45 protein-coding genes, 1 tRNA gene and 3 pseudogenes (1 of these 49 running past the window's edge) are annotated in these 57671 nt (G+C 65.1%); 12 read left to right on the top strand and 37 right to left on the bottom strand.

Annotated elements, in window-relative coordinates; all coding sequences use genetic code 11:
* The first annotated feature begins 201 nt into the window (after positions 1-201).
* A complete protein-coding gene (locus V6E02_RS06240) occupies positions 202-480 on the top strand; it encodes a hypothetical protein (protein WP_347307923.1) in 279 nt (92 codons plus the stop codon).
* A 234-nt stretch (positions 481-714) separates the two neighbouring features.
* Here the strand turns inward: V6E02_RS06240 and V6E02_RS06245 are convergent, their stop codons facing one another.
* From V6E02_RS06245 to V6E02_RS06255, 3 genes are all read right to left on the bottom strand, one after another.
* Positions 715-3387, bottom strand: coding sequence for a translocation/assembly module TamB domain-containing protein (locus V6E02_RS06245; RefSeq protein ID WP_347307924.1), 2673 nt, complete (start codon positions 3385-3387; stop codon positions 715-717).
* Between the two features lie 302 nt (positions 3388-3689).
* Positions 3690-4553, bottom strand: coding sequence for a tetratricopeptide repeat protein (locus tag V6E02_RS06250; protein ID WP_347307925.1), 864 nt, complete (start codon positions 4551-4553; stop codon positions 3690-3692).
* 47 nt (positions 4554-4600) lie between these two features.
* Positions 4601-4990, bottom strand: a complete 390-nt coding sequence (locus tag V6E02_RS06255; RefSeq protein ID WP_347307926.1) for a DUF302 domain-containing protein — start codon at positions 4988-4990, stop codon at positions 4601-4603.
* A gap of 385 nt (positions 4991-5375) precedes the next feature.
* Between V6E02_RS06255 and V6E02_RS06260 the strand changes: the two genes are divergently transcribed.
* Positions 5376-6827 (top strand): EAL and HDOD domain-containing protein, encoded by a 1452-nt coding sequence (locus V6E02_RS06260; protein ID WP_347307927.1) that lies wholly within the window; start codon positions 5376-5378, stop codon positions 6825-6827.
* A 64-nt stretch (positions 6828-6891) separates the two neighbouring features.
* On the opposite strand, the gene V6E02_RS06265 is transcribed toward V6E02_RS06260, so the two are convergent.
* Positions 6892-7242 carry a DUF3135 domain-containing protein gene (locus tag V6E02_RS06265; protein WP_347307928.1) on the bottom strand — a complete coding sequence of 117 codons (351 nt, stop codon included), beginning with the start codon at positions 7240-7242 and terminating at the stop codon, positions 6892-6894.
* A gap of 195 nt (positions 7243-7437) precedes the next feature.
* On the bottom strand, positions 7438-8619 hold the full coding sequence (locus V6E02_RS06270) for a GNAT family N-acetyltransferase (protein ID WP_347307929.1): 1182 nt from the start codon (positions 8617-8619) through the stop codon (positions 7438-7440).
* A gap of 54 nt (positions 8620-8673) precedes the next feature.
* Here V6E02_RS06270 and sucC point away from each other — a divergent pair, with 54 nt between their 5' ends.
* Positions 8674-9858, top strand: coding sequence for an ADP-forming succinate--CoA ligase subunit beta (gene sucC / locus V6E02_RS06275; RefSeq protein WP_347307930.1), 1185 nt, complete (start codon positions 8674-8676; stop codon positions 9856-9858).
* A gap of 309 nt (positions 9859-10167) precedes the next feature.
* Here sucC and V6E02_RS06280 read toward each other — a convergent pair.
* The 9 genes and pseudogenes from V6E02_RS06280 to V6E02_RS06320 all read right to left on the bottom strand — a co-directional run.
* A pseudogene (locus V6E02_RS06280) lies at positions 10168-10865 on the bottom strand (IS256 family transposase); the annotation flags it as partial.
* A 125-nt stretch (positions 10866-10990) separates the two neighbouring features.
* The gene (locus V6E02_RS06285; protein WP_347307931.1) at positions 10991-11233 is read right to left on the bottom strand and encodes a transposase; all 243 of its coding nucleotides are present in this window, start codon (positions 11231-11233) and stop codon (positions 10991-10993) included.
* A 154-nt stretch (positions 11234-11387) separates the two neighbouring features.
* Positions 11388-12125, bottom strand: a complete 738-nt coding sequence (locus V6E02_RS06290; RefSeq protein WP_347307932.1) for an HNH endonuclease — start codon at positions 12123-12125, stop codon at positions 11388-11390.
* A gap of 2 nt (positions 12126-12127) precedes the next feature.
* Entirely contained in the window at positions 12128-12826 is a 699-nt protein-coding gene (locus V6E02_RS06295; RefSeq protein ID WP_347307933.1) for an RNA ligase family protein, read from the bottom strand.
* Complete coding sequence (locus tag V6E02_RS06300; RefSeq protein WP_347307934.1) at positions 12826-13353, bottom strand: type II toxin-antitoxin system VapC family toxin; 528 nt, start codon at positions 13351-13353, stop codon at positions 12826-12828. The genes V6E02_RS06295 and V6E02_RS06300 overlap by 1 nt, the downstream gene beginning before the upstream one ends.
* The gene (locus tag V6E02_RS06305; protein WP_347307935.1) at positions 13346-14740 is read right to left on the bottom strand and encodes an AAA family ATPase; all 1395 of its coding nucleotides are present in this window, start codon (positions 14738-14740) and stop codon (positions 13346-13348) included. Before V6E02_RS06305 ends, V6E02_RS06300 begins: the two co-directional genes overlap by 8 nt.
* A gap of 13 nt (positions 14741-14753) precedes the next feature.
* Positions 14754-19109: an Eco57I restriction-modification methylase domain-containing protein gene (locus V6E02_RS06310; RefSeq protein WP_347307936.1), complete on the bottom strand. Its 4356-nt coding sequence runs from the start codon at positions 19107-19109 to the stop codon at positions 14754-14756.
* Complete coding sequence (locus tag V6E02_RS06315; RefSeq protein ID WP_347307937.1) at positions 19106-21901, bottom strand: DUF8741 domain-containing protein; 2796 nt, start codon at positions 21899-21901, stop codon at positions 19106-19108. Before V6E02_RS06315 ends, V6E02_RS06310 begins: the two co-directional genes overlap by 4 nt.
* On the bottom strand, positions 21898-27186 hold the full coding sequence (locus V6E02_RS06320; RefSeq protein WP_347307938.1) for a DEAD/DEAH box helicase: 5289 nt from the start codon (positions 27184-27186) through the stop codon (positions 21898-21900). The genes V6E02_RS06315 and V6E02_RS06320 overlap by 4 nt, the downstream gene beginning before the upstream one ends.
* A gap of 280 nt (positions 27187-27466) precedes the next feature.
* Between V6E02_RS06320 and V6E02_RS06325 the strand changes: the two are divergent.
* A pseudogene (locus tag V6E02_RS06325) lies at positions 27467-27595 on the top strand (IS256 family transposase); the annotation flags it as partial.
* 115 nt (positions 27596-27710) lie between these two features.
* On the opposite strand, the pseudogene V6E02_RS06330 reads toward V6E02_RS06325, so the two are convergent.
* From V6E02_RS06330 to V6E02_RS06350, 5 genes and pseudogenes are all read right to left on the bottom strand, one after another.
* Positions 27711-28672: pseudogene (locus tag V6E02_RS06330) on the bottom strand (IS256 family transposase); the annotation flags it as partial.
* A 125-nt stretch (positions 28673-28797) separates the two neighbouring features.
* Positions 28798-29040 (bottom strand): transposase, encoded by a 243-nt coding sequence (locus tag V6E02_RS06335; protein WP_347307939.1) that lies wholly within the window; start codon positions 29038-29040, stop codon positions 28798-28800.
* A gap of 218 nt (positions 29041-29258) precedes the next feature.
* Positions 29259-31562, bottom strand: coding sequence for a Tex family protein (locus V6E02_RS06340; protein WP_347307940.1), 2304 nt, complete (start codon positions 31560-31562; stop codon positions 29259-29261).
* Positions 31563-31637: 75 nt separating this feature from the next.
* Positions 31638-33290, bottom strand: coding sequence for an ArnT family glycosyltransferase (locus tag V6E02_RS06345; protein WP_347307941.1), 1653 nt, complete (start codon positions 33288-33290; stop codon positions 31638-31640).
* A gap of 59 nt (positions 33291-33349) precedes the next feature.
* Positions 33350-34651, bottom strand: a complete 1302-nt coding sequence (locus V6E02_RS06350) for an MFS transporter (RefSeq protein ID WP_347307942.1) — start codon at positions 34649-34651, stop codon at positions 33350-33352.
* A 321-nt stretch (positions 34652-34972) separates the two neighbouring features.
* Between V6E02_RS06350 and V6E02_RS06355 the strand changes: the two genes are divergently transcribed.
* The 4 genes from V6E02_RS06355 to V6E02_RS06370 all read left to right on the top strand — a co-directional run bounded on the left by V6E02_RS06355 (position 34973) and on the right by V6E02_RS06370 (position 39282).
* Positions 34973-36175 (top strand): efflux RND transporter periplasmic adaptor subunit, encoded by a 1203-nt coding sequence (locus tag V6E02_RS06355; RefSeq protein WP_347307943.1) that lies wholly within the window; start codon positions 34973-34975, stop codon positions 36173-36175.
* A gap of 78 nt (positions 36176-36253) precedes the next feature.
* The gene (locus V6E02_RS06360; protein WP_347307944.1) at positions 36254-36949 is read left to right on the top strand and encodes an ABC transporter ATP-binding protein; all 696 of its coding nucleotides are present in this window, start codon (positions 36254-36256) and stop codon (positions 36947-36949) included.
* 3 nt (positions 36950-36952) lie between these two features.
* Positions 36953-38107 (top strand): ABC transporter permease, encoded by a 1155-nt coding sequence (locus V6E02_RS06365; RefSeq protein WP_347307945.1) that lies wholly within the window; start codon positions 36953-36955, stop codon positions 38105-38107.
* A gap of 8 nt (positions 38108-38115) precedes the next feature.
* A complete protein-coding gene (locus V6E02_RS06370; RefSeq protein ID WP_347308133.1) occupies positions 38116-39282 on the top strand; it encodes an ABC transporter permease in 1167 nt (388 codons plus the stop codon).
* 1 nt (position 39283) lies between these two features.
* Here V6E02_RS06370 and V6E02_RS06375 read toward each other — a convergent pair whose 3' ends face one another.
* Together V6E02_RS06375 and V6E02_RS06380 are read right to left on the bottom strand one after the other, a co-directional pair.
* Entirely contained in the window at positions 39284-39622 is a 339-nt protein-coding gene (locus tag V6E02_RS06375; RefSeq protein ID WP_347307946.1) for a hypothetical protein, read from the bottom strand.
* Positions 39609-39974, bottom strand: a complete 366-nt coding sequence (locus V6E02_RS06380) for a hypothetical protein (RefSeq protein ID WP_347307947.1) — start codon at positions 39972-39974, stop codon at positions 39609-39611. The genes V6E02_RS06375 and V6E02_RS06380 overlap by 14 nt, the downstream gene beginning before the upstream one ends.
* Positions 39975-40306: 332 nt before the next feature.
* Between V6E02_RS06380 and V6E02_RS06385 the strand changes: the two genes are divergently transcribed.
* The gene (locus tag V6E02_RS06385) at positions 40307-40567 is read left to right on the top strand and encodes a hypothetical protein (RefSeq protein WP_347307948.1); all 261 of its coding nucleotides are present in this window, start codon (positions 40307-40309) and stop codon (positions 40565-40567) included.
* 147 nt (positions 40568-40714) lie between these two features.
* Here the strand turns inward: V6E02_RS06385 and mscL are convergent, their stop codons facing one another.
* The 7 genes from mscL to V6E02_RS06420 form a co-directional block, all read right to left on the bottom strand.
* Complete coding sequence (mscL, locus tag V6E02_RS06390) at positions 40715-41128, bottom strand: large conductance mechanosensitive channel protein MscL (RefSeq protein ID WP_347307949.1); 414 nt, start codon at positions 41126-41128, stop codon at positions 40715-40717.
* Between the two features lie 363 nt (positions 41129-41491).
* Positions 41492-42436 carry a PDC sensor domain-containing protein gene (locus tag V6E02_RS06395; RefSeq protein ID WP_347307950.1) on the bottom strand — a complete coding sequence of 315 codons (945 nt, stop codon included), beginning with the start codon at positions 42434-42436 and terminating at the stop codon, positions 41492-41494.
* Between the two features lie 282 nt (positions 42437-42718).
* The gene (locus V6E02_RS06400; protein ID WP_347307951.1) at positions 42719-43129 is read right to left on the bottom strand and encodes a TusE/DsrC/DsvC family sulfur relay protein; all 411 of its coding nucleotides are present in this window, start codon (positions 43127-43129) and stop codon (positions 42719-42721) included.
* Between the two features lie 229 nt (positions 43130-43358).
* Complete coding sequence (locus tag V6E02_RS06405; protein WP_347307952.1) at positions 43359-43916, bottom strand: YecA/YgfB family protein; 558 nt, start codon at positions 43914-43916, stop codon at positions 43359-43361.
* A gap of 184 nt (positions 43917-44100) precedes the next feature.
* Complete coding sequence (locus V6E02_RS06410; RefSeq protein WP_347307953.1) at positions 44101-44565, bottom strand: YbhB/YbcL family Raf kinase inhibitor-like protein; 465 nt, start codon at positions 44563-44565, stop codon at positions 44101-44103.
* Between the two features lie 45 nt (positions 44566-44610).
* Complete coding sequence (locus V6E02_RS06415; RefSeq protein WP_347307954.1) at positions 44611-45090, bottom strand: DUF2934 domain-containing protein; 480 nt, start codon at positions 45088-45090, stop codon at positions 44611-44613.
* Between the two features lie 55 nt (positions 45091-45145).
* Positions 45146-45436: a GIY-YIG nuclease family protein gene (locus tag V6E02_RS06420; protein WP_347307955.1), complete on the bottom strand. Its 291-nt coding sequence runs from the start codon at positions 45434-45436 to the stop codon at positions 45146-45148.
* Positions 45437-45542: 106 nt separating this feature from the next.
* Between V6E02_RS06420 and V6E02_RS06425 the strand changes: the two genes are divergently transcribed.
* From V6E02_RS06425 to V6E02_RS06435, 3 genes are all read left to right on the top strand, one after another.
* Positions 45543-45887, top strand: coding sequence for an OB-fold nucleic acid binding domain-containing protein (locus V6E02_RS06425; protein ID WP_347307956.1), 345 nt, complete (start codon positions 45543-45545; stop codon positions 45885-45887).
* Positions 45888-45922: 35 nt separating this feature from the next.
* The gene (locus V6E02_RS06430) at positions 45923-46726 is read left to right on the top strand and encodes an ABC transporter ATP-binding protein (RefSeq protein WP_347307957.1); all 804 of its coding nucleotides are present in this window, start codon (positions 45923-45925) and stop codon (positions 46724-46726) included.
* Positions 46727-46861: 135 nt separating this feature from the next.
* A complete protein-coding gene (locus tag V6E02_RS06435; protein WP_347307958.1) occupies positions 46862-48487 on the top strand; it encodes a methyl-accepting chemotaxis protein in 1626 nt (541 codons plus the stop codon).
* A gap of 10 nt (positions 48488-48497) precedes the next feature.
* Here V6E02_RS06435 and V6E02_RS06440 read toward each other — a convergent pair whose 3' ends face one another.
* From V6E02_RS06440 to dnaG, 9 genes are all read right to left on the bottom strand, one after another.
* On the bottom strand, positions 48498-50849 hold the full coding sequence (locus V6E02_RS06440; RefSeq protein ID WP_347307959.1) for a plasma-membrane proton-efflux P-type ATPase: 2352 nt from the start codon (positions 50847-50849) through the stop codon (positions 48498-48500).
* A gap of 67 nt (positions 50850-50916) precedes the next feature.
* Positions 50917-51363, bottom strand: a complete 447-nt coding sequence (locus tag V6E02_RS06445; RefSeq protein ID WP_347307960.1) for a universal stress protein — start codon at positions 51361-51363, stop codon at positions 50917-50919.
* Between the two features lie 253 nt (positions 51364-51616).
* Complete coding sequence (locus V6E02_RS06450; protein WP_347307961.1) at positions 51617-52084, bottom strand: outer membrane lipoprotein; 468 nt, start codon at positions 52082-52084, stop codon at positions 51617-51619.
* Between the two features lie 83 nt (positions 52085-52167).
* A complete protein-coding gene (locus V6E02_RS06455) occupies positions 52168-53784 on the bottom strand; it encodes a peptide chain release factor 3 (RefSeq protein WP_347307962.1) in 1617 nt (538 codons plus the stop codon).
* A gap of 64 nt (positions 53785-53848) precedes the next feature.
* Positions 53849-54403 carry an MCP four helix bundle domain-containing protein gene (locus V6E02_RS06460; RefSeq protein ID WP_347307963.1) on the bottom strand — a complete coding sequence of 185 codons (555 nt, stop codon included), beginning with the start codon at positions 54401-54403 and terminating at the stop codon, positions 53849-53851.
* A gap of 346 nt (positions 54404-54749) precedes the next feature.
* Positions 54750-55013 (bottom strand): type II toxin-antitoxin system HicA family toxin, encoded by a 264-nt coding sequence (locus V6E02_RS06465; protein ID WP_347307964.1) that lies wholly within the window; start codon positions 55011-55013, stop codon positions 54750-54752.
* An 86-nt stretch (positions 55014-55099) separates the two neighbouring features.
* A tRNA-Ile gene (locus V6E02_RS06470) sits at positions 55100-55173 on the bottom strand.
* Between the two features lie 349 nt (positions 55174-55522).
* Entirely contained in the window at positions 55523-57403 is a 1881-nt protein-coding gene (gene rpoD, locus V6E02_RS06475) for an RNA polymerase sigma factor RpoD (RefSeq protein ID WP_347307965.1), read from the bottom strand.
* Between the two features lie 84 nt (positions 57404-57487).
* Positions 57488-57671, bottom strand: partial view of a DNA primase gene (dnaG, locus tag V6E02_RS06480; protein ID WP_347307966.1) — the end only. 1565 nt of this gene lie beyond the right edge of the window; the window shows 184 of its 1749 coding nt (coding positions 1566-1749); its start codon lies off the right edge, out of view — the gene reads right to left on this strand; its stop codon occupies positions 57488-57490.

Here is a 57671-nt window from a genome sequence, read left to right on the forward strand (position 1 = left end):
TCGCATCTTCCGTATCTCCTGCAACACTTCCGTCCGTCTCATCAGGCACCTCCTCGGTACCCAATAAAACCGGACAACCATCGTGCTACAAGTCCGGACAGTTTATTTGCTCTCTACACCTGAGATTTCCCGCGCGTTGACAAGGGGCACCGTCATACCGCAACATCCCCAGTCCCCACCGCAGCCTCCCGGGAGAAGGCCATGCCCCACGAGATCATCCAGCTGAAGGACGAAGAAATCACAATGTTGCGCAAGGAGCTGGAGCTCCTCATGGGCGAACGCGAGCTCCTTTTGCGCATCGCCGGTGCGGCCGCCGCCTTCGTAGCGGAACTGGACACTTCGAAACTGCCGCCCGAGACCTACGAGGCAGCGGAGCTCTTGGCCGAATTCCTCAACGAAACCACGGAAGAGACGCTGCGTGAGGCCCTGGAAGCCGTCAAGGCCCACATCGTGGCCGACGGCGAGGAACAGCGCGTTTAACCTAGATCATCCATCAAGACGCGGCATAGGGGTGGTCCCAGGCGCGCCTGGGTTGCGCCACACAGGGGCAGGCCAGGTTGCACACCTGACCGAGAAGTGGAACTTAAGCCGCCTCCTTGGGACCGAACACACCCGCGTGCGCGCGGCTGGCTTCTCAAAAACGGCTGAGGAATGTCATGTGTCGGACAGCCCATTAGGCGCACGCCGGCCTAGTGGGTGAGCTGCGTTCATGCCTCACGGCTGGGCTTGCGCCGCCGGCTCGGCTGGCGCCAGGCCAGCCCGGGAGGCCAGGCCCTTACCACGCAGCGTCGGCGCCTCGAGGCTTCCCTCCACCGTCAGGGGCACGCGCAGGGTGCCGCCGCGGGAGCGCAATTCGGTGAGGATGCTGCCGGAAAGCCCATGATCGGGCTCGATGACGGCATTGCCAGTGGCGTTGAGCATCCCCAAGTGCAGCCGCAACTGCTGGTAGCGGTAGCGGCCATCGGCGAGCTCCAGATAGCCAGAGAAACCGTTGAACTTGGTCTCGCCGCCGCTCACCGCACTCCCCGCGGCGGCATTGATGGCGCGCACCAGATCCACGTTGCCCAGCGCCCCATCCTTGGCCGCGAAGGTGGCGCGCACCATGGGCGCGTCGGTCAGCGCGCCCAGCCGCTCAGCGGTGAGTTGGATACGCGCCTTGGCCGAGAGCGTGCCCTCCGCGCGCAGGGCAGGAGTGAAAACAGGGAGGGCGGCGGCGAGATCGACGTTGCCGATATCCAGGTCGAAGAGCGCCTGCCAGCCGCGCGCCCAGCTCACCCGCCCGCTACCCTCTACCCTGCCTCCGTAGAGGTCCCCGTTAAGGGTCGTGATCTCCAGGGTCTGGCCGCGCGCAAGCCCTTGCAGATCGAGCCGATCAAACATCAAATCGACCCCCAGTGGCGGCGTCCAGCGGGCCGCTGCGAGCCGTACCTGCCAGCCTCCCGTCACGGGTTGCAGAGTCAGGGTGGCCCGCCCATCCAGGGTGGTGAGAACGGCTTCGCGCACATTGCCGCCCTCCGCCACCAGCCGTCCGCCGAAACCCGGCAGCTTAAGACCGGGAACGTGCAGGCGCACCTGCGCCAAGTCCACGCGGCTTGCTAGAAAAGGCGCGGTAGGCTGGCGCGCGGCCCAAACCGCCAGCCGCGGCAGGGCGTCCGCCTCCAGCGTGACGCCATCCAGCATCAGCCGGGCGAGCCGCATGCGCGCCCGGCCCCAGTCCGTCACCTGAGGCGTAAGCTCGGCGCGGGCGATCCGAATGTCCTCAAGCACGCCGATTTGCACCTGCTCCAATTTCCAGTGAGGCGCAGGGAACGCAGAAAAGCGCAGCGCGCCAATCCGCACCGGCTCGCCCAAAGTGCCCGCAAGCCGGGCCGCCAGCCAGGGGGCGTAGAAGTTGAACGAGATTAGATGTGCCAGCACCAGCGCGACCACCAGCGCAATTCCCAGAGCCGCTGCGGCGCGTCTGGCAGCCTTGCGCCAGTCGAAGCGCCAGCGGCGCAGGACGGTTCCCCGCAGCAGGCGCTCGACTGCATCCTGCTGCGCCGCCTTCAGGCGCGCTAGCTCCACCGCGCGCGCCCCGGCCTCGGCCCGTTCGCGCTCTTCCTCTTCCATGAGCCGACGCGCCTGTTCTTCCGCGAAACGGCGCGCTTCCTCGGCGGCCTCGCGCGCCGCCCGTTCCGCTGCGGCTTTGGCCGCCGCGCGTTCCGCTTCCCGAGCGGCTGCCGCGGCCTCTGCCGCGGCCCGTTGCTCGGCCAGCTCCCGGCTGCGGCGCGCCGCCTCCTCCCGCGCCCTGGCTTCCGCTTCCTTACGGCGCCGCGCCTCTTCCTCCAAGCGCGCCTGGGCTTCCGCTTCTGCCCGGGCCCGCGCTTGCGCTTCGGCTCTGGCCTGGGCCTCGGCCTCTTCCCGCGCCCGCCGTTCGGCTGCAAGCCTCGCTTCCAGCTCCGCCCTCGCCCGGGCTTCTTCTTCCCGCGCTCTCGCTTCCGCTTCCTTACGGCGCCGCGCCTCTTCCTCCAAGCGCGCCTGGGCTTCCGCTTCTGCCCGGGCCCGCGCTTGCGCTTCGGCTCTGGCCTGGGCCTCGGCCTCTTCCCGCGCCCGCCGTTCGGCTGCAAGCCTCGCTTCCAGCTCCGCCCTCGCCCGGGCTTCGGCTTCCGCCCGCACGCGCGCTTCTTCCTCGGCCCGGCGGCGGGCCTCTTCCTCTTCCCGCGCGCGCGCCTCGAGGCGGCGCTTCACGCGAGCCTCGAGCTCGGCCGCAAGACGCGCCGCCCGCAGCTGGCGGGCGAGGTCCCGACCTTCGGAATCAGCCTCTAGCTTCCCGGCCTCGGCCTGCCTCAGGCGGGCCTCCCGGGACACCGACCCGCTGTATCGTGTCTGGGGTGGTCCTTGCGTTGGCGGTGGCGCGGGCGCGCCGGCTTGCCCCGCCGATGCTTGAGGCGCCGTCACCTCTGGCTTGGCGAGGGCGGCGTCGGAAGCCGGTGGATTTTGTTCGCCCTTCAATTCATTGAGCAGCGCGGCGCGCTGTCTTTCTGTCTCCGCCTGACTGCGCTGGGCTTGTTGGCGTGCCCGTCGCTCCAGCTCCCGCTGGGCCTCGATGAACGCCTGGGTGTTCGCCTCATCGACGATGATGGTGGAAGAAAAGCCGAGCTCATTGGCAAGCACCGTCTGGGGCCCGCTACGCATGCTGCGCACGAAGCCCTCCGCTTCCAGACTGGACAACACCCGCGCAAGCCGCGCCTGGGACATGCGCTCGGCACGCTCCAGCATCTGCGCCAAGGTGGAACGCCCATCCACCAGGGCCAGCACGCGCGCCTGCTCCCGGTTGAGCAGGCGCGTCTTGCCGGCCGCCTCCAGGGCGCCCTTGGAAGTCTTGGTGAATACGAGGTTCGGATCCATCGCGATCGCATCTTCGCCGTAGCGGCGACAGGTCTGTCATCGTCCCGTGATCGCCAGCCTTTAGGCTTAACGGGCCATTATAGACAGATTCATGCTAATGCGCTGACCCACTTTCGCCTGGAAACTGGCGTCAGTTCAGGGAGTTGGGCGCAACAAGCAATACGCCCGGAAAGTGAATGTTTGGTCACCATGCCTCACCTCAAACCACCTCGGGCCCGTGCTTGCTCGCCCTCTGGAAAGGGACTGAAAGAGCCGATCATGCAAGCCGCTTGATCATCCTAGCCGGCCCATCGCCACGACCGTCAGCGATGGAGCAAGGAAGCCAGACGGCGCCGGCATTCGGCTACCTCCTGCGAAGGAAACGCGGGCAAATCCAGCACGGCAAGCAGCGCCCGGCGGGCCAGACCCTGCTCCCACTGGGGATCGCGAGCGATGAGTTCGAGCAAGTCATCTGCCGCGCCCAGGAAGTCGTCGTCCACCAGCCGGCGCGCGGCGCGGGCGAAGCGGGCCGCCGAATCATCCGGAGCGGCGCCAAGCCGCGCCTCCAGGGCGGCTGGTTCGGAAGCCGCCTCGGCAGCGAGGATCAGGCTCAGATGCAGGAACAGCCGCTCGATCTCGGGGTGGCTAGCGGCTGGCTGCGGCAGGTTGGCCAGCAACGCATGGGCGCGGGCATGCTCGCCGTTTCGTACCATGAGGCGGGCGAGATCCAAGGGCAGCAGGGGATCGTCTGGGTCGTCCAGCGCCGCCTGGGCCAGTTTGGCATAGGCAGCATCCACCTCGCCGCTCTGGAACAGGCGCTGGGCCTCGAGCCGGGCCGGGTTGGCTGCGCGGGGCAGATACCGTTCCAGCGCGGCACGCAGGCTCGCCTCCGATTCCGCGCCGTGAATGGTGTGCACCACCTGCCCGTGACGAAAAAATTTGACCGTGGGCACGCTTGCCACACCCCAGTCGCGGGCCAGGCGCGCCAGCTCGTCCACGTTGAGGCGGACCAAGAGAAAGCGCCCGGCATGACTTTCCGCCAGGCGCGTAAGCCGCGGCATGATCATCATGCAAGGCGCGGCACGGGGGGACCAGAACAAGGCCACCACCAGCCCACGCGCCGAATTTTCCAGCACGAGCGTGGGAAAGGTTTCGGCGCTGGCGTCGAGGACGAAGGGGGAAGCCATGGCCGATGATGACCCGCGGCTTGTTAGCCGGATAGCCGACTCGAAACTCAAGCTTCCAGCGCTGCCTTGACCCGGTCCAGCCGCGCGCGGGCCTCTTTTGCCACTTCGCACACGGCCTTGTTGCTCACCAGCTCCACCATGAGGTTGGGATCCAGCAGCAGGATGCTCACCTTGCCGTCGGGCTCCTGGCGCACCACCACGTTGCATGGCAATAGCAGGCCGATGTCGGGCTCGAGCTCGATGGCCTTGTTGGCCAGCACCGGATTGCACGCGCCCAGGATGCGATAGGGCAGACGCTCCACGTTGAGCTTGGCCTTCAGGGTGGCTTGCACGTCGATGTCGGTGAGCACGCCAAAGCCCTCCTTCTTCAACTCCTCTGTCACGCGCGCGACGGCGGCATCAAAAGGCATGTCCACGGTCACGGTCAATCCGTACATCGCACTCTCCTCGCCAAAAAAAGGCCATTATATGGCGATTGGCGAAAGCAGATGAGCCGCGACGCGTGCACCGTCATTGCGCGGGCAGGAATGTCAGCCGCGCGTCCTTACAGCGGGCGCGGCTTGCTGGATTTCGGATTGCGCTACGCTCGCCCGGAATGACGGCTACGGCGTCAGGATGGCGCAAGCGGGTATCCGGAACACTTCATGGCCATTGCCTCGGCTGCGCGCCCATTCGGGAACGACGGAAATTTCCGCCGCACCGACCTCATCTTCCAGCGTGGCCGCTGCGCATGACTTTAAAGTCACGCGCAAGCCTCAAGAATTCGCAACCACGGTCCGCTATTGCTCCAAGTGGAGCCGTCCTCCCACCCGGCGCAATCCCATGCTAAGCAAATATTTCAAACTATTCGGTGGCACGCAGAAAAAAAACCGCGTGGTGCCCAACGCCTCTGCCCACGCCAGCGAACCCGCGCTCGATGCCATCGTTCCCTTGCTTAACACCCCGCCTAGCGCAGCCGCGTCGGTGGGACGGGTGGTGGATACCACCGCGGCCAACGCCGTGGTGAGCGATGTCCTCCCCATCGATACCCACGGTCGGCGCACCCAAGTCTCCGACCTGCTCAAGCGTTTCCTGGGCCGCCAGCCGGTGCTTGAAGCCGACGGCCGAACCCTGGGTTATGAGCTGCGCCTGAAGAAAAGTCCACCGCCCGGCGCCCCCTCGGGTCCCACCCTGATGCAGATGATGGACGAGATGCTGCTCGCCAGCCTGCTCGACCTCAACATCCACGCTTTGCGTGGTGGGCGTCAAATCTTCCTACCCTTGTCCGTACATACGTTGGATAGTGGCTTTCTTACGCGTCTTGCAGGCGAGGGACTGGTGCTGGCGCTGCGTCCGGAGGGTGACATGGCAGCCCTGGCCACGCGTCTGGCCGAGCTCAAGCGTATGGGCTATGCCATCGCCCTGGACGAACCCACGCTGGATGCGGCCACGCGTCCGCTGCTTAAGCTTGCGGATTTCCTGCGCGTCGATGCCCACGGGCGCGACGCCATTGCGCTAGGGGAGTTCGCCGTGGCGGCCCTCAAGCAAAGCCGTGCGCGACTGGTAGCCACTCACGTGGACGTCGAGGAGCTGTTCGAGGTCTGTCGCAAACTGGGTTTCAAGGCCTTCCAGGGCTATTCCTTCACGCGCCTTGAGTCCACCCAAGGCGCTCGCCTCAACCCTCAGCGTCTGCGCATCATGGAACTCATCAACCTCACCGTGAGCCGCGCCGAGATCGAAGACATCGAGGCGGTATTCAAGCGTGATGCGGCCCTCGCCTACAACTTGCTGCGCTACATCAACTCAGCGGCCAATGGACTTATGCAGCCCGTGCGCTCCATCGGCCACGCGCTGATGGTCCTGGGCTACGATCAACTCTACCGCTGGCTCACCCTCCTGCTGTTCGCCAGCGGCGAGCCCGACTTCCGCAGTCTCGCTCTCATGCGCACGGCGCTGGTGCGCGGGCGCTTCGCCGAGCTTTTGGGGCAGCCACGGCTGGCGCCCGAGGCGCGCGGCGGGCTGTTCATCGTCGGCATGTTCTCCCTGCTGGATGCCTTGCTCAACCTGCCCATGAAGCAAGCGCTAGCGGGGCTGAAGCTGCCGGGCGAGATCGCACAGGCCTTGCTCGAGCGCGAGGGACCCTACGCCCCCTATTTGGAACTGGTGCTCGCCACCGAGGAAGGCGAGGCGCACATCCTGGAAACCTACGCCGCGGTGTGCGGCATCGAGGCGCGCGAACTCAACGAGGCCCACGCCCAGGCCCTGCTCTGGGCCGACCAAGTGGCCCTGGCGTGACAAGGCGAGCGCGGCAACCGGCGGCACGCAGGGACAAGCCTTGCGCCACGCGGGTAAAGTTGGATCAGGTCTCGCGTGGAGGCTTGAGGGACACCACGCTCGCGGCGGTGGCCGCCGGTGCCACAGGATTCGGGTCCGACAATAGACTGAGCGACCAGAGAAAACCCCGGTCGCCATAGACGAGCTGCCACATCATGTTGGAGAGCTTGATGCAGGCCTGCATCGGGTTCTCGCAGCGGACGCGCTCCACGTCGATGCGCCACTGGAAACGCTCGAGGCGCTGGCGGATATGGGGTGGCGCCTCGTTGATGAGTGCCTCGATGGCCTGCTGCCGCCGCGCGTCGAAGGCAGCCGGATCCGTTTTCGCGAGCCGCATCCACTCGTCGAAATCGAAGCGGAAATCGCGCTGACTCATGGCTTGCCTCCGTGAACGCCGCCGACACGACCATCGCCCCCATTATGCAGTAGGACCTGCGCAAAAATCCACGATGGTGGACCTCGGTACGGCATACCTTCCCACCCCACCCCCATTACACCTTGTGCCAGAGCCACGACGCCCTGGCGCGGCGATGGAAACTTACGAAAGTGGCGACAGGCAGCGTGTGGACCGTCATTCTCGCATTTCCCCGTCATTGCCGCGCAAGCGCGACGCCAGGCTGCGCAAGGGCGTGTGCTCGTTGAGCGTTGCCACGTAGTCGGCCAAAACTTCGGTCTCCTGGGCCAGGAAGCGTGCCACCGCCTCGCGCAAGCCCGCATCCGCGATCCAGTGCGCCGACCAGGTGGTGACGGGGACGAGGCCCCGCGCGAGTTTGTGTTCGCCCTGGGCGCCGCCTTCGAAGCGGGACAAGCCACGGGCGATGCAAAATTCGATGCCCTGGTAATAGCAGGTCTCGAAATGCAGACCCGACACGAATCGCAGACTGCCCCAGTAGCGCCCGTAGAGTGCTTGGTCGTCGAACAGGTTGAGGGCACTGGCGATGGGCACGCCATGCTGGTGGGCGATGATCAACAGACAGTGGTCACCCAGACGCCGCCCCAGCTCGAGGAAGAAGTCCAGATTGAGATAGGGCATGGAGCCATGCTCCCGGTAGGTGTTGCGATAGCAGCGCTCGAAAAAGCGCCAGTCCGCCTCGGTGATCTCGGCGCCGCTGCGCCATTGGAAATCCACGCCCGCCTCGCGCACTCGCCGCCGTTCCTGACGGATCTTCTTGCGCGGGTTGCGCGCAAGCTCAGCCAGGAAATCTTCGAAGCTGCCATAGCCCGCGTTGTGCCAGTGAAACTGGACGCCCCGTCGCAACAGCAGACCCGCACGCGCCAGGGCGTGCGCCTCGCCCTCGGTGGGAAACAGGCAGTGCCAGGAAGATACCCCCAGCTCACGAACGAGGTTCAAGGCGGCTTCGATCAGAGCCTGCCTGTCTTCTGGCGCGCCCAATAGCCGCCTGCCCGTCACCGGCGTGAAGGGCACCGCGGTGAGGAGCTTGGGATAGTAACGGCCACCGCGGCGCACGTAGGCCTCGGCCCAGCTGGAGTCGAAGACGAATTCACCCCGGGAATGATGCTTGAGGTAAAGGGGCAACGCGGCGCACCGCTTGTCTGCTTTGCGCAGGATCAGATGCCAGGGTAGCCAGCCGCGCGCCTCGCTCACGCAGCCGGTGGTCTCCAGGGCCTGCAAGAAGGCATGCCGCACAAAGGGCTGACCGCCGGCGAGCTCATCCCATTGCGCCGCCTCCACCTCGGCCAGGGCATGCACCACCTCGAGCCGCGCAGGTGCTAGATCTGCTTCCTTATTCACAGGATTTCCTCCAGAATTTCGCTTCCCTCTGCATTGCCCACTCTGGAAGCGATCATGAATCTGCACGAATACCAGGCCAAGGAACTCTTGCGTGAGTATGCCATCCCCACCCCGCGTGGGGTGGTGATGGAAAACACCCTGCACGCGGAAGTCGCCACCAACGAACTGGGCGGCAGTCGTTGGGTGGTGAAGGCACAGATCCATGCCGGCGGGCGGGGCAAGGCCGGTGGTGTGCGCGTGGTGAACTCGGTGGACGAATTGCGCCAGGTTGCGGACGAATTGCTGGGACGACCGCTGGTGACCTATCAGAACGCGCCCCAGGGCCAGCCGGTCTTGCGCGTCCTTGTGGAGGAGACCCTGGCGGTGGCGCGGGAGCTGTATCTATCGGTGCTCGTGGATCGGGAGAAGGAGCGCATCGCAGTCGTGGCTTCCAGCGCTGGCGGCATGGACATCGAGGACGTGGCACGGAGCACGCCCGAACGCATCCTGCGCGAGCTGTGCGACCCTTTGCTGGGCCTGCAGGAATTCCAGTGCCGCGCGCTCGCCTTCGCCCTGGGGCTGCGCGGGACCCAGGTGAGCGAGTTGACGCGCCTTTTGCGCAATGCCTACCGGCTGTTCGTGAGCAACGATTTGTCGCTGTTGGAGATCAATCCCCTGGTGCTCACGGAAGACGGCAGACTGGTGGCCCTGGATTGCAAGATCAGCGTGGACGACAACGCCCTATGGCGGCGACCGCGCCTGGCCGACCTGCGCGACGCGAGCCAGGACGATCCCAAGGAAGCCGCCGCGCACGCCGTGGGCCTCAACTACATCGCCCTGGACGGCAACATTGGGTGCATGGTCAATGGCGCGGGACTGGCCATGGCCACCATGGACCTCATCAAGCTGCATGGCGGTGCGCCCGCCAACTTCCTGGACGTGGGGGGCGGCGCCACTGCGGAGACCGTGGCCAAGGCCTTCAAGATCATCCTCTCCGATCCCAAGGTGAAGGCCATCCTCGTCAACATCTTCGGCGGCATCATGCGCTGCGACGTGATCGCCGAGGGCATCATCCAGGCGGTGAAGGAGGTGGGTGTAGAAGTGCCGGTGGTGGTGCGACTGGAGGGTACCAACGTCGATCTGGGACGCAACATGCTGGCCCAGTCGGGGCTGAAGATCCTCTCCGCTCCCAGCCTCACCGAAGCCGCGCAGCTGGCGGTGGCGGCCGCCTGCAACGAGCACGGCCGTAGAAAGCCCTGAGGCGACGACACCACGCCCCGCCACCATCCTTGCCCTTCATCCACCGCCAGGGAAAAGCGGACGGCAGAAACACTTCACGTCATTCCCAGCGAGCTTGAAAAAAGCACGTGACGAGCTGCCCGTGGACGTGGTTTGCGGGCACGCGCAAATCCAGCTATCGTGGCCATGGCCGGGGCTGATCGTGGACGCCGGCTAGTTGTGTGTGTCAAGTTGTGCAAATATGCAGATCAGGTAAGTGGTTGATCTCCGTTGCGCTGTCGGTGCCGCGTAGGGCAGAGGCCGAAGCGGTGCCGACAGCGGCTAGCCGCGTCAGGCGGCCAGTCTCAGCGCCTCCTTTTTCTGCTCCGCCAGCAGCGTCATGTTCAGGTAGCGACTGTCCTTTAGCCACGCTTCGTGGGTCTCGACGCACAGCGCCCGGATCAGCCGCAGGCAGGCGTCGTCTGCCTTCTGCGGCAGGTCGTCCAGGGCATTCCTCAAGAAATGCACATAGCAGCGCTGCCAGCCGGCTTCGGTCAGGGCCTCCCGGATGGCCTTCTTGAGGCCGGCATGGTCGTCGGAGACGACGAATTCGACACCGGATAGCCCCCGCTGCTTGAGCCGAATCAGAAAGTCCTTCCAGCTGCTCTGGCTCTCGCGGTTGGCCAGCTCGACCGCCAGCACCTGGCGTTGCCCTTCCCAGTTGATGCCGATGGCGATCCGCACCGCCCGCTGCTGGATCACACCCGCTCGTAGCGGGCGTTGAGGATCAGGTCAGGATGGGGTTCGGTCAGAAGGCGGTTGGCAAAGCGCGCCAAGGCATCATCCAGCCCCTTGTTGATGGCACTGATGGCGCTGGCCGAAAAACTGTGGCCGCAGCGTTCTTCGGTGATGGCCTTGACCTTGCGGGTGGAGACGCCCTGCACATACATCTCGGCCAGCGCCGCCACCAAGGCCTTCTCGCGCCTGGCGTCGCGCTCGAACAAAGCCGTAGAGAATTCGCAGCTTCTGTCCCGCGGCACCCGCAGCTTATTGAGCATCACGTAAGTAGGTCACACCGTTGTGTCGTCCCCGCGAAAGCGGGGACCCAGGAACATGGCGAGAAATACCCTGGATTCCCGCTTTCGCGGGAATGACGTTTGACTTACGCAGCCTGTCAACGACTGACGTTACGCTCAATAAGCGTGCCGATACGGGTGATGAGGCTGCGGCCGTCGTCGCCCGCACGGTCGCCATTCCTGCTCTCGGTCCGCTCGCCCGGCGCCGCCCCCAGAAATTCGGTCATCTCGCCTTCCAGAACCTCTTGCAGGGCTTCCTTCATCAGCGCCTTCATCAGGTCGCGGTCGTTTGCGACCGCTTCCACTGCCAACATCTTCGTCTTATGATTCCTCGTGGTCATGGTTTGCCCTCCTTCAGGGTTCAAGGTCGATCTCAATCATCAACCTCTTACCATGACCACCCGCCCGCTCCCTACTGACTGCAGACGCTTTTGCACATAAGTCAGCACATACCCCGACTGACCTGCTGCTGCATGTAGGGGATGCCACAACTTCTCAGGGCAGGAAGACATGCGCGCGGTGATACCGCAAATACTTGCGGTGTCCGGGCAAGACGAAACGCAGGCGCGGCAGCGCGTCGAGTTTCAGGAATTGCCTCGCTTGCACTGCGAGGCGCGAGGAAATGAGAGTCTGACCTTCGTCGTCGAACGCGATTAGACCTTGGTCGAATAGCGCGTCAAACTGGACTGCCAGCAGCAGGCCGTTGAAGGGGTCCAACCGCTCTTCGTCTGTCGCGCGTGCCCATGGTTTGGCGTGGCTGGCGCGCAGCAGGGCTGGGGGCAGGGCCAGATCGCAGAGCGCGCAGCGCCCCTCCCACAAGTTCATCAAAGCCTCGCGGAAGAGGTCCTGGCCGATGCGCTGGCGTACCTCCCGCGTGCGTTCGGTTTCTGGAATGGCCGCCAGGCGATCCTCCAGCGCGGCCAAAAGCAGCGTCGCCCGATGCGCTTGCAACGCATGCAGCAGCCGCAGCGCCTCGTAAAGCTGGTCGTCTCTCGTGGCCAGGCCGACGTCGCGCATGCCCGGCGGCGTTGCTGTCTGCGCCGCGACGAGTCCAACACGGTGAACCAAGCCGGGCTCCGGCGTGGCGATCAAGGTTTGGCCGCCCTCCGAGCGGATGGCCAACACCGCCTGTGAGCCGCTGACTCGCGCCTGGAACCACCCGGCCGGGGTCGTGGGCTCGACGAGGTCGTAACCGGCGTCATTCAACGCTTTTTCAACCAGGATCGGAAGCATGGCTAGCCTTGCTCCGCACTCGCCTTGAGCCGGTTCCAGCGCAAGGGTTGACGGCGCCAGTGCGTTTCGATGCCCTGAACAAAGTCGGGGCGCACGAGTTTGGCGCGCGCACGCAGCCACGCATCGTCTTCCCGGCGCAGGATGACACCCTCCGGAGGGCCTAGGCGATATCGGCTGGCGCTGCGCATCACGGCATCCTGCAACTGCGGCAATGTGAAGCGGCCCTGATGCAGGCGGGCAATGTGCGGCACGCCAGCCGCATGCGCCCAGGCATTGCGCCGCGTCGTGCTCCAGAAGCGCTGCGCGTTGCGATCCCACACATCAAACACCAGCCACCAGTCCGGGAGCCTGTCGTAATCCAGGGAGTGGCGGGCTGCGCACCACTCTCCAAAAACTATCAGATGTGGCTCGAGCGCATCGAACAGGCGCTCCTGATGCTGAACCAACCACGCTCCCAGCCGGCGGAACTCGCCGGAATAAGGCGGCGACAACCAGCCGCCGCGGTGTTGCACGCGCAAGCTGCCGTCCGGGCTGATCGACAGGCCCAGATTGGCACCATCGAGCTTTTCCTCGACAACGATCTCGCCGCCGAGGAGCTCGTCGGTCTCTGCCGGCGAAAGTACCTTGTCATCACGCGGCTCGCCCTTGCCGAGCCAGACGAGGTGCGGCGTGTGCGGGAAACGGAAGAAGGCTTCGTTCATCAGAGCGGCGGCGGCACTTCGCCCGGAAACTTTTTCTGGAAGAACCTGCGAATATCCTGCGGGCATGGGAACTCGACGCGAATGCCGTGCGCTTGAAGCTGACTTTGCCAGCGCAGCCATTTGCTGTCGGCGGCCTGCAAAACTGGAGGCTTGCTTGGATGCGCATACGCCACCGCGACATATTTGCGGTCTGGCGGATCGAACTGATCGGCCAAAGCGGGATCTGGAAACTCGGCGTAATCGTGGTCTGCATGCTTGGTGAGCGCGACCTGATGCACTTTGTTCGGATTGGCCTTGTTTTGCAAAAGCCATTTGAGAAATGCCTCGCCCGGCCCCTTGCCTGTCCGCGTATCGAGCTTGCGCTGATATTCGCCCAGAATCTCGAACGCCTTGTCGATGACCACGCATTCGTTTTTTTGAATGCGCTCGAGCCGTTCAATGCACGCCAACACGCATTGGGGCGATACGTCGTGATGGCGCTGACTGGCGACCAGCAGCACATTGGTATCGATGACGACCTCAGCCATGTAAAACCCCTCCATCGTTCATCTGACGCTGCATGGCGGCTTTGGTGCGCGCCGCGATCTCGCCCAGATCATCGCCAAAAAAACCTTCGGGCCAGTTTTCGATCTCACCGAAGCGATTGAGCTTGAGTTCTTCGAGCTGCGCGCCTGTGTTGCCATCGCGCACGAAATAGACCGCCACGTCCTCGGGTTCGAGAAGCCGCTCGGCCACGCGCCGCTGCAGGCGCAGCAAAAAGTGCTCGGAGTGACTCTCGATCACGAGCTGTACGTTGCGCGGCCTGCCGTTTTCATAGGCCTGGACCGCGCTGATGAAGGCATCGGCCAGCTCGGCCTGCACCTTCGGGTGGAGGTGAATTTCCGGCTGCTCCATCCACACCGTGCTGTGCGGTGGCGCGTAAAAAGCCTGCACCAGCGCCGGCAGAACTTGCGAGACCCCAAAACCCACGTCGGTAAGTTTGACGTCGGGGCCGTTGGCGCGGGTGCGGACGACCACTTCGTATTCTTTCCGCCCTTTGGCGATCGGCCGCACGTTGAAGCTGTGTATCACACCGAGGTCTTTGAGCCACGCGGCGATGAAGGTATCGAAGCGCTGGCGGCGCTGTTTATAGCAGCGATTGAGTTCTCGGCCGGCGTCGGCGGCGGCCAAGATCGCGGCGATCGCATACTCCCCGCGCGCTCCCACATTCGGCACCGTGTCGCCCGCCCAGTGATAGGTGCGCTGCGGTGGTTCGCGCAGCGGCCCGAGGTACACCAGCCCATCCAGCAGACGCTCGAGCTCCAGCGGCAAGACTGCGAGCGCATCGGCGTTCTGGTAGCGCGCCAGTGTCACGTCCGAGAAACGGTAGAACTTCTCGGGCGGCTCGACATCCCACTTGCGCCCTAGCGCATGTATCAAGCGCATCGGTTTGACATCGAGTTTTGCTTTACCGCGCGCGTCAAGTCCGTGCGTGACGTTCAAGGTCGTTTGATTTTCGTGCAGCAGCGCGTAACTGAACTGTTCGACCATGGGCAAGCCGCGGGCATCGGCCCGCAGGGTGGTAGAAAGCCGCAGGTGATCGGCGGGAAAGGCCGCTTTCTTGTTGAGGGGGTCGGTGATCGTGAGCGGCACCGGCAGTTTCCAGCCCAGCATGAAGCTGAGTTTGGCCTTGAGATTATGCTGATAGAGGCAGTCCTTGAACGTGCCCAGATCGATGTCCGACTGCAGGTCACCCAGATGGAGCGCGCGCTTGCGATCTGCCAGCCGCGCGGTCTGCTTGAGCGCCAGCAGCAGGTGCCCCAAGCTGCTTTTACCGGCGCTGTTGGCGCCGAAGATGATTGTCAGCGGCGCAAGGCGGATCGGGCCCGTGTCGCGCCAGGCTTTGAAGTTCTGAATTTGCAGTTCGGTCAACATCGGATTCTCCGGATCAAGCGTTGGCAAGGCGATCCCACGCCGCGAGCACGAGCCGCTGCGTGCGGTATTCGCCGTAGGTGCGCAGCTCGCCTTCTTTGAGCACGCGGAAGGTTTCAGACGGGTAGTCCGCACCCATGACCTCGGCAGGGTCAAGGATATAACGCAGTTCGTCTCGAGTGAGGCCATATAGGCGCGCGTAGTAGGCGTCGAGCTCGGCGCGCAGCAGCGCGCGGCGCTCGGAGTCCCAAGTGAAGGGGCGGCCGCGCTCGGCAGCGGGGCGCGGGTCGTAGGCGGTGAGGTCCTGGCCCCAAGGCGCGAGGTCGTGCGCGGTGTAGCTGAGCTCGAGCACACGCGGGACGATGTAGGCGAGGTCGGCTTCGGTGTAGCGGTCGGGGGGGAGGATCGGGAGTTGCTTCAAGTAACCGTAAGTCAGGTGCGTGCCTCCGACCTTGGTTCGAGCAACAAAGTCGAAGGTTAGGGTGTTCCAGTTAGCCAGTAATGCCGCATTCAACGCTGCAGGATGCGCTGTTGTAAGTAGCGGCAGCGTGTGCCCCACCCCCGCCCTCGGCACCACCGCCGCAATCACGGTGCGCACGTCGGTTGCGCGGCAGATGTCGCGCCACCCCATGAGCCAGCGCGGGCTGCGTAGGTCCATCCAGGCGTCGAGCAGGTCGCGCAGCGCGTCTGCTGGCGTGCTGGCGTGCAGTGCCGCGGCAAGTGCGGCAAGCTCGGCGTCGCTCAGCCGCGCCCCATCGTTTTGCCGCGCCCATTTGGGGAAGTCGGCCAGCGCCTTGCGGGTGGTGTGGCCGTCGGCGCGCAGTGCCGCGGCAAGCAAAGGAAAGCGCTCGGCAAGCTGCTGTTCGCTGGCGGCAACGGCGCGCTGGAGCGTGGCGGGCGATGCGCCGGCGGGCTGCGCTGCGGCCCCCGCTTCGCGCTGGAACAGCGCACCGGCCACCCATTGCGCAAGCGCCAGATGCAGGTCGGCGAGCGCGTCGTGCTGCCCGGCGGTATCCCGCGCGTCACGGGCGGCGTGCAGGGCGAGCCAGGCGCGCGCCACGCGCGACGGTACGCGGGCGATGCGTGCCAACACCTCGCGCTCATCGACCCAATAGCGCGGGCGGACGGTGAAGGCGGGGTCGGCCTTTTGCGCCGCGCTCACTTCAACGGTCTTGGCGTCGGCCTCTGGCGCATCGCGCCCAGCGCGGCTGTCGCCCCCGTCTGCGCCCGGCAGGAAGCTCGCCCAGCGGTGGTCGAACTGGTGGATCATTTTTGCCTCGTACAGTGGCAGGCGCGGTGTTCCGCCGGGGGCGGCGGGCGTGGGGTGGAACAGGCCGCTGTCGGACGTCATATTGAACAGTCCCTGCGAAAACGAGATGCCCCAAGGGTTGTGCTCCGGCGTGATGACCTCGCCCGCGGCGTTCTTCTCCTCCTCCCGAATCAGCACCGGCGCGGCGCGGTAGAGCTTTTTGGTGAGCTCGGCGTCGCGCTGGCTGCGGAACACCGGGCAGGTGCGGGTGTTGGGGTTGAGGAGGGTGAACTCGTCGGGCGTCAGGGTGAACTGCCGGCGGGGGTCGGCCAGGTGCGCCACGTCGGTAGCGAAGCACACGAAGCGCGCGGCGGCGGCCTCACCGAGGGTGAGCAGGCAGAACTTTTGCAGACTGGTTACCGCGGGGAACACCCCGTCGCGGTTCTGAAAATCCAGCAGGCTGACCAGGCGACCCGACTGGCTGATGGACGCGAAGAACGCCTTGGTGGAGTCGTCGGTGGCAATGCCGGTGGGCACGATCATGCCGGCGCGCCCACCGGGCGCAGTGAGCTGGGCGAAGGTCTCGGCAAACAGCGCATAAGTATTGAGCTTTCCAATTGCTGTCAATGGATATCTACCACCGGCACGGAGGTATAGGTTGGTTGCCTCGCGCATTCGTTTAGCTTCCTTGAACTGAGCCCATAACCACGGGGCATTGAACTCAAGTTCAGCGATGGCTTTTTTGCGTTTGTCTCCCGCGAGCGCAGCAACGGACGGAGCGCGGGAAGCGAAAAACTCTTCCTCGCTGAGCTGCAATTGCTCCCACGGCGGGTTGCCGAGCATGACCGTGAATCCGCCTTGGCTGGCGATGTGCGGGAAGGCCACCCACCAGTGCAGCACGCGCGCCTCGCGGCAGGCGGCGCGGGCGGCGGCTTCTGCGGCGGCCAAAGAGGGTTCCGGCTCGTTGTGCGCCACGGCCCAGAGGTGGCGGGCGCTGGGCAGGTGGTCTTGGTGCTCGGCGGTCTTGGGCAGCAAGAATGCGCCGAGATAGAGATCGGCCAGGCGCGCAAGGCGGCTGGTGGCGGCCCGATCGCGTGCTTCTTGCCAGGCGCGCTGCTTGGCGGCGACTGCGCCGAGATCGTCGTCGGTGAGGTGCTCCACCGCGGCGGTGGACTCGGCCAGATGCTCGGCGCGGAGCAAATCGCCCGTGGAAAGCGCGCGCTGCCAGCTGGCGCATTCCTGCTTGTTGCGCTTCTTGGCGGCGCTGGCGATGGCTTTGTCGTCGCCGGTAAGCGCCGCAAAGGCGTCGTCGGGCAGGCCGTGGTCGAGGATGGCGGGATCGAGCACGCCCAGCAGGGCATCGCCGCATTGCAGGTGGTGGTCGAGGAAGCCGAGCGGCTTGTCCGGGGTCATCGCCTCCAGCCACAGCGACAGGCGCGCCAGTTCGATCGCCATGGGGTTGAGGTCCACGCCGTAGATGCAGTGGGTGATGACATCGCGCAGGGCGTGGCGGTAGTCGTCGCCGCTGGGGGTGCCCTGGGCGCGCAGTTGCGCCAGCCGCGCGGCGAGCCGGCGCGCTGCGGCGAGCAGAAAGTGCCCGCTGCCGCAGGCCGGGTCGCAGACGGTGATGGCGAGCAGCGCGGCCTGCGGATCGGCGCTGCCGGCCAGGCGCTGCTGGATGACGGGTTCGAGCGCGGAATCGAGCAGTTCCTGCACCAGGGGGTCGGGCGTGTAGTAGCTGCCGCTAAGCTTGCGGGCGTTGCCTTTGGCTTGCGCACCTTCGGCAAAGTCGAAGCGGCGCGCGTCGGCGGTGACGATGGGCACCCGTTCGAGCAGGCTCTCATAGATGCCGCCCAGTTCTTCCGGCCCCATGTCGCGCCAGTTGATGCGGGTGAGGCTGCCGTCGCTCACCATCCAGGTGAGCCGGAAGACGGCGGCGAGGAGGTCGCGGTTGGGAAGCCGCGCGGCGTCCAGATCCGGGCATTGACCGGCGGCAAACAGCCCGCCGAGCGCCGGCAGGGCGAGCAGCGGCTGGCCAGCGGCAAGCCCGGCGAAGACGGGTTTCAAGCCCTCCCAGAGATCGGCGTGACGGTCCCAGGCGCGGCGGCGGCGTGCGCGCTCGCGCAAACGCCGCAGGCTGTAGCCTTCCTGATACAGGCGCACGGTCTCTGGGTCGGCACCGGGCGGATGCAGCAGACCGCGTTCCTCGATGGTGAGCAGGAAGATGAAGCGGTATACCAGGCGCAGCAGTTGCTGGTAGTAGCCCTGGGGGGTGAGCGCGCCGCGGGAGAGGCGGTCGCGCAGCGCGGTGTTGGCGGGGTCACTCAGAAAGCCCTGGCCGAGTTCGCGCAAGGCATGCTCTACCCCGCCGCGCAACTGCTCGCGGGCGCGGGTCCCCTGCTCGCGGCTGGCGGCATACCAGACCTCGAGCGGGCAGTTTTGCGGCGGCTGATCGCCGCGGCCAAAGCGGCTGGCATGCGTGAGCAGCCACAGCAGCGAGAAATCGGCAAAGCGCTCTTCGCTGAAGATGCGTTCCAGATCGGCCTCGATCCAGGCCGGGCGCGTGAGGCTGTAGTTGTCGCGTACCAGACGCAGGGTGAGCCCATTGCTGGCGATGCCCCACAGCGCAGTGTCCGCGGCGTTGAGATAGTCTTGCAGCAGGCCAAAGGCGCTGCGGCTGCGGCCGGCGTCGCCGAAGCGGCGATCGCGCTCTTCGAGGCTTTGTGTGCAGGGCGCGATGACCAGCGGCAGGCGGCCCGCGCAGGCGGTGACGGAAAGCGGATAGTGGCGCTCGCCAATGACCTGCGGCGCGGGATCTGCCACCCCATCCGTTGCCCCCAAAACGTCGCGCAGCAGGCTGTGGACAAAGCGGGTTGTCAAGGCGCCCGGGTCGGAGGCCGTGGCGCGGGCGGCGGCAAAGTCTTTCCAGTGCGCCTGCGCAATGCGCCAGTAGCGGCCCAGCTCGTCGCGCAGGTTCAGGCCCTTGGGCACGCCGTAGTCGGCGGCGGACTGATGCGGGGCCTGGCAGGCGGCGACCTTGGCCAGCCATTCGGCAGGGAGCAGTCCGCCTTCGATGGCGATGGCGTCGAATTCGAGCGCAGGATCGGGGCGACGGCGGCTCATGCGCAGGCTCCCGGCAGCAGTACGTAGGCGGCGATCACATCCACGGGCTTGAGCGCTCGCACTTCGTAGCGTCCGCGCGCGTCGGCTGCCTCGCGCACGCGGCGGTGGTCGGCGAGCAGGCGTTCGGCCTGGGCGTCGGCCAGCCGTTCGAGCCAGGGCTGGCGTTCTCGTATCGTGTCCAGAAGGGTTTGCATTTCGCGCTGCCGCACGGCATCGGGCAGGTTGCCCAGAGCCGGGGCCTGCAGCCAGGCCAATACCTCATCGCCCTGCACTTCGACGGGATCGGTACGGCCCTGCCAGGCCACGGGCAAAGCTTCTTCGACTAGCAAGGTGCGGCTGGCGCCAGCACGGGTGGCGATGAGTTGATGGCGCAGGCGCAGCAGCAGAACAGCGGTGATGCGCGTAACCGCCGGGCTGCGCCAGACACCGATGCGTCCGAGCGTGGCGAGCTGTTGGCCATCGTGCGCGTCTCCGCTCAAGGCGCGCTCGAGCAGCTCCTCGGCCAGCGTGGCGATCAGGGGGTGGCTGCGGTGAATGAAACGGGCGCCCGGCGCAGGCGGCTGGGTGAAGTCCACGCGCAGATCGTGCTCGATGCCCACGCTGGCCAGACGCTCGCGCAGGCCAGGCGGCAGACTGCTGACCGGCACGGTGGCGCCGCGCGTGTGGAAGGTGAGCGCCGCGCCGAGTCGGGCCATCGCCTGGGTGACGAAGCGCTTGACGTCGTCGCTCGAGCCGAGCACGGCGCGCATGCGCTCCCACTCCGGCAGCACGTCGGCCGGGCGCAGGCGCCGCTGCGCGAAGACGGTGCGGTTCTTCTTGGCTTTTTCGGCCAGATCGGTCCAGCGCAGATCGAGCGCCCGGCTTTCTGCGTAGTCCTCGAAGTCGAACGCCTGCTGCGGACCGCGATTGCTGCGCAACATGACGGCCTTCATCAGCGCCTGGGTGAGCGTGTGGTCGTCGTCGGGCAGGGGCACGGGAACGCCCAGTTCCTGCCGGATTTTCTCTGCCTTGCGCAGGATGACCTGAAGCACCGCGCCATCCACGGGGTTGTTGGCGCCATAGATCAGCGTGGCGCGGACTGTCGGGCTGGGCTGACCGAAGCGATCGACGCGGCCTTCGCGCTGCTCGTGCCGGGTGGGGTTCCACGACAGGTCGTAGTGGACGATGGCATCGAAAAACTCGTGCAGGTTGATGCCTTCCGACAGGCAGTCGGTGGCGATGAGCAGGCGGCGCTCGGCCTCGCCCAGCGCCTCGACACGGCGCGCGCGCTCCTCGGGCGGGAACTCGCCCGTGACACTGTCTACCGCCACCCCGCGAAACCGGCCGTGCAGGTGCTGGCGCAGGTAGTGCGCGGTGGCGATGTAGCGGCAGAACACCACGGGGTTGAAGCCGTCGTTCAAAAGCTGCTGGAGGTGGTCGGTGAGCAGGCGCAGCTTGGGGTCGCCCGCCTCGCCAGCGAGCGCCTCGGCCTCGCGCAACAGGCCGCGCAGCACGGGGTCGCCGGTGTCGGCGGCGGGCGCCACATCGTCCTCGCTGAGCTGATCCTCCGCGCCGTCGAACAGCGGGCCCACCACATCTTCCGGTGACAGCTCCACCTGCTCGGCGGAGAGCCGGGTGCGAAGCGCCTGCACGGCGGCCGCCGGGCTGCTGGCAACACAACGCATCAGCGCCAGCGTGCCCCAGAAGGAGAGGCGCTGGCGGCGTTCGTCGTCCCCGGCGCGGCTCACCACCTCGCGGCAGTAGTCGAGCACGGCCGCAAAGAAGCGGTCCCACTGTCCGCTTAGCCGGTAGGTAATCTCCGTCGTCTGCCGCTGCGGAAAGATCCCGCCGTCGTGCCATTCGTCGATGTCAGGGCGGCGGCGCTGAACGAAATGCTGGGCGAGCTGCTCGCGCAGCTTCTCTTTGGCCTCGCCGGTGGCCGTGGCCAGCGCAGCGAATTCCGCTTTGAGCAGCGCAAGCAGGTTGAAGAAAGCGTGCTGATCGCCGCTGTGCGGCGTGGCGGTGAGCAGCACGAGATGGCGTGCGGCGTCTTGCGCGAGCTGTCGCAGCAGCTCGTAGCGTTGCTGGCGGTTCTGCCCGCTGCTGACGCAGGTGTGGGCCTCATCGACGATGACGAATTCAGGGCAGGCACGGATGAAGTCGTGACGGTGCCTTTCGGACTTGATGTAGTCGAGGCTGACGACGGTGATCGGATGGACGCGGAACAGCGATTCCCCGACCGGGATGCCGCGCTCGAGCCGTGCCGCACTGCTCGCTGTGACCGCGATCGCATCGAGATGGAAGCGTTCGGCCAGTTCCTGGGCCCACTGCTCGACCAGATGCGGCGGGCAGAGCACGGCCAGGCGCTGGATCTCACCGCGATCGTAGAGCTCGCGCGCGATCAATGCCGCCTCGATGGTCTTGCCGATGCCCACGTCGTCGGCGATCAGCAGGCGCACGGGGTCCAGACGCAACGCCATCAGCAGGGGCACGAGCTGGTAGGTGCGCGGCTCGACCGCAATGTTGCCAAAGGAGCGGAAGGGTCCTGCGCCGCGCTTGAGCGCCAGGCGCAGCGCGTCGGCGAGCAGAACGGCCTCGATCTGGCTGCCCTCTTGCACCGCGTCCGGAGGCGGGAAATAGGCGGATTCGATGCCGGGCTCGAGCGCGGCGTGAATCAGCGCCGTCTCGTCCTCGCCACCCGACAAGGGGCGCAGCCGCAGCAGCGGCGGCCGGCTTCCGGGCTGGACGATCCATTCGCGTCCCCGCACGCGAACCAGCGCGCCAGGGGCATAGTGCGGTGCAGCCGTGCTCATCGGGATGCCCCGTCAGACAGGCCGAGAAGCCGGGCCAGGCGCTGGAACATCGGCGTCCAGGCATTGGGATCGGCCGAAAAGCGCACGAAGGTGTAGCCCCGCTCCTCCCATTCCGCCTGCAGGTCGCGGCTAGTATCGGGCAGCGCCACCGCCACGTAATGATCGGGCCAGTGCAGCAATTCGGTGCCGTCGATGCGCACCTTGGCCGGTGCCGGGGCTTTGGGCAAGTGTCGCGCGGCGGCCTGCTGCCATTGGCCCCCCCAGCCGGGTGCTGGCGCTGGTTCTGGCGGTAGTTCAGCCATGGTGGGGTCGGAGGCAAGCTCGGTTTCGATTTGCGCAAGCCGCCAGAGGATGCGCCGGGCGTGTTCGTCGCGCCGGTCGATGAGCTCGTGGTCGGGTTGGTTGTAATACGACAGCAGGCATCGATAGCAGCCCGCCACACAGCGGGTGTCGGGTTGGTCGTCGATCATTGCGAAATCGGGCCATGGCGCTGCCGGATCGGTTGGTACGTCGTAATGCATGACGTGCAGTGCCTGGCGTGCGACCTGAGCCAAGGCACGGGGATCATTGACGAGCCGGGTGAGCACACCCGCGCCACCCTCGGCGGCTTCGTAAAAGAGCACACCCGTGCGGTTCTTGGCATCTGGCAGAGCCTCTGCAAGGAGTTCGGCTTCTTCTAACTGGTAGGTCGCCTCGATGCCGCGCTTGAGCGCGTGCTGCACCGTCGCCAGGGTGGTCGCCGACCAGGCTCCATGCGGCTGCAGGAGCAGCGCGTTCTTGTGGTCCTGCACGTAGGGGACGACACGCTGCGGTGGCAGTCGATCGGCCTCGCCGCTGGCATCGTTGCCCTCGTCGTCGTCTGCCTCCTCCTTCACCCACCAGCCCGTGCGTGGATTGATGAGAAAGCCGAATTGGTTGGGATTGCGGCGGCGGCGCAAGCCCTTGTTGATCCGCGTGATGGTCGCGCCAGCACCATAGCGCAGGGTGAGGATATCGCCTTCGCTGTCACGCGCCCGCACGCTGCGCGCGTCCACGCGGCGATTGCGGATGGCCCACTCGAAGACGGTTTGCAACTCGAATGCCTGCCGCTGGCGCTCTTCGTCGTTGGCGGTGATGCGTTCCGTGGGTTCTGTGTCCACGTTGTCGATGCGGTAGAGACCATTGATCACGGTCGCGTCGGCGAGAGACTGCCCGCAGGCGTGGCAGTCGTTCCAGTGGGCTTCGAAGTGAGCGGCCCCGCAGTGCCGGCAAATGCGTACGGCACGGGTGCTGAGGTTGCCGTCGGCGGTGGCCTGTTCGGCTGTGGAGAGCGCGATGCGTGCGCGCACGACGCGATAGGCTCGTCCTTCGTGGTAGACGAGGCTGCGCGGGCCGAACTCGGACAAGGCCAGAAAGCGAGGCCGTTGCAGGAAGGTGTTGCCCCTGCGCACGTCCAGACGACCTGGGATGTAGGCCATCAGCGGCAGACGGGGAAAGTTGTATCCGGGCAGGAACCCTTCTGTGGCCAGATAGCGGTAGGTGTAGAAGTCGCTGGAGAACGACTCGTGTCCGTGCAGCAGCAAGTCGATCTGATCGAGCGCCTGTCGGAGCCGGCGCTTGGCATCTTCGCGCTCACGCCTGTCGGTGATGGTGTAGTTGTCTAAGGTGGCCTGCGCCAATTGCTTTTGTCGCTCAGCCGATGTGAACAGGGCTCGCCAGCGGTTGAACGCCCGGTCGAAGGCATCGAGTGCATTGGCGATCACGGCTTGCGCATAAGACTGCGCGTCGGTAAACCAAGGGGCCCTTTGCGGTGAAAGATGCGCTTGGACTTGGCGCAGCACGGCGACGGCGCGACGGTTGGCCTCCTCGGCGACGACGGGCCGAGCGAGCGCAGCAAGGATGGCTTCGGACACCGGCTGTCGCGGCAGGCTTGGGTCAACGATGTTCGAGATGGAGCCGTCCAGCTCATGACGGCTCGCGGCCAGCCAGATGGCTTGCAGGTGACTTTGGATGAGGTCTTGATTGGCCAGATCGATCAGCGGCGGCTTGACGACGCCGTGAACCATGCCCGCGGCATCGCGGAAGAAATACTGGTCGTGGGGACTGCGCGCCGCGCAGTACGTCACGATCAGCGCCGCCTGACCGCTGCGCCCAGCGCGCCCAGCGCGCTGCACGTAGTTGGCTGGCGTGGGCGGCACGTTGCGCAGATACACGGCGTTGAGCGCGGAGATATCAACGCCGAGCTCCATCGTCGGCGAACAGAACATCACGGGCAGAAAGCGATTGGGCTCGCCCAACTGTCGGGCCTTGTCAAGCAATTCCCCGCTCTTGAGGCTATCAGACTCGGGCTTGCCGAAGCGGAAGCGGGCCTCGCGTAGCGCGCGCAAATCGCCATCGACCTGGGCGGTATGCTCGCGGGCTTCCAAGCCGAACAGGAAGCAGCCGTCATGTTCGAGCAAGTCGGCGACGGCGGTATATAGGTTCCGAAAGAACGCGTTGGGACGAGTGCCCGCGTCCGCCGCTGCACGGAATCGAATGCGCCCGGCGTTGAGCCGGAATCCGGGGATATTGAACGGGGTGTTATCGTCACGGCGGATGAATCCGCCGCTCTGCGCGGCACGAATCAGAGCCACCAGCAAATCCTCATAGTCATTGCGGCTCAGTGAAGCCGCTTCAGGTCGGCCCCCCCACAAGCGGGAATTTCGCAAGGCCTTGCCGAGGACGGTCTGCAAGCCGCCGCGAAGCACTAGTTCTTCGTCTGACCCACGCAAGGCATTGCGCGGCGGTGGCACCACAAACAGCCAGCGCCATCCCAAGAGGCGCTCTTCCCGGCCAATGCTCCAAGGATCGCGCAGCAGGCGCAGCGCGTCGTCCTTGCATTGGTTGAGACGCTGCGGATCGAGGGCGGCGGCGTCAACCGCAAGCCCCTTGCGCATGTGGTCGAACAGACAGCGGTAAACGGCCTTACGCACCTCGGGCGCGGCGTCGCGAAGCAGCGCTGGTGTGTTGCTGAAAAGCGCGTCGTTGGCGCAGAAGCCGTCGAGGTCGACGTACTCGGTTTGAAGCAGGCCAAGCTCTTCGAGATTGGGGTTGGTGTAGCGCCAACCCCGCCGCTGGTCGTACCAGGCGCGATAGGCCAGCACAAAGCGCAGTGTCTCTTCTGCATCCGCGAGATCGCGCGCAGTGGCTTGCGGATCCTGCATCCATTCGCGCCGGTGACTGTCGGCCGGATCGCCCTGCGGCGGCTTGTCAAAGCCCAGCGCGGTGCGTACGGCCGCGCCGAGGCTGCTGTCGTTCAGGCCGGCAGGGCCTGCGTTTCGCAAGGCGCGGTAGATCGCGCCGCGCAGCAGGCTCACAAACGCAAAGTCATTGAAATGACCCGACTGCAAAGCGGCATCCTGCCTGTTGTCGGTGAAGCCCAGCAGCTTGCGCTTGTCTTCCGGAACTCTGCTTTCCGCGCCATGCATCCAGCGCAGTGCGCTCATGGTCAGGATGGTCGAGGCGGAGCTGCGGCCTTCGGCCGAAAGCGATGCCAGGCGGTTGCTATCCTTGCCCTGCGCCCCATGAACAGCGCGACAGCGCAGGCAATATCGGAACTTGCCCGGCATGAACCAGACAGGGTTTCCTGTTCCGACCCGGCCACCAGGGTCAACTGAAAGTCGTTCTGCTGCCAGATGCCGGTAATCGCGTTTGAGGCGCGCTTCTCCAGCGCGTGTCGTTTCGATCCATGTTTCCGGGTAGTCCTCTGGAAGACCCTGGAACTCCAGTGGATCGGTCGGACTCAGCGGCAGGACAAAACCCAACCGTTCTGCCTGCTGATCATCGTCGCTGGAATCCTGGCCGTCTCCCGCGGCGGTCTTTGGCATGTCATCGATGTCGCGGGGCAAAAGCTTCTGGCCACCATCCTCGCGGATCAGTCGAACAGGGTGATACTCCTGTCCGCAGTCGCGACAGAAATACGTGGCAAAGAGTCGCTTGGTCGGATCGGAAGGCAGAAACTGCTGGCCTTCGAGCTCGACCGGGCGACTGCCCGGCACATCCAGCGTGGTGAACACCAAGCCTGCGCCGCTGATGAACTGATGCAGGCGAAACGCGAAGAATGCCCGGTCAGATCCACCGGGACGACGGTTGCGCTCTGGCGATGCAGCCAGCAACAACAGAGTGCGAAGAGCCTCGCCGCATGCGCGTTCGTCGCGCCCGGCCTCGCTAGCGAGCAGACGGGCAGCTTCCGCCATGGGGCGCGGATGCGCACGCGTCCATTTGCTGCCGGTTTCTCGAGTGATTCCAAGACGCGTCTCGACCCAGATGGCAAGCGGATGGGTTCGGAGTTCTTCGTTCGAGATCGACCGACTGATGCCGGCGTCTATCGCTGCGCCAAGCAGTGGGCGAACCGAATCGGCTGTCTGCGCTGGATCTGTGGCGCGGTCGAGATCCTCCGTGATCACATTGAATGGCGAAATTGGCGTCGCGAACAGTATGGAAGCCACCTCAGCCACTTTCTGGTTCCGATCGTCCTGGCTCCCACCCGATGACATCGTCGCCGAAGTTCCGATGCACAAAAGCCTGTCAGGAGCCAGGCGTTCCCGTACGCGGCGCACCAGCATGGCCACATCCGCACCCTGCCTTCCGCGATAGGTATGCAATTCGTCCAGCACGAGAAACTGCAGACCAGCGCAGTTTTCGATCACCTTCCTGTCGGTTTCGTTCTGCCGGGTCATGAGCATTTCCAGCATCATGAAGTTGGTCAGCAGAATGTCGGGCGGATTGTCCTTGATCCGGTCGCGCTCCTCAGAGGTCTCCTGGCCGGTATAGCGCGCAAATGAAACGGGGCTGTTGTCTCCGATGAACTTGATCAGCTCTTCGCGCTGGCTGTTGGCCAGCGCGTTCATCGGATAAATCACAATCGCGCGCGTGCGTGGGGTGCTGTCATGCCTTTTCGCGCGCAGAACTGCATCTACGATGGGGATGAAGAAGCACAGCGACTTTCCGGACCCGGTTCCCGTGGTCACCACGAAACTCTCGCCCTTTGCGGCGAAGGCGATCGCCTGTTCCTGATGCGTGTAAAGCTCGATCGGAAAACACTCCGCGGTTTCAGGCAGGATTTCCCTGCGGGCCGCGAGCTGCGATGTGTGGTCGCCAGGTTTGTAGCGCGGATTGATCTGTATCAGCGGTTCAGGCCAAAAGTGATTGCTGTTGTAAGCGGCCTCCACTCCTGCGCGGATATCGTCAGCACGGATGGAGGTGAACGAACGAGCGAAGCTGCTGTAGTCAGAGACCAAGCTCTCCCGTAGTTTGAATACATCCATTGTTCTCCCTCCCTTGAACCCCAAGCGAGCCGCCGTAGTGGCGAGCCTGCCAATTGCTTAGAGATTTACTTTGTCCTCTTGTCCGGGGCCGATCCGGGCCGCTGCTTGGCCATATATTCTTCGATTGCCTGTCGAACGACCCATGCCAACGACACCTTCATGCTCGCGGCGAGCCGCTGCAGTTGTGTATCTTTCTTTCTGTAAATTCCGTTCCGCTGCCACCGCAGGGCGGTAGGCGGTGAGTCTGTCGCCATGACATCGAGAAAGGAGCATATTCACCCTGGCGATGCGACTCGAAGCAAACCCCTTGCAGGCGGCGTATGCCGCCCTGCTTGAGAATGGTCTCGATGGGGCGGCGAAGGGCAGCGTTCTGGTCAACGAAGCTGCCAAAATCGAACGAAGCGAGTTTAGTTGTGTGTGTCAAGTTGTGCAAATATGCAGATCAGGTAATTGGTTGATCTCCGTTGCGCTGTCGGTGCCGCGTAGGGGGGAGCCCCAAGCGGTGCCGACAGCGGCTAGCCGCGTCAGGCGGCCAGTCTCAGCGCCTCCTTTTTCTGCTCCGCCAGCAGCGTCATGTTCAGGTAGCGACTGTCCTTTAGCCACGCTTCGTGGGTCTCGACGCACAGCGCCCGGATCAGCCGCAGGCAGGCGTCCGCGTTTGGGAAGATGCGGACAACACGGGTGCGGCGCTTGATCGCCTCGTTGAGCCGCGCCAGCATGTTTGTGCGCTTCATGTGCTTGTGATGGGCGCGCGGCAATCGGTAGAAGGTCAGTGTCTCGGCGATGTTCGCTTCCACCCAGTGGACCAGCTTCGGATACTTGCTTTGCCATTTGCCGATCCAGGCCGAGAGGTCACGATGGGCCTCCTGGATGTCGCGCCGGTCGTCGGTCCAGCGCAGCGCCTGCAGGCAATCGTCGTCTGCCTTCCGCGGCAGGTCGTCCAGGGCATTCCTCAAGAAATGCACATAGCAGCGCTGCCAGCCGGCTTCGGTCAGGACCTCCCGGATGGCCTTCTTGAGGCCGGCATGGTCGTCGGAGACGACGAATTGGACACCGGATAGCCCCCGCTGCTTGAGCCGAATCAGAAAGTCCTTCCAGCTGCTCTGGCTCTCGCGGTTGGCCAGCTCGACCGCCAACACCTGGCGTTGCCCTTCCCAGTTGATGCCGATGGCGATCAGCACCGCCCGCTGCTGGATCACACCCGCTCGTAGCGGGCGTTGAGGATCAGGTCAGGATGGGGTTCGGTCAGAAGGCGGTTGGCAAAGCGCGCCAAGGCATCATCCAGCCCCTTGTTGATGGCACTGATGGCGCTGGCCGAAAAACTGTGGCCGCAGCGTTCTTCGGTGATGGCCTTGACCTTGCGGGTGGAGACGCCCTGCACATACCTCTCGGCCAGCGCCGCCACCAAGGCCTTCTCGCGCCTGGCGTCGCGCTCGAACAAAGCCGTAGAGAATTCGCCGCTTCTGTCCCGCGGCACCCGCAGCTTATTGAGCATTACGTAGGTAGGTCACACCGTTGTGTCGTCCCCGCGAAAGCGGGGACCCAGGAACATGGCGAGAAATACCCTGGATTCCCGCTTTCGCGGGAATGACGTTTGACTTACGCAGCCTGTCAACGACTTACGTTACGCTCAATAAGCGTGCCGATGCGGGTGATGAGGCTGCGGCCGTCGTCGCCCGCACGGTCGCCATTCCTGCTCTCGGTCCGCTCGCCTGGCGCCGCCCCCAGAAATTCGGTCATCTCGCCTTCCAGAACCTCTTGCAGGGCTTCCTTCATCAGCGCCTTCATCAGGTCGCGGTCGCTTGCGACCGCTTCCACTGCCAACATCTTCGTCTTATGATTCCTCGTGGTCATGGTTTGCCCTCCTTCAGGGTTCAAGGTCGATCTCAATCATCAACCTCTTACCATGACCACCCGCCCGCTCCCTACTGCCTGCAAACGCTTTTGCACATTAAGTCAGCACACTACCCGCCGGCTCGCTTTACCTGGCCAGAATGGCCGCCGAGTGGCGCTAAAGCGTCTCCCACCACCCCGGGGGGAAGAGTCCGTCGAAGGGGTTTTAGCGGCGATTGCTAGCGCCTGAGTCTGGCCAGCGCGGCGGCCATGGCACCCTGGGCCGCAGGCGCATCCTCGCGCCGCTGGTTTTTGCTGCGCCGCCCGCGCCCCACTTCGCTCATGCCTCGCGGCGCCGCCTCCGCCCCATCGGTAAGCCGCATGCTGAGGGAAATGCGCCGCCGCGGCAGATCCACTTCCAGCACCTGCACCTTGACCACATCGCCCGCTTTCACCACCGCGCGCGGGTCCTTCACGAAGCGTTCCGAGAGGGCCGAGACGTGTACCAGCCCATCCTGGTGCACACCGATGTCCACGAAGGCGCCAAAGTTGGTGACGTTGGTGACCACGCCTTCCAGCACCATGCCCGGCTTGAGATCGCGCATGTCTTCCACGCCCTCCTGGAAACGGACGGTGCGGAATTCCGGCCGCGGATCGCGGCCAGGTTTTTCCAGCTCACGCAGGATGTCCCTCACCGTGGGCAGACCGAAGCGTTCATCCGTGTATTTCGTGGCCGGCACGCTTTGCAAGATCCGGGCATTGCCCAGTACCTCGCGCAGACTCCTGCCCAGGTCGGCGAGGATGCGCTCCACCACGGGATAGGCTTCCGGGTGCACAGCGGAGGCATCCAGGGGGTTGTCACCCTGCATGATGCGCAGAAAGCCTGCCGCCTGCTCGAAAGTCTTCTCACCGAGGCGAGGTACATTCTTCAGCTCCTGGCGGTTGCGGAAGGGACCGTGCGTGTCACGCCAGGCCACGATCTGCGCGGCGAGGCTCTGATTGAGCCCCGAGATGCGCGCAAGCAGTGGCACGGACGCGGTATTGAGATCCACCCCGACAGCATTCACGCAGTCTTCCACCACCGCATCCAGGGCACGCGCCAGCCGCGTCTGGGACACATCGTGCTGATACTGACCGACGCCGATGGACTTGGGATCGATCTTCACCAGCTCCGCCAGTGGGTCCTGCAGACGGCGCGCGATGGACACCGCGCCCCGCAGCGTAACGTCGAGATCCGGGAATTCCCGTGCCGCCAACTCGGAGGCGGAATACACCGAGGCACCGGCTTCCGACACCATCACCTTGGTCAGGCCCAGTTCCGGATGACGACGAATGAGCTCGGCCACCAGTCGGTCCGTTTCGCGCGAGGCCGTGCCATTGCCGATGGCGATCAGTTCGATGTGGTACTTCTTCGCCATCGCAGCCAATGCGCGCAAGGCGCCCTCCCAGTCGCGTCTGGGTTCGTGGGGATAGAGGGTGGCCGTATCCAGCAGCTTGCCGGTGCCATCCACCGCGGCCACTTTCACGCCAGTGCGCAAGCCGGGATCGAGCCCGATGGTGGGGCGCGGGCCAGCGGGCGCGGCGAGCAGCAAATCCTTGAGATTACCGGCGAAGACGCGAATCGCCTCCTCCTGCGCGCGCTCGCGCAGGGCATGCATCAGCGTAAGCTCCAGGTGCAGGGAAATCTTCACCTTCCACGCCCAACGCACCGTTTCTAGGAGCCAGCGGTCGGCTGCGCGGCCCTGATCGCGAATGCCAAAGCGGGCGGCAATAAGCGCCTCGCAGGGATGGGTCGCGCCGGGCTCGGCGGTGAGTTCTGAATCCAGCACCAGTGCAAGCTGTAGCACCGCCTCGTTGCGTCCCCGAAACAGGGCCAGTGCGCGATGGGATGGAATGCGGGCCCAGGGTTCCGCGAAGTCGAAATAGTCGCGGAACTTAGCGCCCGCTTCTTCCTGGCCCGCCACCACCGTCGCTTTCACCACGCCGTGTTGTTCCAAGTAGGTGCGCAAGCTTCCCAGCAGCTCAGCGTCCTCAGCGAAGCGTTCCATCAAAATCTGGCGCGCGCCTTCCAGCACGCCTTTCACATCCGGAAAGCCGGCTTGCGCGTTGAGATACTTTTCCGCCTCGTCTTCCGGGCACAAAGTGGGGTCAGTGAGCAGCGCCTCGGCGAGCGGCGCGAGTCCCGCTTCACGGGCGATTTGAGCCTTGGTACGGCGTTTGGGCTTGTAGGGCAGATAGAGATCTTCCAGCCGCTCTTTGGTCTGCGCTTGCGCGATCTCGTTCGCGAGTTCTGGCGTGAGCTTGCCCTGCTCCTGAATGCTGGCGAGGATGGCGGCGCGGCGCGCCTCCAGCTCGCGCATATAGACCAAGCGCTCTTCCAGCGTGCGCAGCTGGCTGTCGTTAAGCCCACCGGTGGCCTCCTTGCGGTAGCGGGCGATGAAGGGCACCGTCGCGCCATCGTCGAGCAAGGCGATGGCAGCGCAAACTTGTTGGGGTTTGACGCCAAGTTCGGCGGCAATGCGATGTTCGATGGGTGGAAGCATGGGAATCGGGCGGGCTACGGCAAGGCCGGCATTGTCGCCGTGAGGGTTATCCTTGAGCAACCCTCACCAGCCGTGTTAGGCCGCGCCTTCGCGCTGGAACAGCCAGTACCGCTCCTTGGTGTCCCCCGGCCGCGCGCCCTGCCACAACAAACGCCACCGACCCTCAGGCCAGGGCGTGTTTTCGCGGGCACTGCCCTGCCATAGGATGAGATCGCATGCATCCTTTCCCCCCGTCTCGTGGCGGTGGGTCGTAATGCCCAGGTAGTAATCCAACAAGGCCCGCTGCGGCTCGCCCAAGCCGTGGCTCTCCATGCAGCGGTATTGAGCAGGCAGCGCCCGCTTTAGGCTCATGAGCATGCCGCGATAGCTCATGCCGGTATTCAGCCAGGGCAGCAGCAGAGTCGCCGCAAGCGCCCAGGCCAAGGCAACACCGCTACTCCAGCCAAGCAGGGCGCGTCCTGGCCGCTGCCGCGCCAGCGCCATCAGCGCCAGCCAGCCTAGACTGATGGTTATGGCAAAGCCGAGAGCGAGGGGACGCGCCGTCGGCTGGTAGCCTGGTTGGAACGCCGTCAAGCGCGCCGCCACTGCGGCCGGCACGCCCAAGTCCACCGCCGCCCAAATCACCCAGAGGACACACGCTGCCAGCGCGAAAAACCCCAGCCCCAACCCATACAACGCACCCTCGAGCCGCCGCGGCAGGCTTTCCATCTCGACTGCCGCCAATAGGGCGATGGGCAACAACAGGGGTAAAGCGTAGAGTTCACGCGCCGAGGATGAGAGACTTAGCACACCCAGCGCAACCGCCAGAAAAACGCAGGGTAGCTGCAATTCGGCTCGTGTGAGACAACGCAGCCTATTGCGCCATAATGTCCATAACGCGAAGGGCACTGCCGGCCAGGCGAGATACGGCAGACGGAGCAGGTAGAAGAACGGCTCGCTGGTGGGCCCCAGGGGAGCAAAGCCGAGGAAGCGTCCGAAATTGTTGATCCAGAGCCATTCCACGAAAAGCTGGGGCGAGCGGCGGTATAGCGCGAAGGGCCAGATCGTCACCCAGGGTAGCACAGCAATGGCAGCCACCCCGAGCGACCGAACATAGCCCCGCGCGCGCCAAGCAGGAAAAGCCAGCATGGCCACTGCCGTCACACCAAGCAAACCCGGCGCGAGCAGACCCTTGCTCATGAAGCCGACGCCGGCACCCGTACCCAATAAGATGCCGCCCGCGACCGGGCGACTGCGAGCCATTGCCAAGCCGAGCAGACCCATGGCGGTGCCACTCACCATCGCCAGGTCGGTGAGAATCTGATGTGCCGGCAGCAGCAATCCGAAGCAGCCGACGAATGCCATCACCGCTGGCCACGCGCGTTCCTTTGCGTACAAGTGGCGCGCGGTGAACGCCAGGCACAGGAGTGTGATCGCCATGTAGAACGCACTGGTCAGACGGGCTGCATCATGCAAAGCCAGGGGCGGCGATAGGAGGTGGACGAACAAGGCCGCCGTCAAGAAATAAAGCGGCGGCTTTTCCATGAACGGCTCGCCGCCCAGGGTGGGCACGACCCAGTCGCCGCTTCGCACGATGTGATAGATCAGACCGAAACCGTACGCCTCATCCGGCTTCCACGGGTCATGGCCGGTCAGGCCCGGCAACAACCACACCAGGCACACCAGGAGGTATATCCACGGCTTGAGCCAAGCGCGGTCAGAGCAAGAGACGCCGGCGGGATGAGACATGTGTTGTTTGTGCGCTAGCATTTGTCCGCGCGCCATTCTAGCCAACCGGCGCACCCACGTCAGCCACGCAGCGCAGCCCGCCGTCCCCGCCTCACGCTTACCCCAGCCAGAATCGTGAGCCCGATCACGAAATAGCTGCCCACGATGAGGATCGCCAACCTGTGGTTGCCGCGGCTTACCCAAGTGGCCACGCCGTAGGTGAGCGGGCCGAAGATGGAGGCGAGTTTCACCGCAAAGCCCCACAGCCCGAAGAACTCGGCCCGCCGCGCCGCCGGGCTCAGCAGCCCCACCAGGGCGCGGCCGGCAGACTGGCTGGCACCCATAGAGATGCCGGCGAGGTTGGCGGCCAGCCAGAACAGGATGGGGCCGCGGGCGATGTAGGCCAGCAGCACCATGAAGATCCAGCCGACTAACGTGAGCGCAATCGTCGCCACGTGGCCGATGCGGTCTTGCAGCCAGCCGAACAGCAACGCGCCCAGGGCCGCGGTGATGTTGACCACGAACACCAGCTCGATGGTCTCGCGCACGGAAAAGCCCATCACCTGCTGGGCATAGATGGCGGCCAGCGCGATCACCGCCTGGATGCCGGCTTGATAAAACAGCGTGCACAGCAGGAAGCGGAATAGATCGCGAAAGGCGCGCGCCTCGCGCAGGGTGTGGGCCAGGCGCACAAAAGCCTCTCGCACGCGCTGCCCAGCAACCCGCTGCGGCTGCGGCACGGCGCGTTCCCGCAGAAACAAAAAGGTGGGCGTTGCCGCCAGGGCAAAAAACAGCGCCGTGATGACCATGGTTGCCGGCACGAACTGCACCGCCGTCTGCCCGCGCGCCTCGGCCCACGCGATGTAGGCTAGGCAGGCGGCCAGGCTCACGAGGCCCCCCAGATAGCCTAAGCTCCAACCCCAGGCCGAGACCCGACCGATGGCACGGGGGCGCGCCAGCTCTGGTAGAAAGGCGGCAATCAGATTCTCGCCGGTGCCGTAGAAAAAATTCGACAGCAGAATGAACGCCACAGCGGCGCCGAAGCGACCCGGCTCCACGAGGCCCAGGGCCGCAGTGAACAGCACGCAGCCGATGGTGGTGAAAAAAAGCAGGCGCTTCTTCGCAGCCCAGGCATCGGCGTAGGCGCCGATGACAGGCGCGGTGAGCACGATCAGGGCATAGGAAACCGAGAGCGCCAGCGTCCAGGCGAAGGTGGCCCAGGGGGCATTGCCCACCACCACCGAAACGAAATACGCATTGAACACCGCAGTGATGACCACCGTGGTGTAGCCGGAGTTGGCAAAATCGTAGAGCGCCCACGCCCACATCTCGCGTGGCGCCACGCCGGGATTGAGGAAGGATGCGAAGAGCGGGCGAGCCATGCGCGCCAAGCATACCCCACGCCCTACGTGTGGGCATCCATTGAGCTACGGGCCGTCGCCGCGCGTGTCGGTTTACCTTACCCGCGCAAAGCGTTACGCTCAGCTCTGTTCGATCTTTCTGCGCCCAGATTACCCCTTAGGGCGCGAGATGGTCGCAGGCCAGGTTGAACACTTGGCCGCGAAGTGGGGCCGCCCACACCCGCGTAAGCGCGGGTGGCATCTCATAAAGTTATGAATGTCTGGGCCGCGCAGTGCCTTGGGCACTCGCCAGTCTACATCGGGCACGCGCCGGTCCAATGGATAATCCGGATTGAAGACACGATGGAAAACACCGATCTCTCCCGTCTTACCCTCTCACGGGACATTCCACGGCCGCGACGGCGGCGCTGGCCCCTGCTTTTGGGTGTCCTGATTCTAGCCGCGGCTCTTTTTGCCTGGTGGTTCACCGCCAAGCGGGCAATTCCAGTGCAGAGTACCCGTGTGACCCTCGCCTGGCCCTCCCAAGCGCTGACCGTCATCAATGCCACCGGCTATGTCACCGCGGCGCGCAAGGCGTCGGTGGCCTCCAAGGCGTCTGGCCGTCTGGAATGGCTGGGGGTGACCGAAGGCAGCCGGGTACGCGCGGGCGAGGTGATCGCCCGCCTGGAGAATGCCGATCTATTGGCCCAGGTGCGGCAAGCCGAGGCCAATGTCCGCGTGGCTAAAGGTCAACGGGAACAAGCCGCCGCCGAATGGCGCGATGCCGCCCGCGCCTTGGCCCGCGCCCGCGAGCTATTCGCGCGGCGCTTCCTCGCCGAATCCGCTTTGGATGCGGCGCTCGCGCGCGAAGACAAGGCGCGCGCCGCCCTCGCCTCCAGCGAGGCGGCGCTGGCCGCGGCGCAAGCGGCGCTTGCCAACGTGCGTGTGCTGTTGGATTACACCGCGATCCGCGCGCCTTTCGATGGGGTGGTACTCAGCAAGCACGCCAACGTGGGCGATGTAATCACGCCTTTCACCTCGGCACTGGAAGCGAAGGGCGCGGTGGTGACGCTCGCCGACATGTCCACGCTGGAAGTGGAAGCGGACGTGTCAGAGTCCAACCTGCAGGCAGTGAAGGTGGGCCAGCCCTGCGAGATCCAGCTCGATGCGATTCCTGATGCACGTTTTACCGGGCGTGTCTCACGCATCGTACCCACCGTGGACCGCACCAAGGCCACCGTCCTGGTCAAGGTGGCCTTCGATCGTCTCGACCAACGTGTGTTACCTGATATGGCCGCCAAGGTGGCCTTTCTGTCCCGTCCCTTGCGCGCGCAGGAACATCAGCCCCGGCCCGCCCTGCCCGCCGCGGCGGTGATGCGGCGGGATGGCCGCGCCGTAGTGCTGCGCATCGATAAGGGCCGGGCGCGCGAGGTGCCCGTCACCCTAGGGGAGAGCCTTGGCGATCTGGTGGTCATCGATGGGGGACTCAGCCCCGGCGAGACCGTGGTGCTCCATCCCGGCACTCTGCGCGATGGTAGCCGGGTCCGCATTGCAGAAAAAGAGTGATGGTTCGCTCTTCCATCGCTTCTGCGCTGGCTGCACGTGCTAACTAGCCCTGCTTTCCAACTTTTCCAGGTCCACGCCATGTCCGATGAGAAGAAGCCGCTGGTGCTCATACGCCATTTGCGCAAAGCCTACCGCCGTGGGACACAAGTGGTACCGGTGCTGGACGACATCAGTTTCGACATCGAACGCGGAGAATTCCTTGGTCTGATGGGCCCGTCGGGCTCCGGCAAGACCACCCTACTCAATCTCATCGCCGGCATCGACCACCCGGACGCGGGTCGCATCAGCGTCGATGGCATCGACATCACCCGCCTCGACGAGGAGACCCTCGCCGCCTGGCGTGCGCGTCATGTGGGCTTCATCTTCCAGTTCTACAACCTGATGCCCGTACTGACCGCCCTGGAGAACGTGGCGTTGCCGCTCATCCTCTTTGGTCTGTCGCGGCGCGAGCGGCAGGAGCGGGCGAGCCTAGCCCTGTCCATGGTGGGACTGGCCGACCGCATGGACCATTATCCCGCCCAGCTCTCGGGCGGGCAGCAGCAGCGGGTGGCTATTGCCCGCGCCATCATCACCGATCCCACGCTGATCGTGGCGGATGAGCCGACCGGCGATCTGGATCGCCAGTCCGGCCAAGATATCCTGGATTTGCTCGAGCGCCTCAACCAGGAACTCGGCAAGACCATCATCATGGTCACCCACGACCCCAAGGCGGCCGAGCGAGCCCACCGCCTGCGGCATTTGGACAAGGGCGTGCTCACCCATGACCCGGCGTGAGCCATGCTGCTCAAACTCATTCTGAAGAATGTCTTCCGCCACCGGTTGCGCAGCGGGCTCACGCTGCTGGGCGTGACGGTGGCGGTGCTCGCCTTCGGCTTGCTGCAAACCGTGGTGGGGGCCTGGTATGCGGCCGCGGAGGCCACCTCGATGAGCCGATTGGTGACCCGTAATGCGATCTCCCTGGTGTTTCCCCTGCCGCTTTCCTATCTGCAAAAAATCCGCGCCGTGCCCGGTGTAACCCAGGTTTCCCATTCCAACTGGTTCGGCGGCGTCTATGTCAGCGAGCGCAATTTCTTTCCCCAGTTCGCGGTGGACGCAGCCAGCTACTTCCGGCTCTATCCCGAATTCATCGTGCAACCCGCACAGATGCAGGCCTTCCTGCGCGACCGGCAAGGCGCGGTGGTGGGGCGCAAGCTTGCCCAGCGCTTCGGTTGGCGGTTAGGCGACACGGTGAGCCTGCGTGGCACCATCTGGCCGGGTACCTGGCGCTTCACCATCCGCGGCATCTACCGCGGCGCGGAAGCCAGCACCGATGAGGGGCTGTTCTTTTTCCACTGGGCCTATCTCAACGAGACCGCCAAGCGCAACTTCCCCCGCCGCGCCAACACGGTGGGCGTGTTCATCGTAGGCATCGACGATGCCAGCCGCGCCGCGGCGATTTCTAACGCACTCGATGCGCTATTCCGCAACTCACTGGCCGAAACCCGCACCGAAACGGAAAAGGCCTTCCAGCTTTCCTTCGTGTCCATGACCGAGGCCATTCTCCTTGCCATTCAGACTGTCTCCTACGTGGTGATCGTGATCATCCTGGCGGTGATGGCCAATACCATGGCGATGAGTGCCCGCGAACGCCTGGCGGAGTACGCCACCCTCAAGGCGCTCGGCTTCGGTCCCGGCTTCGTGCGGCTGTTGGTCTATGGCGAATCACTGGCCATCGCCCTGCTGGGCGGGGCAATGGCCATGGCTCTCACCTTTCCCGCGAGCGACGCTTTCGGCAGGCAACTCGCCAGTCTGTTTCCAGTTTTCCGGGTCCAGCCTCAGACCCTGGGACTGCAGGCCTTGGCTGCATTGCTGGTGGGGTTCATCGCCGCGCTGGTGCCGGCCGAGAAAGGCGCGCGCGTAAACATCGTCGCTGGATTGCGGAGTATTGGTTGATGACAGGGCTGGGCGTACCCTTCTCCTACGTGGCGCGCAACCTGGCCACGCGGCGTGCCACCACGCTGCTCACGGCGAGCGGCATGGCGCTGGTGGTGTTCGTGTTCGCCACCGTGCTCATGCTGAGCGAGGGCTTGCGCGCGGCATTGGTCCAAAGCGGCTCCCCGGACAACGCGGTGGTCATCCGGCGCGGTGCCCAGACCGAAGTGCAAAGCGGCGTCGAGCGCGCCCAAGCGGCCATCGTGGAAAGCCAGCCGGAAGTGGCTTTCGACGCGCACGGCCAGCTACTCGCTTCCCGAGAGATCGTGGTGCTCATCAGCCTACGCAAGCGGGCGGGAGACGGCCCGGCCAACGTCACCATTCGTGGCGTGGGGCCGCAGGGTGCCGCCTTGCGACCACAGGTGCGACTCACGGACGGGCGGCCATTTCGCCCGGGCGCTTCGGAGGTCATCGCCGGTCGCAACGTGGCGGCGCGCTTCCAGGGCGCGGGGCTGGGCGAGACGCTGCGCTTCGGTCAGCGGGAATGGCGCGTGGTGGGCCTATTCGATGCCGGCGGCAGCGCCTTTGATTCCGAAATCTGGGGCGATGCCGATCAGCTCATGCAGGCCTTCCGCCGCCCGGCCTATTCTTCCGTGATCGTGCGCCTGCGTAACCCACAGGCCTTCGATGCCTTTCAGGCGCGGCTTGCCTCCGACCCACGCCTGACGGTGGAAACCAAGCGGGAGACGCGCTTCTATGCCGACCAGTCGGAGACCCTCGCCCGCTTCATCGAAATCCTGGGGCTTGCGCTGGCAGTGATTTTTTCCGCAGGAGCCACCATCGGCGCCATGATCACCATGTACGCGGCAGTGGCCAACCGCACGCAAGAGATCGGCACCCTGCGCGCGCTGGGCTTCACGCGCCGGCGCATCCTCACCGCCTTCCTCGCGGAATCACTGCTTTTGGCACTCATCGGCGGCGTGATCGGGGTAGTGGCCGCCTCCTTCATGCAGGTGTTCACCCTGTCCACCATGAACTGGCAAACTTTTGCCGAGATCGCCTTCGGTTTTCGCCTCACGCCAAGGATCGTCGCCGCCTCGCTAGGGTTTGCGTTGGCGATGGGTGTGGCAGGTGGCTTTCTGCCTGCTCTGCGCGCGGCGCGCCTGAACATCGTGGACGCGCTACGTGCCGCGTGAATCAGTGGCCCCAGGCGGCGCGCACCTGGGTCTCGGCCTGTTCCACCCGCTTGCGCGCGGCGGCCAGCCCTTCGCGCCGAGCCTGTACTTGGCTCTCCGCCGCTTGTCGCGCCGCCTGTGCCTCCTTGAGTTGCCGCGTCAGGGTTTCCTCCCGTCGCCGGGCGTCGGCGAGGTCTTGTTCCGCCAGCCGCAGGGTCCGCTCCGCCTCGGCTTGCTCCTTGCGGGCAAGTTCAAGTCGCATCTGCGCGGCGCGCGCGGCGGTCTCCGAGACCGGGCGCTCCGCCCAGGCCCAAGTAGGCAGACATAGCGTGGCGATCAACACCCATTCAATGCGCGTCATAACCGAAAGCTCCGCGCCAGGTTCCATCCTGGTAGTCGATGCTGAGCCAGCTGGGTTGGAAGGCTTCGACATGGCACACCTCGACCTCCGTGAGCGGCGGGGGCCCATCGGCCACCTTGGCTCCACAGGCCTTGGCCACCACGGGGCGGAAACGCACGTAGAGCTTTTCGCTCACGCACACCGCATCGGACTCACCCGCCAGAGACCGGAAACGCACCGCTTTGCGGATAAGACAGCTGAAATAAAGTTCCATCTCCGCCACCAGCGGTTCGGCCAGGTTCGCCAACGCCGCCTCTGCGCGCGGCGAAAGCACTATGTCGAGCGGCTTGCGGTGGAGCAGGATGCTGGGCATGGCGAACACCTCCGCAGGGATGGGGGAAAATTATCCGGCAGGAAATGATCTTCTCCCGCCTCCACAGGGTTGATGCCTTCGTCATCATTCCAGCCAATATCGCCGCAAGCCGGAATCCAGGACATCATCCAAACCGCAGCAATCCCCGCCTGCGTTCCGGCTTGCGCGGGAATGGCGATCTCGGGGTAGGCTCAACAACCCTTGTCAGTCTCGATGGAATTATCTCTACGGCAATGGCAAATTTGTCAACGCTTAAGACGGACCGCGCGTTACCGGCATGCGGCATGGGAAATGTTCCCGTGCCCAGCTTGAGTCGATCAAAGGAGACCATCATGCGTAAGTTGTTCATCCTCATCCTCGCCACCGGTGCGCTCGCCAGCTTTGGCGCCCAGGCCGCCAACCCCCATCGCGCCACGCCTGCCACCCCCGCCGAACCGGCCATGCCCGCGCCCCACGACATGGGGCGGCCCGCAGAGCCACCCAAGGCCACCCCGGCCACCCCCGCCGAACCGGCCATGCCCGCGCCCCACGAGAACGAAGGCCGGCACAAGGGTGCCGACAAGGGCAAAAAGAAAGGCCACGACAAGCATTGACATCCCACCCCAGGGTCACGCCCTGGATCCAAACCAGGCGTGACCCGCACCCCTCTCTCCAGGGCGTAGCCACCATACCCGCGACAGCAGAACGCTCGCCCATAGCGCGCGAGGAAGTGGCAGAAAGGTCGCGCACTCAGCTGATTCTCAATCTTTACGCAAGGCGTCGCGGATCTCACGCAAAAGCTGGACGTCCTCCGCCGGCGAGGCAGGCGCAGGCGGCGTTGCGCGTTTGACCCGATTGTAGAACTTGGCCACCAGAAAGAGAGCGAAGGCGACGATCACGAAATCGACCACTGCGTTGAGAAACGCGCCATAGCGCAGGATCGGCGCGCCTGCCTTCTCGGCAGCCTCGAGGCTGGGGTAACCGCGGCCACTGAGGTCGATGTATAGCTGCGCAAAATCCACCCCGCCAAGCAGCATGCCGATGGGGGGCATCAGAATGTCCTTGACGAAAGCGTTGACCAGCTTGCCGAAAGCCGCCCCAATGACCACGCCAACGGCCAAATCGACCACATTCCCCCGTGTGATGAACTCCTTGAACTCCTGAGTGATGGGCATGCGGATCCTCCTTCTTTTCGAGTTACCAGACTCAATGATCGGCCGCGTGCTTCCATCGACATGGCCGCGACCCGCGGCAGCATCGTCACGCCCACGCCGATGGGCCCTTCGCCGCATGGGACTTTTGCTGGGCTTCCCCGTCGCAGGCGATGACATGGAGACCGTGGAGGCCCACTCGCCTGGATGCCCATTGGCAGCACTGCGACCTGAACCAGCATACCGTTCGCCGCAGGCGACCGGGAATCCAGAGGCGGCGCGGGTCGTGCGCACGTGGAGCTGGATTCCCGCCTGCGCAGGCATGACGGCCCGGGCGGAGCGTGTCACCTACTTGCGTAAGCTTCGATGGTTACACCCCATGACGCTTCACTGGCCGCCCACGTTGCCCAGCCAGAATACCTGATCCATGCCAAGAAACTCGTCGTAGGGAATATAGTGGGAGCCGTCGCAGGAAAAGGTGAGGCCGACGATTCCGTTGAAGAGATTGAGCGTGCCTGAACGCAGATAAAACATCTCGTCCATGAAACGCAGGGCCCTGAGCTGGGTGAGCACCGGCCGGATCGCCTCCCTGGGCACCACCGTGCCTTCCGGATAGGGACGCCGCGGATAGGCAAGACAACTGTCGGGCGAGACCAGGGCATCGATGTCCAAAAGCCGGTAGCGGTAAGGGTCATCGAAAACCCACAGCACCGCGCGACTGCTGGAAAAATGCAGGATCACGTGGAACACCCCGTGGTCCACCATCAGCTCCTCCACCACCGCCAGCACGGTATCGATCCTGCGATCCATTTCGCTCTCGGTGCGCGTCTGGTGGAAGACCGTGCCGCGAATCGAGGGATCCCCCTTGATCTGCCGCCAATAGCGCGGCTCCTCATAGAGCTCGCGGGTGAGCGGCAAATCATGCAGGAAAAAATCGGCGCCAATGAAACCCAGCACCATGCCGGAATCGTCGCGCACGAGCTGAATCGCCGTCAGGGCAGGGCGCTTTTCGCGCAGGTTGATATAGGCCTGGGACAGGCGAAAGCCCTCCGCGGGCACCGCCTCGCGCAGATAGGGACGCTCGGAGCGATCGCGCCCGTAGTCCGCCTGCACGATGCCCTCATGTCCCACGTTGTCGCTGATCTGCACGCCGTGGACATCTAGGGCGTAGAGGTATTTGCAGTGGGGCACGCGCGCTAGAAGGTTTTGCAGCACGCTATCGAGTTCCGCCCGCCGCGGCCAGACACGCGCCGCCGCGCGCGCCACCTCACGCAGGGGTGCCTGAAGCAGCGCTTTCAACTCCCGTCGCTGCGCCGCGATGCTTTCTTGCAAGGTTTCCTTGGGGGGATGCATGGACGCCAGGATACCGGCATCCTGTTACAAGTTGAATCCCTGCTCAACTAGAGCAACGGGGCGCCCTGTATCGCGGGTTAAGCCACTCTCGCACTGCTCTGGGAGGGGCTTGAGTGCTGTGGGCGGCACCCTAGCGGCGGTGGGCAAGCTTCAATGGGTTCATCGCGGCTAAAGCCGCTCCCACATGAGCCCTCCCACATTGGCGGCGCGCACAATGTCCCCCTGCGCGGCCCACCCCTGCGGGGCGCCGCACCCAATGCTTCAGGCAACGCTTCCGAAACTGGGATCGCGGGCGATGAAGGGCGGCTTGATACCCGCCAGCCGACAGCCCTGGGCGATGGGTCCGCAGGGGAACAGCTCGTAGAGATAGCGGATGCCGCCGCGGGCATGGAAAGCCTCGTCCAGTGCATCGTGCAGATCGCGCAGATGGATGGGCAGACCGGCCTGCTCATGGCGGCTAAACCAGGCACGCAGGGCCTGGATGACTTCCCAGTGCTCGTCGCTAAGGGTGAGCCCCTCGGCGCGCGCCGCCCGTTCGGCCTGCCCGCGGCTCCAATCGGGCGCGATGAGGCAAGCATCGGGATCGCGGGGAATGTCCGGCTGAATATCCGGTGTGACATGGGGTGTGGTGTGCATGGTACAACCCTCCTCGTCGGTCGCGTAGTCAAGCATGGCCCAACGCGCGGCAGGGCAGCGCGCGTCTGGCCGTGCGAACCCTCTTAATTTGAACCTATTGAGCGTTACGTAAGTCGTTGACAGGCTGCGTAAGTCAAACGTCATTCCCGCGAAAGCGGGAATCCAGGGTATTCCTCGCCGTATTCCTGGGTCCCCGCTTTCGCGGGGACGACACAAAGGTGTCACCTACTTACATAATGCTCAATAGTCTGCGAAGGGCCGTCCTTCAAGTCGAGTCGCGCCGTTCTTCGCGCCAGAAAGCGTAGACCGCCTCTGCCGCCAGAGGCAGCGCCTGACATAGGCGCGCATGCTGGCTACCACCATCCGGCTTGAGGCGGGCGAGACGGAAAATCACATCCAGCGCATCCTGCAACATCTCCCGCGCAGCGCCCGTCCAGTGCTCACGGAACAGATTGGTGCCAGCGATGAAGCCTTCGCACCAGGAACGGGGATCGAGGTAGACCGCCCCGCCGCCGGCGCGCACGTATTCCAGCACGGGGCGGAAATCACCCGCCGCCAGGCCGTGCTCGATGTCGCGGTAAAGGGCGAGCGCCAACCCCAGCATGTCCTGCGCCTGCTCGCCGCTGGCAAACACCGGCTCGTCGAACACCAGGCGGATCCATTCCTCCGGCGACAGGCTTTCCGGCCCACACACGCCGGCAGTCAAGAAACCATGGGCACGCGAAACCCCCATGGCGTCGGGACCGCAGGCGTGAGAGCGCAGGAACTGTTCGAGACGGGCAAGTTCCGCCCCATCGAGGGGGCGAGAAGGTATGGGTAGCATGTTGTCAGATTGCGTGAGCTTCTCGGAAGCGTCAAGCTTGGGTGGCAGGCGCTTTAGCGCCGATGGGCAAGCTGCAATGGCTTAGTCGCAGCCAAACCCCAGGGTTTATCGCGGCTAAAGCCGCTGCCACAACCACCCCTCGTACCATCGCGCCTGCCACAATCGCCCCCACTATGGTTCCATCTCAATCGCCTCGCCGCTCGTAGGTGCCCATCAGCACCGCCTCGGCCAGCACGTGTCCGGCCATGGCGCGCTCGAGCTGTGCTTTGCTGGCGGCCCCCATTTCCGGCAAGCGGGTGTCGAGGGCGTAGAGCTTGAAAAAGTAGCGGTGCCGGCCGATGGGCGGACAGGGACCGCCATAGCGCGTGCGCCGGAAATCGTTGATGCCCGCGCGCGCCCCGGGCGGTAGCGTCGCCGCTTCCGCCAGCCCCGTGCTGTCGGGCGGCAGGTTGTAGAGCACCCAGTGCACCCACACCATGCGTGGCGCGGCAGGGTCCGGAGCGTCCGGGTCATCGACGATGAGTACCAGGCTGCGGGTGCCAGGGGGCAGCGCGCTCCAGGCGAGCGGCGGCGAGACGTCGCGACCGTCACAGGTATAGGCAGCGGGAATCGCCTCCCCATGGCGAAAGGCGGGGGAAGTGAGTTTCATGGTGGCCTCCTCGCTCTGTCCCGTAAAAGCCACGCCGGCGCTGCTTCAGCGAAAGCGTTTCGCGACGCGCTCCACCGCCTGGCGCAAGTCCTCCCAGGCTTTTTCGGCGCCACTTTTGAGATCTTCCCAGGCGCCCTCTGCCTGCATGCGGATTTCCTCCAGCCGCCCGCGCAACCGGTTGCGCAGCCCTTCCAACGCGTCGAGCTCCTGCTGGAATTCGCTCTTGAGCTCCAGTCGGGCAAGACTGGCCTGCACCTTGAGGGACTCGATGCGCTCGTCCAGCTCGCGCAACTGGTTCTCCAGCTGGCTCTGGAAACGCTGTTTCGCGCTCACGGAAGCGGGCAGCGCGCCGGCCGCCAGCATGCGATCGATCTCGGCTTCCGCCTCGAGCCAGTCCTGGACCGGATCCCCTCCGACGAAGCCCCGCCGCTGGGCGCGGAAATACGCCGCTTCGGCAATCAGGCGATAGCGTTCCTCGGGCGTGACTTGCACGGGTGGAGAAGAGGCGGATTTCGGATCGGACATGGTGGGCTCCTCTGACAGGGATCCAAGGATGCGGCGGAGGCCAGACACCCCTGTCTCAGTCTAGACCATAATCCCGGAAGGGACGGGTGAGGCCTTGCGCGGCCTCGACCAGACGCCACTTTTCCCGCGCGCGTAGTGCTTTGATGGCGCGCTCTCGCCGCAAGGCCGCGCTGCGGTCGCCGACTTGTTCCTGATAGACGAGCACAACTGGCAACCGGCTGCGGGTATATTTGGCACCACGCCCCGCATTGTGGGCAGCCAGGCGTGCCGCCAGATCGGTCGTGATGCCGGTATAGAGGCTGCCATCCCCACAGCGCAGCACGTAGACGATCCACTGAGTTTCCATGACAAGATGTGTGCCCGCCTCCTCCCCCCATTGTGCATCCGAGCCTGCCGACGCGCATCCGCTACGGTTATACTTGCGTCCTACGCGCCCGCAACGGAGACCTTCCATGCCCATGCCAGTCTCGCGTCTGACCCCCGTCGTCCTCACGGGCCTACTCGCAGCCTGCACGACGGTGACCCCAATCGGCGAGATTCTCACCCATCCCCGCGACTATGCCGAGAAGACGGTCACGGTGCGCGGCGAAGTCAGAAGTGTGTTTTCCCTGCTCTTCGTCAAATATTTCACCTTGGATGATGGCACCGGCACCATCGCCGTGGTCACGGAACGGCCCTTACCCAATCGGGGTGAACGGCTGGAAGTCACCGGCACGGTGAAGGAAGCCTTTTCCCTAGGGGATCAGACCCTGACCCTGATCGTGGAGCGCGCCCCCGCCCAAGGCACCCCCCGCTAGTGGCCCGCCAATCGCCAACCGCAAACGATATGTCCATGGACAGCCGCGATCCTGTCATCGAAATCTCGGACCTGCATTTCGCCTACAACGACAACGCCATTCTCAAGGGCATCGAGCTGGCCGTGCCGCGGGGCAAGGTGTGCGCCATCCTCGGCGCCTCCGGCTGCGGCAAGACCACGCTGCTGCGCCACATCGGCGGCCAACTGCGTCCGCAACGGGGCTTCGTCAAGGTCGATGGCCAGACGGTGCACGAATTGGACAACGACGCGCTGTACCGGCTGCGGCGCAAGATGGGCATGATGTTCCAGGCCGGCGGCTTGTTCTCCGACCTCACCGTCTTCGACAACATCGCCTTTCCGCTGCGGGAGCACACCGACCTGCCGGAGCGCATGATCCGCGACCTGGTGCTCATGAAGCTGGACGCGGTGGGCCTGCGGGGCGCGCGCGACCTCTATCCCAGCGAGCTGTCCGGCGGCATGGCACGCCGCGTGGCGCTCGCCCGCGCCATCGCCATGGACCCCGAGATCCTGATCTACGACGAACCCTTCGCCGGGCTGGATCCCATTTCCCTGAACGTCATCGCCAACTTGATCCGCAAGCTCAACGACGCCCTGGGCGTCACCTCCATCGTGGTCACCTACGACGTGAGCGAGTCCCTCAAAGTGGTGGACTACCTCTACCTGATCCTGGACGGCAAAATCGCCGCCCAGGGGCCCACCGAGGAAATGGTGGCCTCCCCCGACCCCTTCGTGCAGCAATTCCTGCACGCCAAGCCGGAAGGGCCGGTGCCCTTCCACTACCCCGGCCTGGCCTACACCGCCGCCCTGGGCCTGGCCTGACGGGCGGATCCCACAGCCCGCGGGTCAAAGACCCCCTGCGGCGCTAAAGATTTTTTTCCTCCCCGCCGCTATAGCCCCCACAAGGCGCCGGGGGGCGCCGCTATTGGCTACCGTTCCCAATAAGGAGAAAGCACCATGCGCAACAACCAGCCCGTCACCCAGCGGGAATACCCCGTCCGCGCGGACTGTTCCATCATCTCGCACACGGACACCAAGGGGCGCATCACCTATGTCAACGACGACTTTGTGGAATACGCCGGCTTCACGCGGGAAGAGTTGCTCGGCCAGCCCCACAACATCATCCGCCATCCGGACATGCCCGAGGAAGCCTTTCGCGACCTGTGGGCAACACTCAAGGCGGGCCGCGCCTGGCATGGCCTGGTGAAGAACCGCCGCAAGGACGGCGACCACTACTGGGTCAAGGCCACCGTCACGCCCCTGCCGGATGGCAGCGGCTACATGAGCGTGCGGCTTGCCCCGAGCCGCGAGGAAGTGGCCGCCGCTGAATCCCTCTATGCCCGCATGCGCGCGGGCGAGGGCTTCCGCCTCGATGGCGGACGGGTCATCCCGCCTGGTTTGCGCGGTTGGATAACCCGCCTGTCCCTGCGCCTGGCCGATGTGCACCTCTCCACCCGCATCGCGCTGCTCGGGGTGCTGGGTGTGGCCATGAGTGTGATCGTGGCCGTTCAGGCCCACGGCAAAGCGCTGTTCTTCGAGATCGCCGGGGCGGGGGCGCTGTTGATGAGCGTGCTTGCCTTCGACACCTGGCGGCGGGTAAGCAGCGGCCTCAGACAGGCCGTGGCGGTGGCGGACCAGGTGGCGCACGGCGAGTTGCGCATCGACACTCCCAATCTGGGTAAAAACGAGGTGGGGGTGCTCATGGACCGCCTGCAGCAGATGCGCAACCGCCTCTGTGAGCTTGCCATAGAAATGCGCCACAGCGCCAGCCGCATGACCCTGGCCGCCGCCGGCACCGCGGCATCCGCCCAATCCGTGGCCCAGGACGCGGCGAGTGCCTCGGAAGCCACCTCCGCCATGGCGGCCACGGTGGAGGAACTGTCGGTGTCCATGGACCATGTGGAAGCCAACGCCGCTGACGCCCGGCGCGCAGCGGAAACGGCCGGCCAAGCGGCGGAAAATGGCGCGAGAGTCGTACACGAGGCGGCAGGCGAGATCGCCCGTATCGCCGACACCGTGCGCCAGGCCGCCGATGGGATAAACGAGCTGGAAAGCATTTCCGGCGAGATCGGCGCCATCGTCAACACCATCAAGGAAATCGCCGACCAGACCAATCTGCTCGCGCTCAATGCCGCCATCGAGGCCGCCCGCGCCGGCGAGCAGGGGCGTGGCTTTGCCGTCGTCGCCGACGAGGTGAGGAAACTCGCCGAGCGCACCGCCCACTCCACGGTGGAAATCGGCCGCATGGTGGAACGCATCCAGTCCCAGACCCGGGCCGCCACGGGGCAGATGGGCGCCGGGGTCAAGCTGGTGGAAGACGGGGTGGCGGTGGCCAATCAGGCCGGAGACGCGGTGGCGGCCATCCGCCATCAGACCGACGCAGTGCTCGCCGCCATCACGGAAATCGGCGCGGCGCTGAAGGAACAGGCGGAAGCCACCCGGGAAGTGGCGCGCACGGTGGAGCGCGTGGCCCAGGCCTCGGAAAGCACGGCCGGTGCCGCCGGCGAGGCCGCCCACACCAGCCAGGAAATGGGCCAGGTGGCCGAACGCCTGGCGGAGCTCACCGCCCAGTTCCGCACCTGAGGCCCGTTGCTCAGACGATGGCGAATCGGGGAAATACGAAGCGCTTCACCTGATCCAGTATCAGGGCAAAGCCTAGCGTGGCCCCGAGCAGCACGCCCACCAGCGTCCAGGGCACGGCGGCCATCAACAGGCCCAGTCCCGCGAGCAGCGTGACGGCCACCACGTCGGCGAGGCTCGCCCGCAGCATCCAGCGGCCCGGCGCCAGGCTCCACAGCGGCCCGTCGCAGCGCAGCACGTAGACATTGGCCTGGTTGGTGAACACCAGGATCAGAAAGGCCAGGGTCTGCGCCTGCGCCGGATCGAGGCCCCAGGCCGTGCGCCCCCACCAGTAGAAGCCAAACGAGAACACCAGGCACAGCGCGGCGAACACGAATGCCGCGCCCACCAACGCCCCCACGCGCCAGCGCTGGGGCCGCGGCGCCGGCTGCACGCGGTCACCGGCTATGGTCATGGTGACGAAATCGTTGGTGAACAGCAGCAGCACGATGAGCGTCGAGGACATGACGAAGCCGCCGGTGAGCCACAGGCCCAGGGTGAGGAACACCACGATCTCGAAGGTCTTGAGCACCTTGTTCAGGGTGTAGGTGAGCATGCGCCGGTGCACCTCGCGCCCTTCGCGGACCACCGTCAGCACCCCGGCAAGCCCCGGCTCGGTGAGCACTACACCGGCCGCGGCCTTGGCCACGTCGGTGGCACTGGCCACCGCCACCCCCAGTTCCGCCTGACGCAGGGCCGGCGCGTCGTTCACGCCGTCGCCGGTCATGCCGGTCACGTGGCCCCGTTGCTGCAGCGCCTGCACGATGGCGTGCTTGTCTTCCGGCAGTACCCGCGCAAACAGGTCACAGGATTCCACGTCGCGCAGGCCCGCGCCCCGGGCCTCGCACACCCGCTCGCCCAGCCCCAGCTGGGCGCCGATGGCGCGTGCGGTCTCCAGCGCATCGCCGGTGGCCATGTGCACGCGCACGCCCAGGGTGCGCAGGCGGGCGATGAGATCGGCCGCATCGGCCCGCGGGGGATCGGCCAGTCCCACCACGCCCAGCAGGCGCAGATCCTGGGCCTCGCCCGCGGCCACCGCCAGTACCCGCGCCCCGCTCGCGCCGAGCTGCCGTTCCGCCGCCTCCAGCGCCGCTTGACCCGCGGCATCGAGGCGGCATAGCGGGCCGATCACGTTCGCCGCACCCTTGACCGCATGCCAGGCCCGGCCCGCCACCGTATAGATGCCCTCGCTGCGCCGCGTCGTCGGATCGAAGGGGTGGAAGTCCGCGCGCGGCGGCGCATCCCGCAGCAGCCCGCGCGCCCGCGCCGGCACCAGAATGGCGAGGTCGAGCGGGTCCTGGGTGGCGTCGTCGCTGGCCAGGGCGGCCGCGCGCAGCACCGCAGCTTCATCCGCCTCCGGCGCCAGCGGTTTCACGCCGGCCAGGGTCAGGGTGTTCTGGGTCAGCGTGCCGGTCTTGTCCGAGACTAGGGTGTCCATGGCTGCGGCTTCCTCCACCGCCGGCAGCCGCGTCACCAGCACGCCCTTGCGCGACAGGACGAGGCTGGCGAGCGCCGTGGCCAGCGTGTAGGTGGCGGGCAGCGCGACGGGGACGGATGCCACCAGCAGCATCAGGGCGAACTCGGCGCTCTCCAGCAGGGGCAGCCGGTGCCGCAAGGCGTAGATGAGCACCAGGCCCACCAGCAGAGAGTCGAACAGCACCAGGCGCTGGACGATGGCGAAAATGGTGCGCTGCATGTGGCTGGGCGCGCTGGCCGTGCGCACCAGTTCGGCGGTGCGCCCGAAATAGGTGTGCGCTCCGGTGCCGGTGACCTCGCCGCTGGCTTCACCCTGGCGCACCACCGAGCCGGCATAGGCCGGATTGCCTGCGCCCGCCTCCACCGGCAGCGACTCGCCGGTGAGCGCCGACTGGTCCAGGGTCACCGCGCCGTCGAACAGCAACAGGTCGGCGGGCACGATGTCGCCCGCGCGCACGTGGACGATGTCGCCGGGCACCAGATCCTCGGCGGCGATCCGCTGCCACTGCGCGTCGCGCAGCACCCGTGCCGTCACGTGCAGCTGCCGCCGCAGCAAGGCCAGCGCATCCCGCGCGCGGCGCTCCTGCAGGAAGGCGACCCCCGCATTGAACACCAGCAGTGCGGCGATCACCGCCGCTTCCACGTGCCGCCCGAGCAGCAGCTGGAGCAGGATGACCGCCTCCAGCATCCACGGCACCGGCGCCCAGAATTTGGCCAGCAGTTGGCGCCAGAGCGGCACCTTGGCCTCCGCCACGGCGTTGGGGCCATAACGGGCACGGCGGGCGTCGGCCTCCTGGGTGCTCAGGCCGCGACTGCGGTCGGTCCCTGTGGTTTCGGCGGATGGGGTCATGGCGTGGCGCGCGGTGGGGCCGCGCCCCATCCGTCAGCGGGAGGAGGCGCCGGCGGCGTGTCGGCTCCTAGCTGCTGCGGATCAGCAGGACGGGCTTGGTCGCCACCCGCACCACGCCTTCGGCCACGCTGCCCAGAAATACATGGCTGAGGCCGCGCCGGCCGTGGGTGCCCAGCACGATGAGATCGGCGGGCCAGGCTTGGGCCTCTTCCACGATCGCCTCCGGAATGCGATGACCCAGGGTGGTGAGCTCGATCAGCTTGGAATCCGCCTGGACGCCCGCTGCCGCGGCCCGGGCGGTGGCCTTGTCCAGGAGATCGCGGCCGGTTTTGGCCATGGCCTCCCAGATCTCGGCCGGATTGGCGTACTCGGCGTCCCAGTTGAGGATCACCTCATCCACGGCATGCACGATGCGCAGCTGCGCCCCCGTCTCCTTGGCGAGGCGCACGGCCTCCTCGAGCGCGCGGTCGGAAGTGTCGCTGCCGTCGATTGCCACCAAGATACGCTTGTACATTTTTTCTCTCCTCGAGCAAATGGCGTCCAACATGAAAAATGGCCGCCGCGTCCCCTGAACGTTTCGTCAAGCTATTGAGCATTACGTAAGTAGGTGACACCTTTGTGTCGTCCCCGCGAAAGCGGGGACCCAGGAACATGGCGAGGAATACCCTGGATTCCCGCTTTCGCGGGAATGACGTTTGACTTACGCAGCCTGTCAACGACTTACGTAACGCTCAATAGAAACGGAAGGCAGCGCCTGCTTGGCACGCCTAGCGCGGCACGACGCGCGCCGTCTCGCCGCTGCCTTCGATGCGCACCGCCATGCCGGACTTGAGGCGCGCATCCACGGGCTGAACGATGGTGACACTGCCGCCGCTGGTCATCTGCACCGTCACCCGCTGGGCATCCTTCTTTTTCATCTTGCTTTCGGCCACGGTGCCGGCCGCCGCCCCGGCAGCGGCGCCAACCACGGCACCCACGGTGGAGCCGCGCCCCTCCCCGATCTGCGAGCCCAACAGGCCACCGGCCACCGCACCCGCGACAGTGCCGATGCCGAACTTGTAGTCCTCATCCACCTTGATGAGCTCGAGCTGGGTGATCTTGCCGGTACGCTCGCCGTGGACGCTCGCACTTGTTCCCGTCTCGCCATATTTGGGCCCGCCGAGCTGGGGCATCTCGGCGCAGCCGGTGGCCAGAACGGCAGCGGCAAGCCAGGCGATTGCCAATTGCGGTTTCATGCCCTTCTCCTTTGGCTGTCCCGGCCGGTGAATCCGGCCCGTCGATTCAATGTAGACAGCGGGAGCGGGCGAAGCAAGGCGGCCTATCCGAAACGCTGCCCGTGCTCGCGGGTGGCGTGGAAAGCGACCTGGGGCCACTTCTCCATCAGGATGTTCAGGTTGTAGCGGTTGGTGGCCAGATACACCGGGTTGCCGTCCACGTCCTTGGCCATGCGGTTGTACTGCTCGTTCTCGAAATTGCGGCGCGTGGCCTCATCCGGGAAGGTGAGCCAGCGCGCGGTATAGATATCGGCCGCGTCATAGATCGCATCCACCTTGTATTCCGCCTGCAGCCGCGCCGCCACCACCTCGAACTGCAGCTGACCCACCGCGCCCAGCAACAGGTCGCCGCCGCTGAAGGGTTCGAACACCTGGATCGCGCCCTCCTCGCCCAGCTCGCGCAGGCCCTTCTGGAGCTGTTTCGACTTCATGGGATCGCGCGATCGCGCGCTGCGGAAGAGTTCCGGCGCGAAATAGGGAATACCTTTGAACTGGAGCACTTCGCCCTCGGTGAGGGTATCACCGATCTGCAGCTGGCCGTGGTTGTGGATGCCGATGATGTCGCCGGCCACGCCGTCCGCCATGTGCACGCGCTCGTTGGCCATGAAGGTGAGTGCATTGGAAAGCTTCATCTCCCGCTTGAGCCGCATGTGGCTCACCTTCATGCCCGAGCTGTAGCGCCCGGAGCAGATGCGGAAGAAAGCGATGCGGTCGCGGTGCTTGGGGTCCATGTTGGCCTGGATCTTGAACACGAAGCCGGTAAAGGCAGGCTCCGCCGGCTGCACCATGCGCGTGCCGCCATCCCGCGGCTGGGGTGGCGGTGCCCATTCCACCAGCGCCTGCAGGATTTCCTGCACGCCGAAGTTGTTGATAGCGGAACCGAAGAACACCGGCGTCTGCTCTCCGGCGAGGAAGCGCTTTAGATCGAAGGGTGCGCTCGCCCCCTGGATCAGCTCCACGTCCCCCCTCAGGCGCGCCACTTCGTCCGGGAAGGCGGCATCCAGCGCGGGATTGTTCAGGCCTTCGATGACCTCCTGCTGCGCACTCACTTTGTCCTCGCCTGGTGTGAACCGCATCAGGCGCGCGCGCTGCAAATGCCACACGCCCCGGAAGTGTTTGCCCATGCCGATGGGCCAGGTGATGGGCGCGCAGTCGATTTTGAGCACCGACTCGATTTCCTCGATGAGCTCGATGGGCTCGCGCACCTCGCGGTCGAGCTTGTTGACGAAGGTGATGATGGGTGTGTTGCGCAGCCGGCACACCTCCAGGAGCTTGATGGTCTGGGCTTCCACGCCCTTGGCGGCGTCGATCACCATCACCGCCGCGTCCACCGCGGTCAGCACGCGGTAGGTATCTTCGGAAAAGTCCTCGTGGCCGGGGGTGTCCAGCAGGTTGATCACGTGGCCGGCGTATTCGAACTGCATCACCGAGCTGGTGACGGAAATGCCGCGCTGCTTTTCCACTTCCATCCAGTCGGAGGTGGCGTGGCGGCTGCTCTTTCTCGCCTTCACCGTGCCCGCGAGCTGAATGGCGCCGCCAAACAGCAAGAGCTTTTCCGTGAGCGTGGTCTTGCCCGCGTCCGGGTGGGAGATGATGGCGAAGGTGCGGCGGCGGGCCACCTCGCGCAGGCGTTCGGCAGGAAAGGCAGTATCGTTGCTCATGGAAATAGCGAAACAAAAAAACCGCCGGCATGCCGCGCCGACGGTGAAACAGAATTATACCGCGCTATGCCTCGGGCCCGCGCTTGGCGCGATACATGTCGGCATCGGCATGGCGCAGCAGTTCGTCGGTGCGCGCCAGCACCTGCGCCTGGCGGGGCACCGCTTGGGTGAGGGTGAGCCGCCGCGCCTCTTCCCTCTGGCCGGCCTCGTCCAGTTCCAGGACGCGTTCTACGATCAAGGCCACCTCCCGGTTGAGGGCACGGGCGGCGGCGAGCCTGGCCCGCTCCTCCCCATCCTGGGCACGGGCTTCCACCTCGGCGCGAGCCTGCATGAAGCGACTGGCGATCTCACCCATCTGCTGGCGGTATTCGTCGCGACGGAAAGGATCGGTCTCCATGAGCAGCATGTGGAGGCGCAACATGCGTTCTCGCACCGCGAGACGCATTTCGTGGATGAGCGCAAGCCGCGCCTGCTGATCGTCCACGATGGCCTGGACCTGGCTGCGCAGGCCGTGCAGGCTCAGCAAGGCCACCAGGGTGATGGCGGCCAGCAGGACCAGCTCGAAGATAAAGGCCAGTTTGAGCCAGCGGAGAAAACTGCGATGGGTTGGGTCGGTCATGGGTGGAGCGCGCTTTTTCTACTGCTCTCCTCCCCCAATTACGGCTGTCTCTGGCTGGACTTGAGTCCGCTCTACGGCGGGCGCCTCAAGCCACGCCGTGCGCAGCACGGCCAGATGCTCGGCCCGTTGCTGGGCCGTGACGCGCTTTGGCCGCCCGTGTTGCCGGCACACACATTCCCGTTTTCCCAGGGGAGAAACTCGATCCCCATCCCCTGCAGCCGGCTGCGCGGGGCCCCGAGCGCACAGGTCCGCCAGCGCCTGCTTTAGGCGCCGTCGGGCTCGGGCAAGCGGCGGCCAGCCGTCTGGCCCGCTCCGCGATGCCTGCCAGACTGGTCACACCTGGGGCTCAGTCCGACGTGGCCTTGATGCCGGCCCGAGTGAGGAATTCGCGCAGCACCTTGATGTGATCGCGGGTCAGCACGCTGCTGTGATGGGGGTGATGCAAAAAACCCTCCGTACCATTGAGCAACACCTTGAAGCGCGCGCCGTGCGCGGGCTCCACCTTGGCGCCCAGGTGGTGCAGCAGGGACTCGACCTCGCGCCAGTGGATGTTGCCACTCACGGGATCGCGAAACAGCGCCTTGAGAAGTTGGTCGTGCTTGTGACTCATGCCTTCGCTCCTTTGGAGATGCTGCAGAATTTCGTCTATCACCACCTGCTAAAGGATCACAGGCTGCGGGTGTGAGGAATGAAGAGTGGGCCCGCTGGGACTCGAACCCAGGACCAAAGGATTATGAGTCCTCTGCTCTGACCAGCTGAGCTACAGGCCCGTATAACGGAACTGGCCGGGGAACCCGGCCAGCGTCGAACCTTGGCATTCTATGCTTTGCGGGCAGGCGCACGCAACGGGATGGCACGTCGCCGACACCGTGCTTGCGCGCTGGTCGGAAGCAATCTGTCCCGGTTGGCCACGGGTGGGTAGCTGAGCGCTGTCCAGATCAGGCCAAGAGGCAGTACCCTAGCTACCCAGGTGGAGTAAATCCCAGAGAAAAAGCCGGCAGAGCCGGCCTTTTCATCGCTGATCGCGGCAACCCTGCTACGTTTCCGCCCGTTCCACAGGAACGCAGGTGAGACGTTCGAGGAGGCAGCACCTCGCACGGAAGCGGGTTTGCGCCACGCTCACTCGTTGTCGAGGAAGGTGCGTAGGCGCTCGGCGCGGCTGGGATGCCGCAGCTTGCGCAGCGCCTTGGCCTCGATCTGGCGGATGCGTTCGCGGGTGACGTCGAACTGCTTGCCCACCTCTTCCAACGTGTGGTCGGTGTTCATCTCGATGCCGAAGCGCATGCGCAGCACCTTGGCCTCGCGTGGCGTGAGTGATTCCAGCACCTCGCGCGTGGCTTCCCGCAGATTAGCATAGACGGCCGCATCCACCGGCTGCAGGGTCGAAACGTCCTCGATGAAATCGCCCAGATGAGAATCCTCGTCGTCGCCGATGGGCGTCTCCATGGAAATGGGTTCCTTGGAGATCTTGAGGATCTTGCGAATCTTCTCCTCGGGCATTTCCATCTTCTTCGCCAACAGCGCGGGATCGGGCTCCTGACCCGTCTCCTGCAGGATCTGGCGCGAGATGCGATTCATCTTGTTGATGGTCTCGATCATGTGCACCGGAATGCGAATGGTGCGCGCCTGGTCCGCAATGGAGCGGGTGATCGCCTGGCGGATCCACCAGGTGGCGTAAGTGGAAAACTTGTAGCCACGCCGGTATTCGAACTTGTCCACTGCCTTCATCAGGCCGATGTTGCCCTCCTGGATCAGGTCCAGGAACTGCAAACCGCGGTTGGTGTATTTCTTGGCAATGGAGATCACTAGACGCAGGTTCGCCTCGATCATTTCACGCTTGGCGCGGCGCGCCTTGGCCTCGCCGGTTGACATCTGACGCGAGATCTCCTTCAGGTCCTTGATGGGAATGCCCACCTTTGCCTGTACCGCGATCAGCTTCTCCTGCTGATCGAGGATGTCATGCTGGAAGCGCGCCAGCTGCTCCACATAGGGCTTACGCGCCCGCATTTCCTGCGCCAACCATTCGCGGTTCACCTCGTTGCCCGGGAAAGACTTGATGAAGTGGGCGCGCGGCATGCCGCACTTATTCACGCACAGATCCATGATGGCACGCTCGTGGCTGCGCACTTCCTCCACCAGCTTGCGCACGCTGTCGCAGAGATTCTCGATCTGCTTGGCCGTGAAGCGGATACCCATGAGCTCGTTGGAGATCTGATCCTGCAGCTTCTTGTAGCTCTTGCTGTCGGGACCATTTTTCTCCAGCGCCTTGATCATCTTGTTGTACAGCTGACGGATGGTGGCGAAACGCTCCAGCGCATCGGCCTTGAGCTTGAGCAGGCTGGCAGACTGCATGCCGCCGGACTCTTCGTCGTCCTCTTCCACCTCGTCGGCTTCCATGGAGGCTTCGTCGGCCTCGGCCATTTCCTCGCTGACCTCCTCCATGTGGTTGGGGTCGATCAGACCGTCCACGAGCTCGTCGATGCGCATTTCATCCCGCTCGACTTTCTCCGCCAGCGCCAGGATCTCGGCGATGGTGGTGGGACAGGCGGAAATCGCCTGAATCATGTGCTTGAGGCCATCCTCGATGCGCTTGGCGATCTCGATTTCGCCCTCGCGCGTAAGCAGCTCCACCGAGCCCATCTCGCGCATGTACATGCGCACCGGATCGGTGGTGCGGCCGAACTCGGAATCCACGGTGGACAGGGCCTGCTCGGCCTCCTCCACGACATCCTCGTCCGCCACCGCCGGCGTGCTCTCCGTCATGAGCAGCGTCTCGGCATCGGGGGCCTCGTCGAAGACGTTGATGCCCATGTCGTTGATCATCGCCACGATGCTCTCGATCTGCTCGGCGTCAAGCATGTCGTCCGGCAGGTGGTCGTTGATCTCGGCATAGGTCAGGTAGCCGCGCTCCTTGCCCAAGACGATCAGATTTTTAAGGCGCATGCGCCGATCGTCGAGCTCGTTGGATTTGATCTCCTGCTTGTCGTGTTCGCTTGCCATGTCTGCCCGAATCCAGGTTAGGGTTGTCACTGCGCCGAAAAAACCGCGTATTGTAGCCGATTTTCGGCTATCCGCCCACAGCCTTTAGGCGCGGCGCGTGGCCGCAAGTTCCCGCAGCAAAAGCTGTTTTTGCTCCGGTGTCAGGCCTTGGGTACGTTCCAGGGCGAGCAGCCCCTCGATGCGCCGGCGCCGCGCCGCCTCCTCAATGCGCGCCAGGGCGTCGGCGAATTCCCGCTCCAGGTCGAAGCCGTCGTCTAGCAGCAGGGCC

The sequence above is a fragment of the Thiobacter sp. AK1 genome (genome assembly GCF_039822265.1).
GTDB classification, from domain to species: domain Bacteria; phylum Pseudomonadota; class Gammaproteobacteria; order Burkholderiales; family Thiobacteraceae; genus Thiobacter; species Thiobacter aerophilum.

Bases quoted from the DNA above. Each gene is read 5' to 3' on its own strand.
- V6E02_RS06240 (WP_347307923.1), top strand. From the start codon at position 202: ATGCCCCACGAGATCATCCAGCTGAAGGACGAAGAAATCACAATGTTG.
- V6E02_RS06245 (WP_347307924.1), bottom strand. From the start codon at position 3,387: ATGGATCCGAACCTCGTATTCACCAAGACTTCCAAGGGCGCCCTGGAG.
- V6E02_RS06250 (WP_347307925.1), bottom strand. From the start codon at position 4,553: ATGGCTTCCCCCTTCGTCCTCGACGCCAGCGCCGAAACCTTTCCCACG.
- V6E02_RS06255 (WP_347307926.1), bottom strand. From the start codon at position 4,990: ATGTACGGATTGACCGTGACCGTGGACATGCCTTTTGATGCCGCCGTC.
- V6E02_RS06260 (WP_347307927.1), top strand. From the start codon at position 5,376: ATGCTAAGCAAATATTTCAAACTATTCGGTGGCACGCAGAAAAAAAAC.
- V6E02_RS06265 (WP_347307928.1), bottom strand. From the start codon at position 7,242: ATGAGTCAGCGCGATTTCCGCTTCGATTTCGACGAGTGGATGCGGCTC.
- sucC (WP_347307930.1), top strand. From the start codon at position 8,674: ATGAATCTGCACGAATACCAGGCCAAGGAACTCTTGCGTGAGTATGCC.
- V6E02_RS06285 (WP_347307931.1), bottom strand. From the start codon at position 11,233: ATGACCACGAGGAATCATAAGACGAAGATGTTGGCAGTGGAAGCGGTC.
- V6E02_RS06290 (WP_347307932.1), bottom strand. From the start codon at position 12,125: ATGCTTCCGATCCTGGTTGAAAAAGCGTTGAATGACGCCGGTTACGAC.
- V6E02_RS06295 (WP_347307933.1), bottom strand. From the start codon at position 12,826: ATGAACGAAGCCTTCTTCCGTTTCCCGCACACGCCGCACCTCGTCTGG.
- V6E02_RS06300 (WP_347307934.1), bottom strand. From the start codon at position 13,353: ATGGCTGAGGTCGTCATCGATACCAATGTGCTGCTGGTCGCCAGTCAG.
- V6E02_RS06305 (WP_347307935.1), bottom strand. From the start codon at position 14,740: ATGTTGACCGAACTGCAAATTCAGAACTTCAAAGCCTGGCGCGACACG.
- V6E02_RS06310 (WP_347307936.1), bottom strand. From the start codon at position 19,109: ATGAGCCGCCGTCGCCCCGATCCTGCGCTCGAATTCGACGCCATCGCC.
- V6E02_RS06315 (WP_347307937.1), bottom strand. From the start codon at position 21,901: ATGAGCACGGCTGCACCGCACTATGCCCCTGGCGCGCTGGTTCGCGTG.
- V6E02_RS06320 (WP_347307938.1), bottom strand. From the start codon at position 27,186: ATGGATGTATTCAAACTACGGGAGAGCTTGGTCTCTGACTACAGCAGC.
- V6E02_RS06335 (WP_347307939.1), bottom strand. From the start codon at position 29,040: ATGACCACGAGGAATCATAAGACGAAGATGTTGGCAGTGGAAGCGGTC.
- V6E02_RS06340 (WP_347307940.1), bottom strand. From the start codon at position 31,562: ATGCTTCCACCCATCGAACATCGCATTGCCGCCGAACTTGGCGTCAAA.
- V6E02_RS06345 (WP_347307941.1), bottom strand. From the start codon at position 33,290: ATGTCTCATCCCGCCGGCGTCTCTTGCTCTGACCGCGCTTGGCTCAAG.
- V6E02_RS06350 (WP_347307942.1), bottom strand. From the start codon at position 34,651: ATGGCTCGCCCGCTCTTCGCATCCTTCCTCAATCCCGGCGTGGCGCCA.
- V6E02_RS06355 (WP_347307943.1), top strand. From the start codon at position 34,973: ATGGAAAACACCGATCTCTCCCGTCTTACCCTCTCACGGGACATTCCA.
- V6E02_RS06360 (WP_347307944.1), top strand. From the start codon at position 36,254: ATGTCCGATGAGAAGAAGCCGCTGGTGCTCATACGCCATTTGCGCAAA.
- V6E02_RS06365 (WP_347307945.1), top strand. From the start codon at position 36,953: ATGCTGCTCAAACTCATTCTGAAGAATGTCTTCCGCCACCGGTTGCGC.
- V6E02_RS06375 (WP_347307946.1), bottom strand. From the start codon at position 39,622: ATGACGCGCATTGAATGGGTGTTGATCGCCACGCTATGTCTGCCTACT.
- V6E02_RS06380 (WP_347307947.1), bottom strand. From the start codon at position 39,974: ATGCCCAGCATCCTGCTCCACCGCAAGCCGCTCGACATAGTGCTTTCG.
- V6E02_RS06385 (WP_347307948.1), top strand. From the start codon at position 40,307: ATGCGTAAGTTGTTCATCCTCATCCTCGCCACCGGTGCGCTCGCCAGC.
- mscL (WP_347307949.1), bottom strand. From the start codon at position 41,128: ATGCCCATCACTCAGGAGTTCAAGGAGTTCATCACACGGGGGAATGTG.
- V6E02_RS06400 (WP_347307951.1), bottom strand. From the start codon at position 43,129: ATGCTTGACTACGCGACCGACGAGGAGGGTTGTACCATGCACACCACA.
- V6E02_RS06405 (WP_347307952.1), bottom strand. From the start codon at position 43,916: ATGCTACCCATACCTTCTCGCCCCCTCGATGGGGCGGAACTTGCCCGT.
- V6E02_RS06410 (WP_347307953.1), bottom strand. From the start codon at position 44,565: ATGAAACTCACTTCCCCCGCCTTTCGCCATGGGGAGGCGATTCCCGCT.
- V6E02_RS06415 (WP_347307954.1), bottom strand. From the start codon at position 45,090: ATGTCCGATCCGAAATCCGCCTCTTCTCCACCCGTGCAAGTCACGCCC.
- V6E02_RS06420 (WP_347307955.1), bottom strand. From the start codon at position 45,436: ATGGAAACTCAGTGGATCGTCTACGTGCTGCGCTGTGGGGATGGCAGC.
- V6E02_RS06425 (WP_347307956.1), top strand. From the start codon at position 45,543: ATGCCCATGCCAGTCTCGCGTCTGACCCCCGTCGTCCTCACGGGCCTA.
- V6E02_RS06430 (WP_347307957.1), top strand. From the start codon at position 45,923: ATGGACAGCCGCGATCCTGTCATCGAAATCTCGGACCTGCATTTCGCC.
- V6E02_RS06435 (WP_347307958.1), top strand. From the start codon at position 46,862: ATGCGCAACAACCAGCCCGTCACCCAGCGGGAATACCCCGTCCGCGCG.
- V6E02_RS06440 (WP_347307959.1), bottom strand. From the start codon at position 50,849: ATGACCCCATCCGCCGAAACCACAGGGACCGACCGCAGTCGCGGCCTG.
- V6E02_RS06445 (WP_347307960.1), bottom strand. From the start codon at position 51,363: ATGTACAAGCGTATCTTGGTGGCAATCGACGGCAGCGACACTTCCGAC.
- V6E02_RS06450 (WP_347307961.1), bottom strand. From the start codon at position 52,084: ATGAAACCGCAATTGGCAATCGCCTGGCTTGCCGCTGCCGTTCTGGCC.
- V6E02_RS06455 (WP_347307962.1), bottom strand. From the start codon at position 53,784: ATGAGCAACGATACTGCCTTTCCTGCCGAACGCCTGCGCGAGGTGGCC.
- V6E02_RS06460 (WP_347307963.1), bottom strand. From the start codon at position 54,403: ATGACCGACCCAACCCATCGCAGTTTTCTCCGCTGGCTCAAACTGGCC.
- V6E02_RS06465 (WP_347307964.1), bottom strand. From the start codon at position 55,013: ATGAGTCACAAGCACGACCAACTTCTCAAGGCGCTGTTTCGCGATCCC.
- rpoD (WP_347307965.1), bottom strand. From the start codon at position 57,403: ATGGCAAGCGAACACGACAAGCAGGAGATCAAATCCAACGAGCTCGAC.